Raw genomic sequence first — 57671 nt, 5'->3', positions numbered from 1 at the left:
TTTCAAAATCCCCCCTCCAGGGGGTTAGGGGGCTCACCGCTATGCTATAGCAAGTAGATCTTAAAAAACTTCTTGCCGTATTCGCCCCAGTCCTTCATTACGGTGGTAAGGGTGTTGAACAGGCTTTTATAGTTTACCTGCTTGCCTTTTACGGGCACTTTTAAAGATGTTTCGGCTATTGGCATATCAGTTACTTTGGTAGCAAACCACGTAACATTCTCGTGTGGTAACGCTACGCCCAGTATCATACCAGGCAAACCTGTGAATGATTCGGGGCCGCCGGAAACAGGGATCTCATCAGAATAAAAAGCAACTACGTAGATAGAATCCATTACAATGGCGTTGGCACGGCGGCAGGTGTAGCCTGCTATCTCTCGGGTTTCATCGGTAATTTTCCAGTTGATCTTACGGGCGGTATCCTTCACCAAAAAATGCTCATCAAAAACTGTTTTGTCGGTGGTAGCAAAGCTGGTGTTCAGGTCGGTATATACCGTGTTTATTTGCTGCGCGAGGGGCATGTTGTCAAACCAGCTATTAGTTGGCGGGTCGTCTGATGCTATGGGCGAGTAATATGTTTTGTTGCCCCCAAAGGTCATTTTGCTTTTTAGCGTTTTAAACTGCGGGTTTAGCTTCTTGTACGATTCGAAGGCCGGGGTGTACCAGCTTTCGTTATCCTTATCTATCGATTTTTTTATGGTAGCGTACATATTTACCTTCTTCTCGTACTCAATGGTGCCCGAGGTGGTAAAATGCGCGTTCTGTGCCGATAAAATGCCGCTGCTCAGCAGGCAGGCAAACAATATAAACAGGTGCTTTTTCATGTGTGTATTATCTTTAATGTTTTAAATATCGCCTTATTTTTTTGCTGATGCACCACCGCCCATTCCGCTAAAATCCCACACTACCGAAAGCATAAAGTACCTGCGGATGGTGGTGTATTTGGTTTGTGTAATGAGGTTGCTTGATGCGCTGCGGCTAAAGCCGGAATTTTGGTTAAGCAAATCGTTACCTCGCAAAATCAGCTTCAAGGTTTCGGCCTTAAGGAATGATTTGGTGATGCTTGCATTGATAATGGTTTGTTTAAAATCATTATCGAAAGATTGTGTAGCTGCCTTGTACTGGTATTGCCCATCGGTGGTGATCTGGAATTTAAACGGCAGGTAAACGCTGATGTAATAATCGGCATTAAAACCACGGCCGTTGTTATTAATATCGGGCTGTAGCGATGACTGGCCGATAGTGTAATCAGGCCCGGCGTTAATATACACCTGGTATTTTTTCTCCTTGTATTTTGATAAGGATAACTGCGCGGAATAATTGTAGGACTTAGTACGGTTAAGCGCTGTTGGCAAAGGTGGCCTGGTAACAAAGCTGTAGTAAATATTGCCGGTGGTGCTTAATCTTGCACCCAGGTTAATGCCTCCTAAACCCGTTAATTTGCGGCCCATATCTATATTCAAATTATAGTTTGATGGCTTTTTGTTGGTTAAATTAACAGCTTGTATAACGCTTTTGCCCAATGTATCAGTCACCACATTATTTATGATAGGGTTTGTGGTGAAGCCATAATTACCGTTCAGCCAGATAGATTGCTCGCTAAGTACCTTGTACATGTTGTACCATAAGCCAAAGCGGTGGGTGAACGATGGGTTGAGTAGCGGGTTACCAATAACCACGTTAAGCGGATCAGTGTTTACACGGATGGGCTGTAACTGATCAATTGTCGGCTGGGTTTGGTTACCATAGTAGTTTACATTTAACGAGCCGTAAGTAGATATTTTATACTGGTAGTTGGCGCTGGGGTTCCAATTAATGAAACTGCGTTTTGCCGAATTCCCACTTAGGGCATCTTCCTGTTTAAACGTTACATCGGCTATCCTGGTGCCAAAGCGCAGGGTGCTTTTACCCCGTTTGTAGTTAAAGTTAAGCCCGCCTTGGTTAGATACCTGGTTAAAAATGTAGTGGTTACTTAACGAAGTGTTCAGCAGATTATATTCGTTAGGTGCAGATTGATCGAAGGATTTTCTGTCGGAATTACTGTTATTAAAGCTTAGCCCGTAGCTTAAAATGGCCGAAAGGTATTTAGATAACGGCTCGGTGTAAGTAACGTTGGTATTTACTTTGGATGTTTTGGTGTTATCTGTCTTCAGCTGGTCTATCACCTGGCTGCTGTCTAACAGGCCCTGCTTGTTGTAAAAACCCAGGTTCGATTTTAAAAAGCCGTTAGATTTGTTGTCGTTAAAACCGGTAGTAAAATTAACCGACAAGGTGCGGCCCTTTTTCTTTAATTTTTTGGTGTAGAATGTAGAGAAGTTAAACAATTGCTGGTCTACTTCATTATCAACATCGCGCTCATTTTTGTTAAGCAAGCTGGCATCGCCTCTACGGCTGGTGCTTTTGTTTGTGGTACGGGTAGTACTGTTTTTAAGGGTACCGTCTACCGTGAATTTTATGGTAGATGTAGTGTCCAGTTTTATAGAGAAAGCCGCATCCAGCTTCTGGCGGAACATGTAGTTATCAAAAGTTTGGTCGGTAACGCTGTTGATGGTACCTACTTTACCGTTGGCATCTTCAGGCAAGTTTTGCTGCGTTATGGTATTGCGCGTACCATCTACAGATAGCGAGCCTATCTTATAGTTGGTGTTTATAGTGTACTTGTCGTTCTTCCATTTATCGTCGTAATGCAAACCGCCGGTACGTGCCACGGGTTTCCCATCGCCATCATACCTGCCGCTGAACGAATCGAGCCCGTTATCGCCACTGCTGCCATCGAAAAAAGCGCCGCCATCATCGCCGAATTGTATGCCACCACTCGAACCTAATTTGTTATTGTCTTCCCAGCCCAACCCGGTTTTACCCGTATTGCCTATGGTGCCATAAGCCGACATCTTCTTCTTGCCTTTAAATTTATTATAAAGCCCCAGGCCCTCATAATAGCCATCGGTACCAACGCCGGCATCTATTTTACCAAAGTAACCGTTCTTTTTATCTTCTTTTAGCTTAATGTTGATGGTTTTTGTTTTCTCGCCATCATCAATACCGGTGAAGGTAGCCTGGTCGCTTTTTTTATCGTAAAGCTGCACCTTATCCACCATATCGCCACGGATGTTTTTGGTTACGAGGGTAGGGTCATCACCAAAAAACTCTTCGCCATCTACCAGTACTTTAGTTACCGTTTGGCCCTGGGCCGTTATCTTGCCGTCTTTATCCACCTGTATACCGGGGAGTTGTTTCAGCAGGTCTTCTACCTTAGAGTTTGGCTGAATTACAAATGCCCTGGCATTGTATTCCGTAGTATCGCCCTTGATTTTAATTGCAGCAACGGTTCCCTTGATCAGTACTTCTTTTAACAACCTCGATTTTAGCGACATATTGATGTTGCCGAATGCATGGTCGGCATGTACCGAATCTAAAGTGAATTTTTCTACATAGTCGGCATAATCGGGGTAGGTAACCAGCAGGATAAAATTGCCCTTGCCCAGGTTAGCTATATTGAAAGCACCGCCCGTGGTAGCGCGCATAAATTTGCGCAGGGTTGAATCTTTTGCATTTAAAACACTTATCGAACTGTTTAATAGCCCAACGTTGGCAACAGAATCGCGAATGGTGCCTTTAACAGAATAAGTTTTTTGTGCGAGTGCTGAAAAGGAGCAAAGTATTAGTAATAAAAACGCGGTAAATGTTAATTTCATCGGTGATGGTTTAGAGGCAGCAATGTATAACTAAATTCTTAGTAGAAGAAATTAAACTTGTTAAATATTGTTAAAAACAGCCCTTAGAGTGTTAAAATCACAATATTGTTACTAAAGCTTAATGATCTTGGTTTTGTAGAGGATGGCGCCCTTAAGGCCTATGGTACAAATATATATGCCCGGGATTACACTCACGGGAATATTGTTTTGCAGCCCGTTAAAGGTTTTGCTAAAGCGTAAGATACCCATGGCATCGTATAATTTTAGCTCGTATTCTTTCAACTCCCCGCTGAGGATGTTAAGCTGTGTGGTAACCGGGTTTGGATATATAGTGAATTGATCGGTTTGTAATAATATGGCGCTTGCCTTATCCGAGTATATGATTTTGCCATCGGTGGTGACGAGTTTCGCCCGATAGTAGTTAATCCCTTTTTTTGGCGCGGGGTCGGTAAATTGATAGGGGAAACCGTTCGCGGCGATGGGGGTGCTGCCAATAACTGTGTATTTATCGGGACCGGTAAGTTTTTCCCAGGTAATATCTTTCAGGTTTACTACGCTCCCCACGGATAGGCTCAACACTATTTTTTTATCGGCGGTTACGTCTGCCAAAAGCGTTTTTATATAGCAGCCCACGCCTTGTGTGGTAGCATCAATGGTATAGCTTTTTATACCGTTAAACCCGTTGCCCTGCGCGCTTACTGCAAAATATTTGGAGGTTTGCATTGTAGCCGGGATGATGACGGTAGTATCAGGAGTGGTGGTTAGCGACTGTAAAATATTATCCTTAATACTGTAGATGGTATAACCGGTTGTGCCCGGTTGCGGGTTCCAGTGGAGCAGGGTGCCATCCGTACAGTTAAAGCCTACATTTAAGGTTAATGGTTTGGAAATACTAAATTCCTTGCCGACGTACTCCTGCCCGTTAATGGCTATTTTAAATATGGCTTGTGTAAATACATCGGGGCTTGGCCATTTATAAAATCCATCAGCCAGATTTACATTGGCAAGGGGCTGCCAGCTAAGGCCGTGGTTATAGCTCACACTTAATTGCCCGGTTACGGTATTGTAGGAGCTTTGCCAGTGCAGGTAATTATCATCGCCGGCAAATAGCTGCCCGTTTGCGGATGGGAACGTCCATTCAAAAGTATTGGCAAGGCGGGCGGTGTAAGTGATATAAAAGGCTTGCGCGTTTGTGGTGACACGATTGCCGCTTACAGTGATGGTGTAAACGCCGGCCTCAGGGTTTTGCAAGGTCACTTGCTCGGTATTATTCAGGGTATCGCGCTGGCGGGTTGCCGGTTTTGTTAACGAATCTACGGCGGGGTAAATGCTAAGTACCCATGGCAGCAAAGTTTGGCCGGATGGTGTACTAACCCGTAGGTCGAGGTCGTTTACCAAAGCCGATGGGGCGTTAAGCGTGGCCGGTGCATCAATCCAGGTTAAAGATATTTTAAGGAGATCGCAGTTGGCGGGTACTGTAATTTGGTAACTGGTTTGCCCGTTGTTGCTTACACTGCCGCTTTTAAAGCGCCCATCTGTTAATATACGGAGAGCCTCCAGTGCGTTTAATTTGCCATAACCTGTTTTAAAATCTACCGCGGGGGTGCCTATATCGTCGGCAGCGTTGATGAGGGCGCTTTTTAGCAAAGCGCCGGAAGGCAGTTTGTGGTATTGTTTTTTATAGGCTTGCTGCAATAATGCTATTGCGCCGGAGGCAAGCGCCGCGGCACCTGAGGTGCCGTCTTCTCCTTCGGCAACAAATTCGGGTTTTACCCGGCCATCGTAGGCAGGGCCGGCTGAACTTAACGCTTCGGGGATGTTGGTGCGGCCGGTGCCGCCTACTACAATGATGTTTTTGGCCTGTTTAAACGTGCCCGAAAGGTTGGCCACGTTAGCTATCCCGTTGTACAGGCCCGTGTTAGATGTTGTGGTGCCGATATTGCCCGAAGAGAAAACATGTACCAGCGTATCTTGTGCATAGAGCTGCGCATCGTAAGCCGCCGCCTCGATGCCGTAAAAGTTTTCGATACCAACGCCGTAGGAGTGGTTTTGAACGCTGATGTTAAAGTTTTTAAAATAAGGGGTGCTATCGGGCGATAACCTGGCAAAATCTGAGGAAGTGTAGCGCACCGCAGGGGCGGCACCCAGCCCTTTTATATAGGAATTACCGTTGCCGCCTATGAGGGTTGCCATGATGTTGGCATGGCCGGATATATTTGGAGATGCCGGCACAGCGGTAAAAGAGCGGCCCATCAGGTCTATATCGGTTTCGTCGTAGTTATCTTCTTTAAGGCTTACATTAATGCCGCTGCCATTAATGCCCGGGTAATTGCCGGCAATGGCCGATATGCTATTCACGCCGAGGTCGATATTATCTATCGCCAGTTCGGTATGCGCTTTGCGTACCAGGCCGGCAAAAATAATGTTTGGGTTCTTTAGTATTGTTGCGAGCTGTTTAAGCGGCAGTTTTACAGTAAGCATATTGCCGGTCGCGCTAACAATTTCGGCTGTTTGTCTGATCGTGGCAACACTATTTTCGCCTGTGCGGTTAAGCACCAGCGTTATCAGTTTTGTACTGTTTGGGTGGTCTGTACTTAGTTTCGCCAGCCCGTCGTCGGCCTTCCAAAGCATATTTGCAGGGGCTATAGCGACCATGTTTTCACCGGCATTTATTTTTTGTGCCGAGGAGAGGATGTAGGAGTTATAAGAGACTCTTTTTAAGAGCCGAAATTTTTTTGATGCAATGCGCGAAGGGGCATTGAAATTTACGAGGTAATAATAAAGACTGTCGCTTTGCCTTTCTGCGATGAGCTTCCCGCCCGAATATATAGCGCTCACAGATCTGTCGGTACGGGTAGTTTGCGCCCGACAAAAAACAAAACATAGCATAAGAAACAACAGGCAGATACCTTTTTTCAGCATAGCGGGTATAACAACATAAAGGGGAGCGTACACTCCCCTTTATGTAAAACTAACACTTAATTTTTAATTAATTTGAACTTAGTATAAGTAGTTCAACGCAACTTTATCGTTTGCGTTAAAGGTACGGTCGCCGCCGTTAGAACAGGCAAGCATCCATGAGTTTGCATCCGCAGCGGATGGTGTGCCTGGTATCAGGATGGCTCCAATATTAGAAGCACCTTCGTTTGTTGGTGTACCACCGCAGCTATAAGCGCGGTTAAAGTAATCGGTGTGGCGGAAACCAATGCAATGGCCCATTTCATGCTGTAAAACTGAGGTGAGGTAATTTACGTCGGGGTTGGTGCCATATGCCTGGGCATTGGTATTCATTTGGATCTGGCTGTAAGGGTTGCCTTTTCTGGTGGGAAAACCAGATGAGCCTAAAGTGATATAACCGCCGCTTGGGCCCTGGTTGAAGCCAATTACCTGTATCTCGCCACCGCTGCTTACAAACTGAAACTTAAGGGTTAGGTTAAGCGCGTTGTAGCGTGCAATGGCGTTTTGAGTAGCTGTACTATACACGGTTGGCAGGTTTGAGATAGATACCGTAACAGTGCGCGGTAAGTTTTTTACCAGGTTTGTTGTTCGGTACTGTTCAGATTCGGCAATGCGTAAAACGGGGCCAGTGCTTCCTTCGGCAAAGTTTTCATCTGTAAGTAAAATGTCGCCTTCTACCAGGTAGCCACCTTCAACTTTATGTACCTGATCGGTACTGAAGCCCATGGCAGCGATGTTTTGCTTCACCTGAGCAGATACCCCTGTAGACGCTACTGGTGTTGTGTCGGTAGTTTTTGCGTTTTTTTGGCAAGCGAAAAGCACGGTAGATACCACCGCAGCCGCAAGGGCGGTTTTAAATAAAAAATTTGTTTTCATGTAAATGTAGTTAAGTAATGTTTTGGGTTAAGTGAGTTAAGTGTTAGTTATTTGTTTTGTTAAGTTTATCTATATACGGAGGGTGTAAATTTTTGGTTACACAATTATTAACAAATAATTAAAATGTTAATAATTAAAGAAACAATGTTGATAAGAATGGCTCGCGTAGTAACTCAGGGGAAATAGGAATAAAGTTACGGGTAAAAAAAATGCCCGCGACTTATTCAGCCTCGGGCATTTTTTATGGGGATTTGCGTTTAGTAGGTAAAAGGGCTTTTCCAATCTGCAAAACCGGGGAGCACCTGGTCTTTGGCAGATACAACCGCTTCAGTTTCGGTAACACCCCAGCCAATGGCCAGTTCAGGGTCGTTCCAAAGTACGCCGGTTTCTGATGCCTTATCGTAATAGTGGGTTACTTTGTAAGCAAAAATGGTGTTATCTTCCAAAGTTACAAAACCATGCAGGCAGCCTGGCGGTAGCCATAGCTGTAAGTTATTCACCGCATTTAGTTCAATAGCAACGTGCCTGCCATAAGTTGGCGAGCCTACGCGCCCGTCTACCGCAACATCCATTACGCTGCCCTGTAGTACGCGTACCAGCTTACCCTGCGCAAAGGGGTTTGCCTGAGCGTGCAGGCCCCTAACCGTACCTTTTTGCGACATGGATTGGTTGTCCTGCAAAAAATCTGCATCTATGCCAATTTCGGCAAGAGTGCGTTTGCTGTAGCTTTCGTAAAAATAGCCGCGGTCATCGGTAAACACGCGGGGTTCCAGTAGCAGTAAACCGGGTATAATGGTTTCGGTAACGGTCATATTTTTCTAATCTACAGTTTTCATTACGGTAGTAAATATTACAAACCTTTCGGCAAAGCGCACCTGGTGGATCTCCTGGAACTGGAAAAGGTGTTTACGGTAATATTCCTGGAATTGCTCCATCGTATCGGCCATGTATTGCACACAATAAGTGATGCCATCGTTAGGCGAATCGATAATGGTTAATACCTGGTGCGAGCTAAAATGGCCCGTTGCCATAATGGCGGGTACCTGCACCTCTTTTATCCAGGCAAGCCATTCCTGCTCAACTGTATCTTCCAGGATAAAGGTTTCGTTATAAATGATCATGGGGCAAAAGTACTAATTTTTTGATTTCACAGATTGAAGAATGATTTCACCGATTTTTTTTATTTAGTTAAACACAACCGCACGTTCGGAATTAATACTACTCAAACTCAAACTCACTAAGAAGCCTCATTCTTATCACCCCTCAGCAGCCGGAAGCGTTTGCGGGCATCGTTTAGCCAGAGGCTGCCGGGATAGTCGGTAATAATTTTTTGGTAAAAGGTTTGGGCGAGGGCCGGGTTGTTCAGCTTGGTTTCGTACAGATCGCCGAGCATAAATACGGCATCGTCTGCCCAAAGGTTATCGGGGTAGTTATCGGCAATTTGTTTCAGCAGCACCACCGCGTCGGTATATTGTTTTTGCTGGATAAGGATTTTGGTTTTGGCCATCAATACATCGGCAGCCAACGCGTTGCCCGGGTATTTTTTGCCAATGCTATCCAGCGTAAGTATAGCTTTGTCGGTTTGTTCGGCAAATATCAGCAGGTCGGCACGGGCGTACATTTTTAGGGCACTTCCGGCGCTGTCAATTGCCAGGTTATCAGATATCAATAGCGATAGATTCAGCGCATCGTTGGCTATCAGCTGCGTGGTGGCTGCTTTTAAAACATCCAGCTGGCGGCGGCTTAAGTTAAAATCGCCGGTGTAGTAAGCCAGTTTGGCATTGCGTAAAAACGCTTCCTGCCCAACAGTCGTGTTGGGGTTCCCAAGTTCCACCTGGCTATAAGTTAAGGTGGCATCCCATGGCTGGTTGTTTAGCAGGTATATATCGCCCAGGTCCATTTTGCAGGCGGCCAGCAGATTTGGCCGAACATCGGCAATGGCAACGGCACTTTCCAGCAGGGTTTGGGCGTCTTTTAGTTTGTGTAGTTTAAAGGCCTGCAAGTTGGCCAGTTTCTGCATGGCAAAAACGGTACTGCGGTTGCGGCCAAATTCATTCAGCAGGTTAAGGTAATCCTGCTCAAGGCCCAGCAGGTCGGCCTGTGTGTATTTACCCGAAGTAACTTTTAAGTTTTTGGTGTTGATGAGCTCTATTTTTGCCGATACATAGTTGGGATTATCTTTTCCCTTGGCAATAATATACTCATACCCGCGGATGGCCTCGTCATAAGCCTCGTTGGTGTTCAGCGTGGTACAAAGTTCATAAATATTGCTGCCGTCGTCGTTTTGGCGGCGACTCAGGGCAAGTGCCTGGTTAAGCGCCTGTGCAAAATCTTTTTGCTGCAGGTATTGCCAGGTAAGCAGGTTTACATATATAAGCTGCTGTGGATCTTTCTGGATACGTTTCAGCAGCGCGAATTTGAGGATATCATAATCCTGCGGCCCTTCGTAAACCGAAGCCAGCATGCTTTCGGCCTGGCCCAAAAAGGGTTGATTTGCGGGGAGGAAATTCAGGTATTCTTCGGTCAGCCCGTTTTTATCGCGCTTGTAACGGTACAGGTTTATCAGTTCGAAAGAAAATAGCGCGTCGTTATGCAAGATCTTCCGCCCTTGCTGAAAGATCTTCACCGCGTAATCCACATTGGCGTTCTGGTAAAACTGTGATGCTATGGACGCGATCTCGTTTTGCTCGGCCGGCAAATTTTTTATCAGGTCGGTATAAATGGCATCGGCTTTATCGGTATTGCCTTGTTGGGTATATATAGTACCAAGGGCGATGGTGTACTCGTAACTGGCCGGGTGCTTGCGCACCATTTTTTTTGTAATAGCCTCTGCATCGTCAAATTTTTTTGCGCTTAACAGGGCGTTAAGGTACTGCTGGTAAAAAGCGTCGTTATCTTGCTTGTACAGTTTAAGGTAAATATCCAGGGCCTTTTGGGTGTCACCGTTTTGCGCGTATTGCCGGGCCAGCAGCAAGTCGTTGTTTTGTGCAAAAAGTTTTGCGCTGCAAGTAAAAAAGAGTATAACTATGATGAAAAAACGCTTCATTCTTTTTCTATATTTATGCGCCCCCGTGAATTGTATATAACGTTGTTGCAGGGTAAAATTGTAGTGACATTTGCTTTTGCATGTTTTAAAATAAGTAATTTGACCCTTAATTATAAATTAAGCCTGTAATTCATGCCTGGCCGCCTTAGAATTTTATTCGTCGCTTTTTTTGCCTTATTGTGTGCCTGTAAGCATAACGAGGTGAGACAAATTCCTGTGAGCGACTTTTTTAGGACGCCTGAGAAAAGCTTTTTCAAAATATCTCCCGACGGTAAATTCGTATCGTACCTAAAGCCTTATAAAGATAAGCAAAATATCTACATCAAATCGTTGCAGACCGGTGCCGAACAGATGGCCACCGCGTATACCGATTATTCGGTAAAAGATTATTCGTGGACGTATAACAACCAGATAGTTTTTACACAAGATATTATCGCCAACGACGAATTTAGGGTATTTACGCTGGATGTTGCCAGCCTGAAGATCAAAAACCTGCTTAATTTGGATAAGGTGCGCATCCGTATTCTAAACCGAAACCGCCTGCAGCCTGATGTGATCACGGTAAGCATGAATAAGCGCGACGCCGCCAACTTTGATGTGTACCGCATGAATGTAAAAACCGGCGAATTGAAACTATACATCCAAAACCCCGGCAACGTTACCCGCTGGTATCCAGATCCTAACGGGGATATCCGGTTGGTGAAAGTGTCTGACGGGGTTGATGAGACCATCCTGTATCGCGCCAACGAAAAGGCGGCCTTTAAGCCCATCATCAAAAACAATTTTAACGATAAGGTGGAGCCCGTTGCTTTTACAGGTGAGAAGAATTATTTCTATGCTTTATCTAACGTTGATAGGGATAAAACTGCCGTGGTAGTAATAGATGCCGACCGTGGTAAAGAGGTAAAAGTAGTATACGCCAGTACCACTGCAGATATTATGGACCTGGCCTATTCTAAAAATAAGCGCCGTATTGAGTACGCTTATTGGGATGAGGCCAAGCCCCAAAAGCATTTTTTAAATAACGATGTTCAAAAGCTTTACAGCAATATTGCGGGTAAGCTGAAAGGCGATGAGATGAACATTGTTGACCGCGACAGCGCCGAGAATAAATTCATCATTAATACCTATACGGATAAGAACCCCGGTTCGTATTATTTATACGAGAAGAATGAAGATAAGCTAACCAAGCTGGCGGATATCTACAGCGGCATCCATCCCGAAGAATTTTGCGCTATGCGCCCCATTAGCTTTAAAGCATCAGACGGGCTGATACTTAACGGATACTTAACCGTGCCCAACGGAAAGGAAGCCAGGAACCTGCCTGTAGTTGTAATGCCGCATGATGGTATCTGGAGCCGCGACTCGTGGGGATACGATGCCGAGGTGCAGTTTTTGGCCAACCGCGGTTATGCGGTGTTCCAGGTGAATTACCGTGGCTCGGCGGGCTATGGTAAGGCTTTTCGGAAGGCGGGCTTTAAACAGGTGGGTAGCAAAATACAGGATGATATTACCGATGGCGTGCATTGGCTGATAGACCAAAAAATAGCCAACCCCAAAAAGATAGCCATTTTTGGTGGCGGGTTTGGCGGGTTCTCTGCACTGTATGGGGTATCTTTCCACCCGGATCTGTATAACTGTGCCGTGGTAAAATACGGGCTTATCAACTTTTTTACCTATCTAAAAGATGCGCCGGCCTTTTACAAGCCATTTTTAAAAATGACCTACGAAATGATTGGCGACCCCGAAAAAGATGCCGAGCAGCTAAGGGCCATATCGCCTGTTTTCCATACCGATAAAATAAAAAGCCCGCTATTAATATTCCAGGGCGCTAAAGATCCACGAGCCAACATCAGCGAGCTAAACCAATTTGTACGCGAGTTAATGAAACGTAACGTGCCGGTTATTTACCGGTTAAAAGAAAACGAGCGCGCATTTTTCCGCAGCGAGCATAATCGTATGGAAATGTACGCCGAAATAGAGAAGTTTTTGGATACCAACATGCAGGGTAAACAATAGCCGCTATGAAGGCGCAAAACAAAATCTACCGCACCAATTTTTCGTTGATAACCGCCTTTTTGGTCCTGATAACGGTAACGCTTATCATCGCCATCTTTATATCGTACAAGCTTACTTCCAAATATGTGGAAAATGAATTCGCCTCCAAAAAAATTGAGGTGCTGGAGCAAACCATTCGCCCTTATAACGATTTTTTCTTCACCAAAATTCCAGAAATAACCTCCTACCAGGGCTTCCTGGATTCGGCGTCGGCAGCCAATTATTCGGCAACGGTTTTTAGCGCGTACCCTTTTGTGCGCAAGGTGTTGTTTTACGATATACAAATAGGCAACCCAAAACCAGGTAACCCGGATGGGATATCTGTAAAAACCATTTACCGGTACAAACCCAAAAATGGCGGCATTGCCGGTGTAAAGGATATGAGCAGCGCCGCCGACGATGATTTTAAGCAGATGGCGCTTAAGCTGAATACTTTTATCAGTGTAGCCGATACCTCGCGACTGCCAACACAAGACGAGATATTTAAAACATTTTACAACGTTAACCCCGATAAGATAAGTTACGTTAACATCCCCCGCCGGGAAGATATCCGTATATACCGGGCTTTGCTGCGCAATAAACGAAACGATGGCTTTGGCAAGCAAAATATGATGACTTTCTCGCTCGACCCCCATTTTTTAAAGGTAGATAATACGCACAGAGAGTTGTACCAGGAGGTAACCATACAGCCCGTGGTTTACGACCCGCTGGACGTGGCGAAGGAAAAAGTGATCACCGAAGCGGCACTGCCGGGGGCGTTCTCTAACTTTAAGCTGTACTTTAGTTCGGAGCGATCACATTTAGATAAGGAGATAGATAGACGATACCTGCCCATCGGCGCCATATTGCTGCTGATCTATTTTTTTCTGGTACTCATCAGCTACCTTATTTACCGTAATTTAAATGTGAATTTAAAGGTGTTTAAGCTGCAGTATGATTTTATCAACAACTTTACCCATGAGTTTAAAACCCCGGTAAGTGTTATAAAAATTGCAGGATCAAACTTAAGGAGCGATGCCGAACTAAGCGAACGCCAGCGCAAGCACTATGGCAAGATACTGGATGAAGAGGCAGATAAGCTAAACGAACTGATGAATAAGCTGCTATCCTTTACACAGCTGGAGAACCGCTCTATCCATGTAAAGCGCGAGGAAATAAACCTGCGGGAATTTGTAAAAAGTTACATTGATACCTTTAAAATTAAATACCCGGATTTTAAGCTGGAGCAACAGGTGGAAGTTACCAAATTCAACAGCGACCCGGTGCTGCTTGGCAGCGTTTTTCAGAATTTGATGGAGAATGCCTATAAGTACTCGCATCCCGGAAAAAAGGAATTATTCATCACGATAAAACAGGAGAAGCGTAATATTGTATTCTCTTTTGCAGATAAGGGCATAGGGATGGAAAAGAACGAGCAGGGCGACGTGTTTAAAAAGTTTTACCGCATAGAGAACCAGTACAACCAAAACGGCAGCGTTGGCTTAGGTTTGGCTTTTTGCAAAGAACTGGTGAACTTTATGGGCGGTACTATAGCACTGAACAGCAAAATAAATGAAGGTTCGACGTTTATTGTTACATTGCCGATGGAAAATTAACCAAGCGCAGGCGGTGGGGCAATAAAGAAACGTCATGCCGAATTTATTTCGGCACCCCACATGCAAAGTAAGCAATATGCTAACGCTTAGCATGTCGGCGACGTGTCCTGTGGGGTGCTGAAACAAGTTCAGGATGACGAGTTTTTCAATCTGGGTTTTTAGAAGATATTTTTACGATAAAACATGAACAAAGAAATTAAAATAGCGCTGGTAGAAGACGACGAAAACCTAAGGTTTTTAGTGGCCGAGCGCCTGCAAAGCGAAGGGTATAAAGTTTTAGAATCGGCCAATGGTATAGAGGCTGAAAGCATGATACTGGCCGAGCAACCCGATATTGTACTGCTGGATTGGATGCTACCCGGCAAGCAAGGCTCTGAAGTGTGCGCTACACTGCGCGAAAAGGGTTTTGATAAACTGGTAATTATGATGACTGCCAAGGCGCAGGATATTGATAAAATAGGGGCATATAATTTCGGTGTGTCTGACTATATCACCAAGCCTTTTAATATGGATGTGCTGGTGGCGATGATAGACAGTAAGATAAAATTCTCGCTGAACAATGAGAAAACCGAATCGCATAAATTCGGCAATATGGAGCACCTGCCCAATACCCACCTGTTGATTCGCGATGGCCGCAAAACCGAACTGACTATTTTAGAGAATCGCATTTTGCTTTACTTCCTCAAAAATAAAAACAAGGTGATTAACCGCGAAGAACTGATGATGGAAGTTTGGGGCTACAACGCCGATGTGAACACCCGTACGCTGGATATGCATATTGTGCGCCTCCGCAAAAAGATAGAGAACAATCCCGATTCGCCAACCTATTTGCAAACGGTTAGAGGGATAGGGTATAAGTTTGTGTATTAGAGAGAAGTCGTTTTCGTCACCATGTCATTACGAGGATCCGCGCAGGGTGGTGAAAAGGGGCGACGTGGCAATCTCATAGGACGGACCGTATGCTGAGGTTGCCGCGCTTCGCTCGCAATGACATGAATTGTAGTTTAGCCGCGAGTGTTATTTTCTATACATTCTCGTCACTACAAAATCCTTAAAAAATAATTTCGTCTCTTTAACTGAATAGCCCAGCCTTTCAAATTCCTTACCCACGTGGGGCAACCGCCACGATTCTACCCCGCAAAGCACTTTAAAAAATAACAGCATACTTTTCAGCATTACAAACTGCCACCATTTGCCCGTCAGCTGAAAATCCGTATTCAGCCAGATGCCTCCGGGCTGTAGCATTTGATGGATGTGATCGAACGTTAAAGGCAGCGTCGTTTCTTTATAATTATCGAACAAAAAGGGCGTGATGATCACATCAAAATACTCAAGGTAATTAACATTCTCTATCGCTTGGTTAATAAACTCGACTTCGTTGGCGGCTGCATTTCGCTTGCGGGACAGGGCCATCATTTTGGCAGAGATCTCCACGTAAACCAGGTGCAAACCAGCGGGATGTACCTTTGCTATTTCTTCCAATATCCAGCCCGTGCCGCCGCCAATAATTAAAACTTTAGCGCCCGCCGGTATCCGCGGTAAAAAGTACGCTTGTGCATCAACCAGCGCGGTACCAAACACGGCGCGCGACAAACCATCGTAAAAAGAAGCGGAGTTATCGTAATTGCTTGCCATTTATTTGCTTATGCTTTTTTGGTATATTTAGCTAAATCTTAATTTGTAATGCGAATAAGGGTATCTACAGCGTATACTTTTATAAGGATTATTTTCTACAAAGCGGTAGCGCGGATGGCGCAAAGGCAGCTTGTTTGGCTGTTAGCTCGGTATTACCCAATTAAACACCACCAGCACAACATACTGTAGCACCAGCACACCATCCAGGTAAAAGAAATAATAATACTCATTCCTTTCCCATTTAGAGCGGAAGATAAGCCAGCCCATCAATATGGCTGTAGTTGTCAACGCGAAAAAATCTACACTAAAGCCGTTGTTGCGGAACAGGAAAAGCAACACCACGTAACCCGCAAGTAACACCTGGCAAAACAGGTAGGCGTTTTTTTCGCCCCAGGCAACGGGAATGGTTTTTAAGCCCGATTGACGGTCCTGAAACAGGTCGCGGATATCAAAGGGCACGGTTAATGCGCCAATCAGTAAAAAGCGCTTGGCTATTAATATCATCGTATCGCGCATAGATACATCTGCGAGGTGCAGGTTTTCTGCCTCTAAAATTGGCAGCAAAACGCTGCTCAGCGTCCACACCAACGTAATGAGGATAGGCTTTAACCCCGGGATGTTGCGCAGGCCAAATTTATGCTCACCAATGGTAAAAAGCGGAAGGCTGTAACAGAAGGAGAGTATGGAGAGGAACACCAGCAGGATCCTTGATTCCATTGATAATAAAAAGAACAAGGGTATGAGCGATAGTAACGACACAATAGTAAACGTTACCATCAGCCGGTAGTGCGAAAAAAACCACCGTACGCGTCTATAAGGCGAAGCCTCAGGCTTATTTGGTTTGGAGAGCAGGATACAGAAGTTGTAGATGCCTAATGTGGAAGTGAACAATAACCCCGTAACCGTAGTTACCGGTTTAGAACCGATGAGGTGAAAAGTTACCAATGCCTGCGCAACCGCGCAAAGCGACATGAACAGGTTACTGAACAGGAAAAAATCAAATGCAGAGCGGGCTAATTTTTTCATTGGCACCGGTATGGTTTGGCTCGCGGATTTTAGGCTTTTAAAGATGGGTCGGCCGCGGCTTTCAGTGTAAAAATAGTGATCTCCGGCAATATTCCAATTCTGCCGGGGTAAGCTAAGAAGCCGTAGCCTACATTAACATAAATTTGCTGCTGTGCTTCGCGGTAAAGGCCGGCCCATTCGGTATATACATACTCTATCGGGCTCCATTGAAACTCCGGTGTACGAACGCCAAATTGCATGCCGTGGGTGTGGCCCGAGAACATTACATCTATCTGTGGATACTCTTTCACCACTTGTGCGCGCCAATGCGAAGGATCGTGCGAGAGCAATAATTTTACAGGCAGGTCATCCGTGTTTTGGATGGCTTTATCCATGCGGCCATATTTTGGGAAACGGCTCATTTCGCCCCAGTTGCCAATACCCAATACGCCAATTTCGTCGTTACCCACTTTTAGTCGACGGTTTTCATCTATCAACAGATCCCAACCTAATTCTTTGTGGGCAATTACCATATCGGCCAGGTTTTTTGCCTTATCGGCAGGGCTTGGCCAGTGGCCGTAATCGCCATAATCATGGTTACCCAATATGGAGTAAACGCCCAGCGGCGCGCGTACTTTGTCAAAAACATCCATATAATGCTTTACTTCCCCGGTTTGGCCGTTTACCAGGTCGCCGGTAAAAAATATTACATCGGCTTTTTGTTTCATCAGCATTTCTATACCGGCTTTCATTTGCCATTTGCTGTGAAAACTACCCGAGTGGATGTCTGAGATCTGCGCTATGCGCATACCATCAAATACCTTTGGCAGGTTGGGGAGGTAAAGGGTTACAGGTTCTAGCTGGTAATCGTACAGCCCTTTGCTCATGTTGTGTTTGATGGCATAAAGCGGGATGGCGCCAGCCAGCAGGCCGGCCTTCATCAAAAACTCCGACCGCGGGATAGAGCCAAACAGCGCTGTTTCTGCCTTAACAGTTGTTGGTTCGGCAGCAGGTTCGGGCTTTTTATTTTTGCGGATGAGGTAGATGACAAACCGGCGGGCATCATCCACCAAAATAAACAGTACGTAAAATATTTTGAAGATAAACACGATAAAGAACAGGAACAGCAGAGCACCACGGAGCCCTACGCCGCCAAGCTTTACATAAATGCTGATGAACAGCGCCGCTATTAAAAACAACGACGATCCCCAGTAGAAAAGTTTAAACCATTTTTTATGGATGAACTTTGTTTTTTTAAAAGCAGTTTGCAGCCCCCGCAAAATATAATAGTCGATGGCTAACAGAACGATGATGATCAGAAGAGTAATTAGCGGGCCCTGCATTCAAATAAAGCTGGTGAATAAATTGCGTTAGTAACGGTCGTCGTCAACATCCAGGTCGTCGTCGGGCTGCAAGTTAAACAAGCTATTGAACATATCCGAAAAAGCGAACCCATTATCTAAAAATCCTTTATTCAGCTGCGAGAACTCTGCCAGGCCGTGCAAGATAAATTCCTGTAGTAATAAGGACTGATTCTCGCTTAAACGCGGGTGGAATTTCTTTACGATATCTTTCAAGCCCGGTACCGCGTTCAGTAGTTTTTTGTACTCCTGCGCAGGCAGGCCATCTACCAAAGCAATACTGTTGCCATCGCCAAACCAGTTGATGATCTCGGCATAAGGGTTTACACCTTTTGCTTTTTTTGCTTTCTCCGGATCGGGGAAGAACTGCAGCAATAATGTTTTAATGGCTTTGCCGATGAGGATATTGGCCACCTTGCCGGGTCCTTCCAGCTCACCTTCGTAAACCAGTTCTATTTTACCGGTAATGGCCGGGATAACCCCAAGGAAATCGGAGATGCGCACAAATGTTGAGCTTTCGCCGTTGATGATCATCCTGCGCTCAGCATTACTGATCAGGTTCTCGTAGGCCGATATGGTTAAACGTGCCGAAACCCCCGATTTTTTATCGATGTATTCTGATGCGCGCGCTTCGAAAGCGATTTGTTCTACCAGGTCCTTCACCAAACCGTCAGCCTCCACGTTGCTGCGTTGCTCGGCGGTAAGCATGGCTTCCTGCTGGGTTATCTTGCGCGATATTTCTACCGTGCGCGGGTAGTGGGTTAATATCTGGCTTTCTATACGGTCCTTCAAAGGCGTAACGATGGAGCCACGATTGGTATAATCCTCGGGGTTGGCGGTGAACACAAACTGCAGATCTAAAGGCAAACGCAGTTTAAAACCACGGATCTGGATATCCCTTTCCTGTAGGATGTTGAAAAGTGATACCTGGATGCGAGCCTGCAGATCGGGCAATTCGTTGATCACGAAAATGCCCCTGTGTGCACGCGGTATCAAGCCGAAGTGGATCACGCGCTCATCCGAGTATGTCAGTTTCATGGTAGCCGCTTTTATCGGGTCAACATCGCCTATTAAGTCGGCAACGGTAACATCCGGCGTAGCCAGCTTTTCGGTATAGCGTTCGCTGCGGTGTACCCAGGCAATAGGGGTATCGTCGCCTTTGCTTTCGATCACATTATGCCCATACCAGCTGATAGGCGCCAACGGATCATCAAATAATTCCGAACCCTCGATGTAGGGCACATACTCATCAAGCAAATTCACCAACAAGCGCGCAATACGGGTTTTTGCCTGTCCGCGTAAGCCTAACAGCAATATGTTATGGCGCGAAAGGATGGCCGTTTGCAGATCAGGGATAACGGTATCCTCAAAACCTACTATGCCTTCAAAACCGCCTTCTTTATTTTGTAACTGGGTGATCAGGTTAGCCCGCAACTCATCCTTAACAGACCGGCTTACATAGCCCGTTTGCTTTAGCTGACCAAGTGTTGTTATATTTTGTTTGTTCATGTTTTAATTTGAAAATTTGATGATTTGAGAATTTGAAAATGATATTTGAAACGAAGAGCGCATCTTCAAATTTTCAAATTAACACTCTTCAAATCATCTCACATTCTTCCTTCTGTTCTTTGCGTAATCCTCAAAAATGTATTCGCCTAAATTGTTCAGCGAGCTATAAAAGGCTTTGCCGCCGTTGGTTTCCGTGAATTTACGCACAAATTGCTGCAGGTAGGGGTCCTTAGCAATCATAAACGTAGTGATAGGGATCTTTAGCCTTTTGCATTGTGCCGCCATGTTAAGCGTTTTATTTACCACTTTCCTATCCAGCCCGATGCTGTTCTTATAATACTTGGTGCCTTCCTTTAAGCAGGTTGGCTTACCATCGGTTATCATAAAAATTTGCTTGTTGTGCGTTTTACGGCGGCGAAGCATATCGGTAGCCAGTTCGAGCCCGGCGTAAGTATTGGTATGATAAGGGCCTACCTGTAAGTAAGGTAGGTCCTGTAGGGTTATCGGCCAGGCATCGTTGCCAAACACCACAATATCCAAAGTATCCTTAGGGTACTTGGTGCGGATAAGCTCGGCCAGCGCCATCGCTACCTTTTTGGCAGGTGTGATGCGGTCCTCGCCGTAGAGGATCATGGAGTGCGATATATCGATCATCAGCACGGTAGAGGTGAGGGTTTTGTAATCCATTTCCTCCACTTCCAGGTCGCGCTCGGTCATCATAAAATCGCCGCCTATGCCGTGATTTACTTGTGCGTTCTGAATGGATTGCGTCATGTCTATCTGGTCCAGCGCGTCGCCAAATTCAAACTCGCGGCGTTCGGCGTTCTTTTCATCGCCCTGCCCGCTTTGCGGTGAACGGTGATTGCCCTTGCCCGATTTTTTTAGCTTGCCGAAGATCTCTTCCAATGCCGACTGCCTAATGCTCTGCTCCGTTTTAGCCGTTATCTTTATTTCTCCGCTTTGGTTGTCTTCATTAAGATAACCTTTTTGTTTCAGCTCGTCGATGAAATCGCCCATACCATACTCATCGTTGGTAAGGTTATATTGCTTATCCAACTCGTTTAGCCAGGCCAAGGCTTCGCCGGCATCACCGGCGGTGTAGTTAAGCAGTTCCAGAAATAACTTAAGTAATTCTTCAAATCCACCTTTGGGGATCTGGTTGGGTGTGAATTTTGAAAATCCGTAACCGCGCATATTGTGCCCTTTCTTAGTATAAAGTAACGGATAATTTTAGTCAAAAGTTTGATGCGCCGCGCAATATAACCGAATTGTTAGGCTGATATGACAAAGAACCGGAATTTGGGAAACTGATGTGAATCGGAAATTTTATTTTTTTATTTTTAATTGCACAATTAGTTAATAGTTTTCGTAATTGAAGTATAATTAGCTACCAGCCTATGAAAAAGCTTACCGTCACTTTATTTGCTGCGTGCAGCTTGATCTTCTTCTCATGCAGAAAAGATGCAAAGCTTGTGCAGCCAAATATTGAAACCACAATTTCAGGCAGATTTTATGATGACATAAATAAAGAGCCTTACCAATATGTTAAGCTAAAAATTGCCGAATACAAGAGGCACACCGGCTTTTACGGTGGTTATGATTATCAACTCATTTCTTACCGTGATTCGACCATTACGGGCATCGACGGCACTTATAAAATACATTTTACAACATCCGGCAATGGGAGCAATTACTTTTTAGAGTTTAATGAGATACCTGAAACGGTTAATGTTAGCGAAAAGGGGAATCAACCAGGTGCGCAAAATTTAAGGTCGAAGTTGATAGAAAACCTTGGTACTGTGCTTACTTATGATTTTGACTTTGCCAAACGCTACTTTATGAAAACAAGGGTGATTGTGCACGATAATCCTTACCCGGTTTTAAGTATTACTGCTTTCGGGCAGGTACAGGTTTACGGAAAAAACAAGGATACCCTTATCAATATTCCTTTCTTCAAATATCCAGGCGGCTTTCATTTAAACTTTTCGGTAACCGATCCTGTTACGCATGTTACTTACAAAGCGCCTAACGTGCCTTTAAACCCGGTGGTTGATAAAGATACTATAGAGGGTGGCACCTATGAGCTTTACCCGGCTAAATTTCAATAAATAAAAGGCTACCCTCACGAAAACTGGGCCAATACTTCATCCACCTTATAAACCGGGTTGGCCCCGCGCTGGCTGGCCACGTAGGCACCAACTGCACAAGCTTTTTGTAATATCTGATCCATTGGGGTATCGTTCAGCAAACCGGTAATGAATGTAGCCAGGAACGAGTCGCCTGCGCCAACGGTATCGGCAACTTCTACCTTAAAGCCCGGGTGCTCGTAAAACTCGTAGTCGTTCCAAATTATCGCACCCTTATCGCCACGGGTTACGCAGATAATGCGGGTGTGGAATTTCTTTTGAAACTCGGTTATCATCTCCCTAAGGTCGCCGCTGCCGCCGTGAATGAGCAGTTCGGCTTCTTCTTCGTTCATTTTTATCACATTGGCACGGGCTGCCAGCGTTTCTATGGTGCTCATGGTAAAGTGCGGCGGGCGCAGGTTTACATCAAATATTTTAAGGGCATCGCCCTCATCCAATATCGTTAAAAGGGTATTCAGCGTAGCCTCGTCGCGGCATGCCAAGCTGCCAAACACAACCGCGCCTACGGTTTTTGAGGCGGCATCCAGCTCATCGGTAAATTTAATATCGTCCCACGAAACGGGTTTGGGGATGATGTAAGTTGCCGTATTAGCTTCATCCAACTGAACGGTAACTTCGCAGGTGGGCAGGTTTTCATCGCGTTGCAGCAGGGCACTATACAACCCATTCTCTTTCAGGAAAACCGTAAGCTCCACGCCCGATGGGTCGATGCCTACGCTGCTGGCAAATAGTACATCATTGCCCTGCTGCACCATGTGGCGCGCGACGTTCATAGGCGCTCCGCCCGCTTTTTTTACCTCGCCAAAGGCATCCCATAAAACTTCGCCGAAACACAAGATCTGTTTATTCATAAAATTGATTGAGCTGAAAGATGAAAGTATAAAGCTAAACATTTTTGACACGATTTTTAACTGGTTAATTGATGTTTGGTGTTAAAGAGGGCTTTGCCGTTTAGCTATTTATGGATAAACACGCTTATTTAACGGGGCGAGACGATTTAATGATTGATAGCGTGTTGGTCCGGATGCTCGGGATTTTCATCGTGTTGATCTCAAAATCCATAAATCCTGTTTATCTTAGTCACTATGAAAAAGCAAATCCTCCTTTCTTGCCTCCTCCTGCTGTTTGTCGCTTACGCGGGCTTCGGTCAAACTAAAGACAAACAAGCCATTGCCAACCTGATGCACGATCAGCAAATTGCCTGGAGCAAGGGCGACATAGAGGGGTTTATGCAAGGCTACTGGAAATCAGATTCGCTGATGTTTATTGGCAAGCGCGGGCCCGCTTACGGCTGGCAAACCACGCTGGATAATTACAAAAAAGGCTACCCCGATAAGGCCGCCATGGGCGAGCTTACTTTTCGGCTGGATAAAATTGAACTGCTGGGCAGCAAGGATGCCTTTGTAATGGGTGCCTGGAGCCTCAAGCGCGAAAAGGATGCGCCGGGCGGCTATTTTACGCTATGGTTTAGAAAGATAGAAGGGGTGTGGAAGATTGTTTGCGACCATACTTCTTAATTCACAAGGAATCAAGAGACAAGAATCAAGAGATAAGACTATACAGATGCTGCACCTTATTTTCGAGGGGTGGATAGGGAGCCTGTTTAGGCTAACAAGGGTGTGCGTGCTTTTTCTTGGTCGAAGGGTTATCTATAGATTTGACAATTTTTAAAAAGTTGTCAAATCTAATTTTATTCAAAGCCTAAAAAGGCTTCCCCTCCGCCAGTTCCTTCTCCGCCCATTTAATAGCGAGGGCTTCGCGGTAGTGGGCGTATTTTTCTTTGAAGGCCATTTTTAGCAGGCTATCTACACCGCCTTTTATGGCCAGGTTGTACAGGCTGGCTGCCTTGCGGCTGATAGATGCATCCCATGCACGCAAGCTAAGCGAATAGGAACCATCGATGTATTTCATCCAGTGCCAGTAGCCGGTTGGCATAAACAGGGTGTCGCCGTGTTCCAGGAAAACTTCGGTGCCTTCTACGCCATCTAAAGCCGGGAATTTTTTAGTGTCGGGGTTTAGTACATCATAATCCTCCAGCGCGTAAGTTGCGTTGGGGATACAATACAGGCGTTTCTTCCATTTATTTTCGAACAATATCACGTGCTTGCGCCCGCCAAAATGGGTATGGAAGATGTGCGGAAGATCGATATCGTAATGTAAAAACGTAACCGAATTACTGCCGCCGAAGAACATGGCAGGCATACTTTCCAGGAAGCCACCCATCAGGTCCTTCGGTAAAATAACATCATCCAGCAGTTGCGGCGCTTGTTTAAATATGTTAAAAAAGAAGATGCGCAGTTCGGTAGGGGTGCTGCGGATCAGGTCGATATACTCATCAAAGGGCATTTCCTTTGCCGATGAGTTGATGGGTTTGGATGGATCGGCTTTGGAGTTATCATACAATGGCACAACCTTTTTACCTACAACCTCTTTCAGGTATTCGGGCGTCCATTTTTCGCGGGCAGGCCAGCTTTTAGTAAGGCCTTTGATCACCAGCGGGCGGCGCGGCTTCAGGTAGTTCTCGCGAAAATCTTCAGGAGAAATGGTATCAACCGTATCTATGGGGGAAAGGATAAAACTCATATCGTAACGTGTCGGGTTAATTAACTATTAAGCTATAACGCAATAGTTCACCCGAATTTAGCAAAATAACAAAATAAAAATCCGTGCCCGGTTAAAAACGCGTTAAAATTATGTAAAGTTATTACGGCTTGCGGCAGGTAAAGGCGTAGACTGGTTGGACAGTATACAAATAAAAAAGTGGTGAGCAGTTTAAAACCACTCACCACTCTCTATTCTCCAATTAATTCGGCATCAACACGGTATTCACCACGTGGATTACCCCGTTGCTTTGGTTCACATCGGCAATGGTTACCCACGATTTTCCGCCTTTTTCGTCAACCAGGTAAATCTTTTTACCATCGGCCATCGCGGTTAAAATGCCACCGCTAACGGTGTTCAGTTCGGCTTTGCCGCCTCCGGCTTTAATTTTAGCCATTAATTCGGCAGAGCTTACTTTGCCTGCTACTACGTGGTAGGTTAAAATTTTGGTCAGCGCCGCTTTGTTCTCTGGTTTAACCAGCAGATCAACCGTGCCTGCAGGCAGTTTATCGAAAGCCTCATTTGTTGGCGCGAATACCGTAAATGGCCCGGCAGATTGTAAGGTTGGCACTAAACCGGCAGCTTTAACAGCAGCCACCAATGTAGTATGGTCCTTTGAATTTACGGCGTTAGCCACGATGTTTTTGGTTGGATACATAGCCGCGCCGCCCACCATTTTGGTTTGCGCGTAAGCGTTAGGGGTAATTGCGAGAGCGGCTAATGCAATTGCCGCGATGATTAATTTTTTCATAGGTAGATGTTATATTTTTAAGTAGATGTATGAGGAGATACGCCTTAACGCTACCGGTGGTTTTATTAACCGCCCATATTGTTACAACAAAAAAGGATAACAAAGTTTGATACGCTACGAGCTAAAATTACGTACGCTCGTCGAAAAATAATGCCGCGGCTATATTATCGGCATAAAGCTTGCCTTGAGGGGTAAGGATGAGCGTGTTATTGTTTTGAACGATGCTGCCCTCGTCGATATAATTGCGGGCTATTTTCAGTAATTCCGTTGCGGCTCCATTGGCAATATGGTTCAGTTTATCCAGATCAAGGCCCCAGGCAGTGCGGAGGGAGGTCATAATGTACTCGTTCAGCCGGTTGGTTTCGCTGAGTATTTCTACTTCGGCGGGCACCATGTTCTCCCCCAAAACCGAAGCCATATATTTGGCATTATTGGCAACGTTCCACTGCCGGGTATCGCCGTTAAAAGAATGCGCTGATGGGCCCAGCCCGATGTATTTTACCCCTTTCCAGTAATTAGAATTGTGCCGCGAGTAATGCCCCGGTTTGCAAAAGTTAGAGATCTCGTACTGTTTAAAACCGTTGGCTTGCATGGCATCCGTCATTAGTATAAATTGTTCGGCGCTTTGCTGCTCGCTCATGGGGGGCTGCTTTTTTTTGCTGATAAAAGCGGCGAGGGCGGTTTGGGGCTCCACTGTCATACTGTAAGCAGAAATGTGCGGCACATCCAGTTCAAAAACCTTTTTTAGGTTATGCTTCCACTTGGTATCGCTTAGTAAAGGGTAGCCATAGATCAGGTCGACGGTGATGTTTTCAAACCCCGCGTCTTGCGCCCGCTTTACCGAAGCTTCTGCTTCGGCAGCACGGTGTACGCGGTTCATCCAAAGCAGGTCTTCATCAAAAAAAGACTGGATGCCTATGCTAAAACGGTTAACAGGCGTTGCCCTTAGGCCCGCCAGCTTTTGGCTGCCGAGGTCGTCCGGGTTGGCCTCCATGGTTATTTCGGCGCCGGTAGCCACGGTATGTTGTTGGGTTATGGCATCTATCAGCTGGTTGATCTCCTGCGGCTGTAAAACCGAAGGTGTGCCTCCTCCAAAGTAGATGGTTTCGATAGTTTCACCTAATAAGTAATGCTTTTGCAGGCTGATCTCGTTAAGCAATGCCTGCAGCATTTCCTCTTTATATTTCAGCGAAGTGCTGAAATGAAAATCGCAGTAATGGCAGGCTTGTTTACAGAAGGGGATGTGTAGGTAGATGCCGGCCATAACGTATTATTGAACTTAAAAGCTGCAAAGATACACCGAAAAATGAATTGAAAATTTCGCTATTTGGTGTATAAATAAAAGGCCTCTTACCACTTGTCGCATTTGGCCCCTTAAGTTGTCATAATAATACATGCAGCTTTCCATCCTAAAACATAAATTTGTTTCACTCAATTAAAACCATCCACATAGTGAAAACAACGTTTGATAAAGCAACAAGGGATGAACTGGTAAAACGGATCAACTCCATCCAGGAAAGCACGCCCGCGCAATGGGGTAAAATGAACGCTTACCAAATGGTTAAACATTGCAGGCAGTGGGAAGAACTGATAACCGGCGACCTGCCCAGTAAGCGGGCATTTCTCGGCCGCATATTTGGCAAAATGGTACTAAAGAGCTTTTTGAAAGATGATAGCCCTATGGGCCGTAACTCACCTACAGTACCGGAGGTTAAGGCGCGAGAGAGCACCGGCGATTTTGCCGCCGAAAAAGTAAAATGGGTAGCATTGATAGAGCAGAACGCAAACACCATAACGCAAAACTTTGTGCATCCATTTTTTGGAAAAATGACAAACGAACAAATTGGCTTGCTTGCCTATAAGCACATTGATCATCACCTGCGGCAGTTTGGCGTTTAGGCCCGTTACCGGCCAATGTCAAATTCATTTGTGTTTAAACATTTAACATATACTTTGCATAAGCCCCAATTATTAAGGTAAATTTGCAGCGCCTTAATTGAGGGAGATTTAATGCGCCGGTTTATCTGTTTACTTGTATTTTGTTTTGCCGGATGTTCTGCAGTTTTTGCACAGCAGGATAGTACCGCAAGCCGTGCCGATACCCCGAGGCGCTATGTAAGGGTGCCGCGCCCCATGACCGTGCTCGATTCTGTTGCCCATGCCTTAGCGCTGGAAGAAAAGTTCGTGTCCGATTCGTTATCGATGGTTTACATTTTAAAACCCGATAGCACACGTACCAGCCTGTTTGTAGATAGCATATTAAAAAGCAACGCCTACACCGGCAACCATTACCTGGATATAGCCGCGCATGCAAATACAAAACCCAGCATAAAGGGCTACGGCCACCTGCGCCCCTCGCGAGACCCATGGGTTATTGCCATTATTGTGGTATTGATATTATTTATCCCGGTGCTTAATATTTACTCCAGTAAGGATATGAATAACGTGTTCCTTTCGTTTTATAATAAGCGTTCAGTGGCACAGGCCGGTAAAGAGGACAGCCCCATAAACGCCTGGACATTCATCGGGCTCTTCCTTCTCTTCGGCTTTACTTTCGGTATATTTTTGTATTTGCTCACTACGGGTTATTACAAAGTTTACTACCCCATAAGCGGGTTCCAGTTGTTCGGCACCTTGTCGCTGGTTATCATCGGGCTGTTTGCCGTAAAATTCCTGATGTTGAAGTTTTTGGGCTTTGTATTCGACATTAATAAACTGGTTGGCGATTATATCAAGGCATTGTCGTTAACATATTTTAATATCACCTTTGTTTTTTTACCCGTAGCCTTATGTTTCAGCCTTATAGCCGATAAATTTTTTCCTTACCTGCTGGCCATTACGCTGTTACTTACCATAGTTATTTTTGTATGGCAGTACCTGCGTAGCAGCGTAAGTATTATTGCAAATTTTCAATTTCATAAATTTTATTTATTTACCTATCTTTGTGCCCTCGAAATTTGCCCCATATTGATATTGGTAAAGGCACTTAATATAGGTTTTAAGTAGTTAGTTTTATAACGTATAGCATTGGAAGACAGAAAGAAAAAGGTTAAGAGCATATTAGTTACACTGCCAAAACCTGAAAATGATAAAAATCCTTACGCTGAACTGGCTAAGAAGCTCAATTTGAAGATCGATTTCAGGTCGTTTATTCATGTTGAGGGGGTACCTGCAAAAGATTTTCGCAAGGAGAAGATAAACCTTGCCGATTTTACGGCAGTTATTTTCACCAGCCGTAATTCTGCTGATCATTTTTTTCGCATTTGCGAAGAGATGCGCTTTGATGTGCCGGTAGAAATGAAATATTTCTGCCTTTCAGAAACCATTGCCCTTTACCTGCAAAAATATATCCAATATCGTAAGCGTAAAATATTCTTCGGCAAGCAAACCGCTGCAGACCTGGCCGAAGTGTTGAAGAAACACTCTGGCGAAAAATTCCTGTACCCATGCTCGGATGTAGCTGCAGAAGAAACTCAAAAGTTTTTGCTGGATAACGGCTATAACTTTACTCCTGCGGTACTGTTCCGCACCGTATGCAGCGACCTGAGCGACCTGGCTGAAGTATTTTACGATGTTATCGCGTTCTTCAGTCCTTCAAGTATCCAGTCGCTATACCAAAACTTCCCCGATTTTAAACAAAACAACACCCGTATTGCAGCATTTGGGGCTACTACCCACAAAGCTGTATTGCAGGCTGGTTTAATATTGGATATCCCTGCGCCAACCCCGGCCGCCCCATCCATGACGATGGCTATAGACCAATATGTAAAGCAAGTGAACAAATAATTTGTAGTTACTACCGCCTTTTTGCAACATTTTTTTTTCAATAGCGTATAACGCTAAAGAAATCTAAATTAAATAGTCAAATTTAGCTGTTAGATAGTGTTCAATTAAACGCCAAATAATTGCCAATTTTTAACTAAAGCGGCCTGCAACTTGGTTTTTTAAAACATTTTTGCATTGGAATGAAGTATATTTAATATATTCGGGGGTGCGTTATGTTGCAAAGGATTGATAACGTGTTAATGTTTTTTAATACAAAAATGAAGCAAATATACTTTCTTATAGTAGTTTTAGCGAGTTCCGTTTTAGTAGGATGTAGTACCGGTGGCGCCGGAAATGGCGAAGTTGTTGGTGTGCGTCAGCGCGCTTTCAGAGCCACCGCTCCGTTAAACATGGTTTATATTAAAGGTGGTACTTTCCTGATGGGCCAAACCGACCAGGACGTAACTTTTGCACAAACCTCGCAAACCAAACAGGTAACCGTTGCTCCGTTTTTTATGGACGAAACCGAACTTTCGAACACTAAATACAAGCAATTTGTACTGTGGGTGCGCGATTCTATCGCCATCACCAACTACCTCAACGATCAAAAATATTACCTTCAGCCTAAAAAAGGAGCGCCTGCAAACCCTAACGGCAAAAAATACATTAACTGGACCTACGCCCGCAGCAACCCCATTTTTAGCACTAAGGGCAAAAATGCCGCTGCCAACGCACAAAAATTACAAGGCCTTTACTACCAGGGCGACGACCGCGTGTTCGACCGTAACGAGATCGACACCCGTTTGTTAAAATATAATTTTGCTATGGTCGTGCTGCGCGATGCTGCAAACTACAAGAATGACAAGACAAAAAAACGTTCGGACTTTATTTTGCGCGATACCGTAGCAATTTACCCCGACACTTTGGTTTGGCTGAGCGATTTTTCGTACGCAGCCAACGAGCCAATGGTTGAAGGTTACTTTTCGCACCCGGCATACCGTAACTACCCTGTTGTGGGTGTTACCTGGCGCCAGGCAAGGGCATTTACCGCATGGCGTACCCGCCTTAGCGAAGGTGCCAAACATGCCCGCGGCCTTGATGCTAATCTGCCGTTCGATTTGCCGAACGACGCTGAATTTGAATACGCTGCGCGCGGTGGCCGGATAGGTACCGATTACCCATGGGGTGGTCCTTATATTAAAAATGCAAAAGGTTGCCTCATGGCCAACTTTAAACCGGGCCGGGGTAACTATACTGATGACGGCGGTGCATACACTGTAAACGTACGCTCATATTTTCCAAATGATTTTGGCTTATATAACATGGCAGGCAACGTAGCCGAATGGACAATGTCTGCTTATGACGAATCTGCTACGACTTTTGTACATGACCTTTCCCCCACATTTAATTACGAAGCCAAACCAAATGACCCTGAAGTACTGAAAAGAAAAGTAGTACGCGGCGGTTCATGGAAAGATATTGGCTATTATCTGCAGAATTCTACACGTACTTATGAGTACCAGGATACTGCAAAATCGTATATCGGTTTCCGTTGCGTAACCCATTATTTGGGCCGCGATATACGGGACAAACGTTAATCAAACAAATCAATTATAAAATCATTATTATTTACTAAAACGTATGGCTGGTAAGAAAAAACCTTTCGGAATAAGTAATATTATATCAATTGGCGCTACAGTTGTTATTATAGGTCTGCTATTTAAAATTCAGCACTGGAAATTTGCATCTGAATTTATAACAGTTGGGCTGGGTACCGAAGCAGTACTATTCCTGATATTAGGTTTGCAGAGGGATGACAAAGAAGTGGACTGGGTAAGAGTGTATCCTGAGCTAAATGAAGACTTCGCGGGAGAGTTGCCAAAATCGTCTGTAAAACCTGTTGCAATAGGCGGTGGTTTTTCTAACACCGCAGCTTTGGACAAAATGTTGGAGGATGCCAAGATTGGCCCCGAACTTATCGGCAGCCTGGGCGAGGGCTTACGTAGCTTTGGCGATAAGGTGAGCGCGATCTCGAGAGTTACAGATGCAGGTGATGCTACTATCGCCTTTACCAACAAAGTAAAAGCAGCAACAGCAAGCTACGATACTTTAAGCACCGCATTTGATAAAGCATCAGCTAATTTGGCAGAGATGGCTTCATCTAATACAGATTCTAAAGCATACCACGATCAGGTGAACAAACTGGCCAAAAACCTGTCGGAACTGAATGGCGTATACGAATTGGAACTGCAAGACTCGAGCGCACATTTAAAAGCGATGAACAGTTTCTACAAAAACCTGTCTTCAACCATGAATAACTTTAACGAATCGTTAGATGATTCGCGCCTGTTTAAGGATGAGGTTGGCCGTTTAGCTAAAAATCTTGCTTCGCTTAACTCGGTTTATGGTAATATGCTTAGTGCAATGAACCAGCCGCGCGGTTAATAAACAATATTTAATCAAACGAAATTAGAATAAATATAGATGGCCGGAGGTAAAGAAACCCCAAGACAGCGAATGATAGGTATCCTATACCTGGTTCTTTTAGGGCTTATTGCCTTAAACGTACCGGAGGGTTTGCTGGACGCGTTTAAAAATATTAAAATCAGTTTAAATACCTCAAGCGATAACGTAACCACCGGGATAGATAATACTTACAGTGCTTTCGAAAAAACAAAACTTAAGGATCAGCCCGAAAGAGCAAAAGAGCCTTACAGAAAAGCGAAGGAAGCAAGTAAGGCTGCCGGTGAATTAACCGCTTATATCGACGCGTTAAGTGTGCAACTGGCAACAGAAGGCGGCGGCATTAACCCGGAGATTGGCGATGTGGATGGCCGGGATAACCTGGATATTTCACCACGTATAATGATCGCGAATAAAAATGCTGACAAACTACGCCAGAAGATAGACGAAACCCGCAATAAGCTACTTGGTTTACTTAACGATAAAGAAAAAACGGGTATCAACCTTTCGCTTGTAGCAGAGGATCCTCCGAAAGGAAGAGACGGCCAAAAAACATGGCAAGACGCCTATTTTGGCGAAGGTATCCCTTTGGGAGCTACCTTAACCACTCTTGCAAAAATTAAGGCGGATACCAAAAATGCCGAGAATGAAATTGTTAAGAAACTATTAGGAGAAGTTGACCAGGCAGTTGTGAACCTCGACAAATTCAGCGCGGTAGCTGTTGCACCTTCGAGTTATGTTATAGCAGGGCAACCTTACACGGCTGAGGTTTTCCTTACAGCTTCAGATTCAAAATCAAACCCCATTATATCTGCTAACGGCTCAAATTTAGCAGTTACTGACGGTAAAGGAAAATATTCGGTAGGTACAGGTAGTGAAGGCGTATTTACATGGGTAGGGCACGTAACGGTTAAGCAAGCGGATGGAACGTCCAAAACATACGACACTGCACCTCAAACTTACCAGGTTGCACGCCCATCGGCTGTGGTATCGCCCGATAAGATGAACGTATTGTACATTGGTGTACCAAACCCAATATCGATTTCGGCACCGGGTATAGCAAAAGAAAAATTACGTGTAAGCATTTCAAACGGTAAGGTTAGCGGCTCGGGTGGTCATTATACGGCTACGGTGAGTAGCGCAGGCCAGGCTACGGTATCGGTATCTGGTGAAACCGCCCCGGGTAAAACACAGGTTTTAGGCTCAACTTTATTTCGCGTAAAACGTATACCAGATCCAAAGCCGCAGTTTGCGGGTAAAAGCGGTGGTAGCACCAACGCGGCAAACTTAAGGGCACAAGACAGGGTGTTTGCCAAACTGGAGAATTTTGAATTTGATGCGACTTTCGCCGTGACCAGGTTTACACTGATCATATTAAAGCCACGCCAGGACGTAGTTAGGTATTCAACAACCGGTTCTGAGTTAAGCGCTCAAATGCGTACCGCTATGGCCGGCGTAACACCGGGTACCACCGTAGTAATACAAGACCTTATAGCTGTTGGCCCGGACGGCACACAACGTGGCCTTGACGCGATAGTATTAACAGCTAATTAAAAATTAGATAATGAAAACAAGATTTTTAGTTATAGCGCTTTGCCTGCTTTGCAGTGCATCGTTTGCACAAAAGAGGCCTAAGGCCCAAAAAAGGGCTTCCGCAACGCAGGCAAGGAAACTCAGACCTGTTAATCAAAGGGCCGGTGCTAATAGCGGCGCAAATCTGCAGCCATCGGTATTAGATACTACCAAAAAGGTTGCTGCCGTACCTTTAAAACCTTTTGACCGCCCGTTGGATGGGTATTACAAAAAAACCAATATCTTAAGCGCTAAGGTTACTCCTTACGCTAATCTGCGCGAATCTGACGTGGCCTTTGCTAAACGTGTATGGCGCGAAATTGACCTGCGCGAGAAAATGAATCAGTACCTCGCGTCACCTAAACAAAGGCTGATAGATGTTTTAATGACCGCTATTGATAACGGCGAATTAACTGCATACGACCCAACATCTACTAAGGACGACCCAAATGGTGATAGTTTTTCTAAACCACTTACTGGCCCCCAGGCGCATTCTAAATTATCAGATAGCAGCGTAGTAGATACCTTCGACCCCAAAACTGGCGATAAAACAGGTTCTAAAGTTGTTGCTGGAGAGTTTTTGGCCGACAGCCTTATCAAGTTCCGTATCAAGGAAGACTGGGTTTTCGACAGACAGCGTTCTATTTTTGAGCCGCGTATTGTAGGTATTGCGCCAATGGTTAAAATAAAAACATCGGGTGATGTTGTTAACAACGAATACCAGCCGGCATTTTGGATCTACTTCCCTGAAGCAAGACCTGTATTGGCCGTTAAAGAAGCGGTAAGCCGTAGCAACGATGCAACAGGTTTAAGTTTCGACGACGTATTTATGAAGCGCCTTTTCAGCAGTTACATTGTCAAACAATCTAATGATAAGGACGAACGCATCCGTGATTACGCCCAGGGTATTGATAAGCTTTACGAAGCCGAAAGGATCAAAAAGAACCTGATGGATTGGGAGCTTAACCTTTGGAGCTATTAAGGTTAATGCATAAACTAACGGTTGCTGATGGAAAGCCTGAGAAACTTTTTTCAATCACTGTCACCAATAACAAATGAGGCTTGGGAAGATGCTCAAAAGCTATTTAAGCCAGCCACATTAAAAAAAGAAGAATATTTTTGTACAGAAGGCAAAGTCTCCAAAGACTTTGCCTTTTTAGTTTCTGGGATAGTAAGGGGTTTTTACCGAACCCAAAAAGGTACGGAGTACAATAAACACTTTTTCACGCCGTCCTCTATCATCGGCGGATACACTTCCTTAATAACCGGGAGCCCAAACCAGGTAATTCAACAGGCACTTACCGATTGTGAGATACTCACCGCCAATTATTCAGCCTTTGTGAATTTGTATAACGCCCACCCCAGTCTTGAAAGAGCCGGTCGGTTATTCGCAGAGCGTTATTTTGTACAAAAGGAACAAAAGGAATTGGAGATAATAATGCTTGATGCGGGGCAACGTTATAAGCTTTTTAAAACAACTTATCCGGGCTTGGAACAACTTATCCCGCAATACCATATTGCTTCCTATTTGGGGATAAGCGCCACCCAACTGAGCCGCATCCGCGCTAAATTGGTTAAGCAATAATTTCTTTACATAGGTAAATTAATTTCAGGTAGCATAACGGTATTTTTACAGCGTGTTCACCACCAAATTGATATACACGCAGTTGGCATCTATCGTTTGCATAGTACTTATAAATTGCGTTGCTCCTGAGGCTTTTGCTCAACAAACTACTGCCCAGAAAATTGATAAGTACATTCGGCAGAAATTAGCTGCCAGCAAAATACCTGGCCTGGCTGTAGCGGTGGTGCATTACGATAGCTTAATTATTGCCAAAGGATATGGTGCCACGCCAACAGGGGCACTGATAGACGCGAATACAACCTTCGCGCTGGCGTCGTTAAGTAAGGGGTTTACCGCGACAGCGGTTCTTCAATTGGCGGAGGAAGGAAAGATAAGGTTAGACAGCCCTGTAATTAAGTATATCCCCGGTTGGTTGCCAAATGTGCCGCAACGGCGAAACATTACCGTTAGGCATCTATTAAACCAGGTAAGCGGCCTGGGCGATACCGGCTACGCTGAATTTACACTGGACAAGCAACCAACTACCCTGGATGCCGCTATAACGAATATGGACCGGGCGAACCTGATATCCGCGCCGGGGAAACAGTTTCATTACCACAACCCAAACTACCAGGTGCTTGCCAAAATAGTTGAGGCTGTAAGCCATGAGGGGTTTGCGAAGTATTTACAGGAACACATCTTTAACCCACTGCATATGGCAAACACGTATGATGTTGCCAACGTTGATGACTTTTTCCGTGCGCCGCACAATTTACCTAAGGGGAATACATATTTTTTGGGCAGGCCCCTTGCCTATACAGAACCGGAGTGGTTTATAGATGGGGATGCCGGCATTGCATCAACGGCCAGCGATATGGCCAGGTGGTTATCGTTTCAGCTTAAGGCAAACGGTCCGGATACCGGGCAAGTGCTTAAGGCCGGTTCGCTAAAGGTAATGCAAACCCCGCCGCGAGGAGGGACATCTACCTACGCGATGGGCTGGCATGCAAACACCGATGCCCACCTATTATACCACAGCGGAATTATGTGGACGTACAGTTCGCAGGAAATATTGCTTACCGATAAAGGGTATGGAATAGTGGTGCTCATTAACGGCGGGCTTAATAACCTCACAGATTACTATTCGTTTTTGCAGGGGATACAGGATATTTTAAACAATAAGGAACCGGAAACGAGATCGTTCCCGCGCTGGCTTTACACAGTGCTTATGATAATGACGCTATGCATTATCCTTTTCCTTGGTATAAGGAGGTTGCGGCGAGTGAGGCAATGGTATCAAAATTACAAAAGCCGCGCCCCCTGGAAAACCTGGCTTTACACAGCGCTGCGACTTGGGCCTTTTGCCCTGCTGTTGCTGGTGCCATATCTGTTAACGCTGATAAGCGGACGCGTACTTAACTGGCCACGGATTATGTTAATGTTCCCGGATGTTATATTGGTTTTGGGACTATTGGGGATACTGAACCTTTTGATAATAGCAGTTAGACTTTTGTATCTATATCGGCATAAGAATAGAAGCATCAGCAGGTAAATACTACTGCAATCCTGTTATGTCGCTTACGGCCGGGTTAAAATACTGGGTAATAGCTTTAGCCTGTTTAAGGTTTACCACTTCCTGTAAAACTGTTTCGCTGGCCTCGCGGATCTTCTTTACCGATTTAAAGTATTTAAGCAATTTTTCGGCAGTGGTTTTGCCGATGCCTTCTATCAATTCCAGTTCGGTGGCAAGGGTTCCTTTATCGCGTTTTTTACGGTGGAAAGTGATGCCGAAACGGTGAGCCTCATCACGCAACTGCTGGATGATCTTCAGGGTTTCAGAGCGCTTATCCAGATACATGGGGTATTGATCGCCGGGATAATAAAGCTCTTCCAACCGTTTAGCAATACCGATAACGGTAACCTGCTTCTCTATACCCAGGAGTTTTAAGCTTTTCATGGCCGATGATAGCTGCCCTTTACCGCCATCAATGATGATGAGTTGAGGTAGTTCGGTGCCCTCATCCAAAAGCCGGCGGTAACGCCTGTGTACAGCCTCCTCCATCGTAGCGAAATCATCGGGCCCAACTACCGTTTTTACGTTAAAGTGGCGGTAATCCTTCTTAAATGGCTTCCCATCCCTAAACACCACAATGGCCGATACCGGGTACTTTCCCTGGAAATTGGAGTTATCAAAACATTCGATGTGGCGCGGCTGCTGATTCATGCGCAGCTCTTTCATCATCAGTTCCATTAACCTATCGGTGCGTACATCGGGGTTCAGTTTCTCGTACTGATCTATCTTTTCCTTTTTAAAGAACATCACATTCTTTTGGGAGAGATCCAGCAGCTTCCGCTTTTCGCCCAGCTTAGGTACTGTGAATTTAATTTTAGAATCCTCTACATCAATATCAAACGGAACGATAATTTCTTTGGAATCGCTTTCGTACCGCGTTCTAAACTCGGTGATGGCAATGGTGAGCAACTCCTCATCCGTTTCATCTAACCGCTTTTTCAGCTCGATGGTTTGGGTTTGCGTGATGGTGCCGTTCATTACCTTGAGGTAGTTTACAAAGGCATATTTCTCTTCGGACGCGATGCTGAACACATCCACATCGGTAATGGATGAATTTACAACGGTAGATTTGCTCTGGTAGTTCTCCAGCAGTTCCGATTTCCGTTTCAGGCGGTGGGCCTGTTCAAAGTTCAATTCGCTAACCGCCCTCTCCAAATCCGTTTTTAAGTTGCGGACAACCGCACCTATCTTGCCACTCAGGATATCCTTGATCTCGTTGATACTGTTATCGTAATCCGTTTCCGACTGGTAATCCTGGCAAGGGCCTTTACAGTTGCCCAGCTGGTATTCCAGGCAAACCTTAAACTTCCCCTTCTCAATATTTTCGCGGGTGAGGTTAAGGCTGCAGGTACGCAGAGGGTAAGTTTCTTTTATCAGCCCCAGGATAGTGTGCATCATGCTAACCGAAGCGTAAGGGCCAAGGTATTTGGAGCCATCGCGGATGATGCGGCGTGTCCAGTAAATACGGGGATAGTTTTCGTTTTTGATGATGATCCAGGGGTAGGTTTTATCATCTTTCAACATCACGTTATAGCGGGGCTGATGCTTTTTGATCATGCTATTCTCCAGCAGCCAGGCATCCACCTCGGTATCAACAATGGTAAAAGTTATCTTGCGTATTTTGGATACCAATACCCGTGTTTTGGCATTTATCTGCGTATCCTTATTAAAGTACGAGCCTACCCGGTTACGCAGATCCTTAGCTTTACCAATATATATCAGTTCGTCTGTTACGTCCCAATATTGATAAACACCCGGTTTGTGCGGTATGTTTTTTAAAGCTTCGCGGTGATCAAATTTGTCCATTAGCCCCCTAACTCCCTAAAGGGGGAATTCTTTTCTTTTTGTCCATTAGCCTTCCCTTTAATTTCCCCCTTCAGGGGGCGGAGGGGGCTAAAAATCTAATTTCTTCTCCACCTCGTTGGTTCCTTTTTGTTGCTGGCTGTAGGCACCGCAATCGAGGGTGATGGTTACACCACTTTTTGGCGGCACAAAGTCTACATTTGTTTTAATGCCGAGCTTACTATTGGCGTAAACCCTTTTCATATAGCCCGCAAAAATGGGAAGTGCTGTGTTAGCTCCCTCGCCAAGGCGGGTACTACGGAAATGGATATCGCGGTCTTCGCAGCCCGTCCATATACCGGTAACCAGCTGTGGGGTTATGCCTATAAACCAGCCATCAGAGTTGTCTTGTGTGGTACCTGTTTTGCCACCTATAGGGTTCATTACGTGATAATCCCTTCTTAAGCGGTAACCGGTCCCTTCGTCTATAACACCTTTAAGCATATAGGTCATTACATACGCGGTTTGCGGATTAAGGGCCTGTACTACCTTTGGCGTGTTGTTATATAATACGTTCCCGTTTTTGTCCTCTATACGTAGCAGAAAGGTAGGTTCGGTCCAAACACCCTCGTTGGCGAAGGCCGAGTAAGCGCCCGTCATATCAAAAACAGATGCATCGAATGTGCCAAGGCAAATAGAAGGATACGGAGGAACGTTGCTGGTGATGCCCATTTTCTTGATCAGTTCTGCTACCGGGATTGGTTTTACCTCGTTCATTACATAAGCCGTAACCCAGTTTTGGGATCGCGCTAAAGCGGTACGCAGTGTTATAACACCCGGAACGGTTTCGGAAGGAGAAGAACGCGGCGACCAATCAGCACCGTAACCGGTAATGGTGATGGGCTCGTTAGCTACCTGCATACAAGGCGAAAAACCATCTTCAATGGCAACGGCATAGGTAAAGGGCTTAGCCGTTGAACCCACCTGGCGCGTGCCGGTTTTCACCTGGTCGTATTTAAAATGTTCGAAGTTGGTGCCACCAACCCATGCTTTAATGTAACCTGTGGTAGGGTCCATACTCATTAAAGCGTTGCGCAGCATCATTTTGCAATACACAATGCTATCGATAGGTTTCATCACAGTATCAATATCGCCATGCCAGGTAAAAATGTTCATTTTAGCGGGCGTGGCAAAATCAGTTTTTATCTCTTCGTCAGTTTTATTCTGCAGTTTCAGGCTAGCGTACCTGTCTGACCGGCGCATCCCTTTATCCAGCAGGCTTTTAAAGGTTGGAATAGCTTTATAGAGGCTCAACCCTTTCCAGTGCGAATTGAACTGTGCCTGTAGCTTGCGCATATATTCCTTTTGGGCATCTTCCGCATACTGCTGCATAGTAGCATCAATAGTGGTATAAATTTTTAGCCCGTCGCGGTCGAGGTCGTAGGTAGTAATGCCATCGGGTTTAAAGATAGCTTTATCCACCAGGATTTTTTGGATCTCTTTTTTCAACACCGCCCTAAAGTAGGTGGCCATACCCTCGTTGTGGTCGGTAACTTTAAATATCAGTCCAAGCGGTTTTTGTTTAAACTCCTCGGTTTGGCCCTCGCTGAGGTAGCCTTCTTCGCCCATGCGGCGCAGCACAAAGTTGCGGCGGTTTAAGGCGTTATCGGGGTGGTTAATGGGGCTGTAAATGCCGGGGCCGTTTATCATCCCCATTAAAAGCGCGGCCTGGTCTGGCGTAAGCTTATCTGGTGTGGTATTAAAATAGGTGCGCGATGCCGAACTGATACCGTAGGTGTTATAAGCACCAAAATCTACCGTGTTGAGATAAAGTGTTAAGATCTCTTCTTTTGTGTAGTTGCGTTCCAACTTTACGGCGGTAATCCATTCCTTTAATTTTTGAATAATACGAACGAATGGGTTATGCGTTTTTTCGGTAAATAAGTTTTTGGCCAGTTGCTGCGTAATAGTACTGCCGCCCTGTTTTTTGCCGATTAGGTTGTACAATACGATTGTAAAAGAGCGCTGAAAATCGATGCCCGAATGTTCGTAAAAGCGGGCGTCTTCGGTGGCAACCAATGCATTAATTACATTGGGCGATAATTGCCTGTAGGTAACGCTGGTGCGGTTTTTTACATAATAGTTGCCAAGAACCTGGTTATCTGACGAAATCACCTGCGACGCCTGGTCGCTTTTTGGGTTTTCCAACTCGCGGAAAGATGGCAGCGTGCCGAACACCTGGAAAGCGATCAGCAAGATCATGATCACAAAAAAGGAAAAGCCAGCAATTATAAAACGCCATATATACCAATTGTAACGCCTGATATCCTGTGTGGTGAGCTTGTTTTTATTATTGCGGTTATTGTTGTTGACGATCATGACTGGCCTAATAGTTTTGCTGATAGTACTCGATATAGCTATCTAATGTTTTTCCGTCGGCTAATTTATCCAGATTTTCCTTCGTAATGATAAAAAAGCTGTATTTATCCTTGGGTGCCTTTATAATATCGGGTAGTAAAGGCACTATGCGGCGGGCGTAATCCTTTACATTTTCGAGGTTAAGAAAGCGCCCAACATATATCAATTGGTTATCTGCACCGGCATTTTTTAAGTTGTGATTAATGGGGCTGCCCTGGTATTGCACGCGGTTAAACTGCCCTATACCAAAACGTGAAGAGGCCAAATTAGTTGTACCCGAATTTACCGCTACTACAAAATAATAGTTGCTGCTATCGCGAAGGTTAAATATGGATGGCTTTTTAACCATCGGCGGCGTAACCACGGCTACGGGTGCCTGCACGGGAGGTGCGGCCTGTGTAACTTCGGGCTGTGTTTGCGTTACCGGCTCAGGTTTAGTTTGCACCACTTCCGGCTCTTTTACGGGTTGCTGCGCAACCACCGGCGGTGTTGTCTCCTGCTGTTTAGCGAGTGCTGGTAATGGTTGCTTAGTTACTGCGGGTACAGGCTTTTTCTCAGGTTTGCGTACATCCGGCACAATAACAATAGGGCCGCCGGTGTAAGGCACACGGTATTCGGTTTGTTGCTGGTATACTATAGGTATGCTGAACGTACCATCGGCTATATCCCTGTCGGTTATTACAATGCTGCGTGCTGCCAAGTCGGTTTGGTTCACATCAATATAAGTGAGGTGCTGTTTTACCAGTGGAGTGATCAACTGGTCATCGGGATATTTGGCAATTATTTGTTGCAGGTCTGCTTTAAACGGATCAAGTTTTTCCTGGTGCCCCCCGGCAAATGCTTTCAGATATTCCAATTGCGACGCGTACTTATTATTTGGATAGGTTTTTAGCAAGCCATCAGCAGAGGAGATCACCGGCGGATATTTTTTAGCTGCATACAGGTCATACACCTGATTGTACAAGGCGCTGAAACCAGTGTCCTCGTCATTCAAGCGTTTACCATAGTCGGGGTCGAGGATGGTTTTGGCGAAAGCCGTTTCAGGATACTCTTTCAGTACCAGGGCTTTATATTTTTCAGATAAGGCAACATTACTTTCGCTATACAATCGGTACAGGTTATAATAAATAGCGGCCTTATTATCGTTGTTAGGGAAGAGCGACAATACCGTTTCGTAAGCGGCTGCGGCTTCCTTTTTATCGTCCAGCACATCCCGGTAAAAATTGGCGATAGCCAGGTAGGCATCGTACCGGCGCGCGTTTGATTGCAACATCAGCGGTGCAGTGAGCGGGAGGTTTTGGATCAGGTCCTGCTTAAAGCTATTGGCATCTACTTTGCTGGGGTTGCGGTGCAGCGAATCTGGCAGCGCGTTATCATCTACGTTTTTCGCTGTGTTTAAGGTATTGGTGGTTAGGTCGGAACCAGAGCGGTTGCTTCGGCGCCAGTTATCCTCCAGTTTGCGGTTACCCCAAACACGCTTAAAGTCGCTAAAGCCCTGGCTTACCGCGTTGGTATTATAAAAATAAAAGTTACCGCCATTCGGTACACTTGCAACCGGTGACGGCGTATCGCCAAAAGGATCGTCAATTGCATCCGGCGAGCCGATATTAACGGCGGCGGCAGCCTGCTTTTTTATTTCCTGGCGTTTGGCCATTATGTCAAGGCGCTTTGCGCGACTCGGCTCATCCAGGGCGGCCAGCATTTGCAGCGTATCTTCGCGGGCTATTACTTTCAAATTATCTGTTAGTAACTGCAGGTTCTCCGCTTTCTTTTGTATGGTAATGTACCCCGGGTAATTTCGGGACAGCGCGGTAAGTGTACTATCGTAATAGGTTTTAGCGAGTGTGTAGTCTGCCTTGTTTTTAAAGTAGATATCCGCCAGGCGCAGGTAGGAAAGCCCCTTTTGGTTTTGGTTCACCGTGCTGTAATTGGCAGAGCGTTTATAGCTTTTAATAGCATCATCGATATTATTATCGGCATATTGCAACTGGGCTATCTGGTAGTAAACCTGGTCGGTAAATTCTGCGTTGTTTTGGTTTTTTAATAAAGCGCGTAACCGCGCGAGGCGGCTTATATTCACACCATTCTGAGTGTCTTCAATGCGGATGCGGTTCAGGTCGGCGTTAAAGGCCATATCAAAAGTTACGTTGCTTTTTGCAACGCGGGCGTAGCTTATCACGGCATCAGTGGGTTTGCCGTTAAGTTCCTGCAACTGGCCCAGTATAAAGGTCCAGCGCATCCGCTGCAGGTTGCTGCCGCCGTATTTTATAGCCTCTTTAGCCATCGCTTCCGCATCCGTATATTCACCAGTATTAATGTCGTACTGCAATTTGGCAGCGTAAACATCGGCTGTGATGCTTTTTTTAGGGTTGATGTTTTGTATGGCGCTATCTATGATCTGCTTTGCTTCAGCATCTTTATGCAAGAACAGCAAGGCGCGGCCCTTCCAAACCAGGGCTTCCTGTTTTATTTCGGTTTGCTTGGGCAGGCCGGTAAGCACTACGTAGTTAAAGTACTCTACCGCGTCGAAATAATTTGCGGCCAAATAATTGGCTTTTCCCAGTACCAGGTAGGCATCGGGGATATAATGGCTTTGTTCTTTTACGGCTATGATGGTATTAGCCTTTGCTTTGGCAGCTTCCAGGTCCTTATCCGGCGCGGCACCGGCGGCAGCGGTATCCTGGTAAACCGAAAGCAGTTCGCTGTAATTATCTACAAATCCGGCAGCGTAACCTTCTTCTTTCTCCTTCAGGATCTCTTTCGCGTTGAACAGGATGTTATAGTGTGCAGTTAAGTTTTGCAGCCCGCGGTTTAGCGCGCTCTTTTTTTCGAGCGAGCAGCCAGCTATAAGGAGTACAAGTACAAACAGGGCGGGTTTGAATTGCTTTTGCAGGAATAGGTTAGAATTGCGCCTCAAAATGGTATAATTATAGGTAGATTTTATAATAGTTGTATCAAATGGCCTTTAGCAGCACCGGTTTAAATAGCTACGCGCTGTTCATAATTACAAATAATGCAACAACATATATTTTATATACAAAGCAGGTATTATAAAAAGCATCGCTAATTTACTAAATAGTATGCAATAGGATTAATAAATTTGCGCCATGGCCGAAAATGAACCAAACGACATAAAGGAAGGCGCTAAGGAAGCAAGTTCTTATGTTAAATACACTGGGCTGGCGTTCCAGATGATCGTTATAATTGGCGTGTTTACCTTTGCTGGTTATAAAATAGACGAAAGCACCGGCCACCCAACCAAATGGGTAACCGCTGTACTATCGCTTGCCGGGGTATTTATTGCATTATTCTTAGTTATCAGATCCGTAAAAAAATGAAGACAAAAACCGCGATCATCGCATTTTTAATATTTGCAATATTGTTGGCTGCGCCACCCGTAGCCTTAATATTCTCCGGCCATTCCAATTTATTGGTGCCACATTTTTGGCTAATGTTTGCTTTTATAACCGGCCTTACTTTTTTAGTAATGGTGGCCATAATTATCACCAAACAAGTGAACCCCGAAAACTACGCCCAGACTTTTTTGGCCACTACCGTTTTTAAATTGCTGGCCTGCCTGGCATTTTTAGTGGTTTTTATCATGAAAATTAAGGTAGATAAGCCAGTTTTTGTGGGCAATTTCTTTTACCTATATTTCTTAAATACTGCCTTTGAAGTTTACGTGTTATTGCGTAACTTGCGCAACCAAAATTTGAAGTAGAAAAGTTTATTTTGATGTATAATAGCTCGATTTTGAAAATAAAAATATTTACACTTTTACGAATTTGTGCCGTTTTTTTAACGCTAACCACATTTTCAATACCGGCTTTTTCCCAGGAAGAGCATGCTGAAGGCACTGAAAAGCCATTTGAACCGAGCGAAGTTATTTTAGAGCACATTGCCGACTCTCACTCGCTGCATGTTTGGGACGCGATCTCTATTCCGCTTCCGGTTATACTGTATACTGATAAGGGCCTTGAGGTTTTTTCATCATCGCACTTTGAACACGGCCATGCAGACTATACCGGTAAATATTATACCTATAGGCTGGTAAGCGATAAGGTAAATATTGTTGGCGAAAATAATACACTGGCAGAAAGCGCTACTGTAGCAAAATGGAATAGCAGCCTGATAGATCTGTCCATCACCCGCAACGTAGTTAGTATGTGGATGGGGATACTTTTCCTGCTCGTTATATTTTTTAGCGTTGCATCCGCGTATAAAAAACGTGCAGGCAAGGCCCCTAAGGGTTTGCAATCTGTTATGGAGCCGTTAATCCTGTTTGTACGTGATGATATTGCCCGCCCGAACATCGGCTATAAATATCAGCGTTACATGCCATTGTTGTTAACCGTGTTCTTTTTCATTTGGGTAAACAACCTGATAGGTTTAATTCCTTTCTTCCCGTTTGGTGCAAACCTTACCGGTAATATCGCGGTAACACTGGTGCTTTCGGTTATCACTTTAATAATAGTTAACGTAAAGGGTAACAAACATTACTGGGCACACATTTTCATCCCGGCCGATGTGCCTGTTTGGATCTGGCCATTATGGTGGGTTATCGAACTTGTTGGTATCATATCAAAGCCTTTCGCGTTGATGATACGTTTGTTTGCCAACATTACCGCAGGGCACATTATTGTGCTGAGTTTAATATCGCTGATATTTGTGTTCAAGTCGCTTTATATAGCGCCTGTTTCTGTTGCTTTCGTGATTTTTATGGATGTATTGGAATTGCTGGTAGCAGCATTACAAGCGTTCATCTTCACACTGCTTACTGCCCTGTTTATCGGCAGTGCAATTGAAGAGCATCACCACTAATTTTGTAAATAATTAATACTATATATTCACTTTAAATTTAAAACAATGTTTGGAAGTATCGCTGCACTTGGTGCAGGTTTATCAGTAATCGGAGCAGGTATCGGTATCGGACAGATCGGTGGTAAAGCCGTAGAAGGTATCGCTCGCCAGCCGGAAGCTGCTTCAAAGATCCAAACTGCCATGATCATCGCTGCTGCCCTTGTAGAGGGTGCTGCTTTGTTCGGTGTGGTTGTATCTTTCCTGGGCTTGAGATAATCAACCCCCGCAAGGAAAATCTTTAACCGTAGCCTGTTGCGATTGGCCGCAGCTACGGTTATTTAAAATTGAAATTTTAACATTTTATATATAAAAATGAATCCATTAGTAACCCCGGAAATTGGCCTTATAGTTTGGACCACAGTATCCTTAGCTATACTGTTTATCTTACTTGGTAAATTTGCATGGAAGCCTATTATGGGCGCTCTTGACGAACGCGAACGCTTTATTGAGGATTCGCTTTCTAAAGCCGAAGCCGCTAAAGACGAAATGGCCCGTTTAACAAACGAGAATGATGTCCTTTTGAAACAAGCGCGTATAGAGCGTGATGCTATCCTGTCTGAAGCTAAAAAAGTAAAAGACCAGATCATCAGCGAAGCTAAAGATGCTGCACACAAAGAAGGCGCGCGCCAGATTGAGCTTGCCCGTATAGAAATTAACAACCAAAAAGCTATTGCAATGGCCGACGTTAAAAACCAGGTTGCAACTTTATCGTTGGAGATTGCCGAGAAGGTATTGCGCAAGCAATTTGAAGACAGCAGCAAACAGGATGCATTGGTTGCAGAACTGTTAAAAGAAGTGAAATTATAGTAGTAATAAGTTTTGAGTTACGGGTACTGAGTTCAACTCATTACTTACCACTCAACACTCACAACTAAAAGATATGTCAGAAGTAACAGTAGCATTAAGGTACGCAAAAGCATTGATCGACTTAGCCGCAGAGCAGAAAGCTGTTGAAGCGGTTAAAGACGATATGGAGCTGTTCCTGAAAACCGTAAAGGCAAACCCGGAGTTGGGCGCTGTTTTAGCTAATCCTATCATCTCGCACAGCAAAAAGGTTAATATATTGGCCGATGTGTTTGGTACTAAGGTAGGCAAGGTAACTATCGCGTTTTTAAACATTATGGTAAATAAAGGCCGTGGCGAAGTGTTATACACTACCGCTAATGAATTTATTGGCTTATACGATGTGAAGCACCATATTACCAATGCCAGGGTAACAACTGCAGCTCCACTATCCGCAGCTAACAAGCAAAAGATGCTTGCCGATGTACAGGCGGCAATTGGCGGTACTGTTAAGTTAACCGATAAGGTTGACCCAAAACTAATTGGCGGCTTTGTGCTTACAGTTGGCGACAGGCAGGTAGATACCAGCATAGCCACAAGCTTAAAGAAATTGAAAAAGGATTTTGCACAAGCTGCAACTAAATAATATTAAATTAAAACTCTAAAATAAATTCGAAAAATGGTAGAGGTAAGACCAGACGAAGTATCAGCAATTTTGCGTCAGCAATTAGCGGGCTTCAAGTCAGAATCTGAATTAGAAGAAGTGGGTACCGTACTCCAGGTGGGTGATGGTATTGCACGTGTTTACGGACTAACTAAAGTACAATCAGGTGAGCTGGTTGAATTTGATAATGGTTTACAAGGTATCGTTTTGAACCTTGAAGAAGATAACGTGGGTGTGGTATTGTTGGGCCGTTCTGACGATATCAAAGAAGGCGACAACGTAAAACGTACCAATCGTATTGCATCTATCAACGTAGGTGAAGGTATGCTTGGCCGTGTGGTTGATACTTTAGGTACCCCAATTGATGGTAAAGGACCAATACTTGGCCAAACGTATGAAATGCCTTTGGAGCGTAAAGCGCCGGGTGTTATTTATCGCCAGCCGGTAACCGAGCCTTTGCAAACAGGTATCAAAGCTATCGACGCGATGATCCCTATCGGCCGTGGCCAGCGTGAGTTGGTTATTGGTGACCGCCAAACAGGTAAAACTGCGGTTTGTATCGATACCATCATCAACCAAAAAGAGTTTTATGATGCCGGCCAGCCGGTAACTTGTATATATGTAGCTTGTGGCCAAAAAGCCTCTACCGTTGCAAACATTGTACGCACATTGGAAGAGAACGGCGCTATGCCATACTCTATCATCGTTGCCGCAAACGCTTCGGATTCTGCTACCATGCAGTTCTTTGCTCCATTTGCGGGTGCTGCAATTGGCGAGTACTTCCGCGATACTGGTCGCCCTGCGTTGATCATCTATGATGACCTTTCTAAGCAAGCAGTAGCTTACCGCGAAGTATCATTATTACTACGTCGCCCACCGGGCCGTGAGGCTTACCCTGGTGACGTATTTTATCTGCACAGCCGTTTATTAGAGCGTGCTGCAAAGGTGAACAGCAATGATAACATCGCACAGCAAATGAACGATCTGCCAGAGTCTATCAGGCACATTGTAAAAGGCGGCGGTTCGTTAACAGCATTACCAATTATCGAAACACAGGCAGGTGACGTATCAGCATACATCCCAACCAACGTAATCTCGATTACCGATGGTCAGATCTTTTTGGAGTCGAACTTGTTCTTAGCTGGTATCCGTCCCGCAATTAACGTAGGTATCTCGGTATCTCGTGTGGGTGGTAACGCGCAGATCAAATCCATGAAGAAAGTAGCTGGTACTTTGAAACTCGACCAGGCTCAATACCGCGAGTTGGAAGCTTTCTCTAAATTCGGTTCGGACTTAGATGCTTCTACCAAAAACGTAATTGACAAAGGTGCACGTAACGTGGAGATATTAAAGCAAGGCCAGTACTCACCGGTAACGGTTGAAAAACAGGTTGCTATTATCTACCTGGGCACTAAAAACCTGATGCGTAACGTACCGGTTAACAAGATCCGTGAGTTTGAAGCAGAATACACCAGCCAGTTAGAGCAACGCCACCCTGAAGTGTTGGCCGCCCTTAAAGCAGGTAAATTCGATGACCAACTAACCGGCGTACTGGAAACAGTTGCTAAAGAGCTGGCAGGTAAATATTAATTTAGTTTTGAGTAAGGGGTTTTAAGTTTTGAGTTCAAAACTCAGTACTTATAACTCATAACTCACCACTCAAAAAAAGAATGGCTAATTTAAAAGAAGTAAGAAACAGGATATCGTCGGTAAGCTCTACGCAGCAGATCACCAAGGCCATGAAAATGGTTTCGGCGGCCAAGCTGAAAAGAGCGACCAATGCTATTGTACAATTACGCCCGTACGCTAATAAGTTGAAAGACCTGTTGGCAAACCTATCGGCAAGTTTGGAGGATGGCGCGTCGCCATACCTGCAGGAGCGCGAGCCGGTACGTGTATTGGTTGTAGTTGTATCATCAAACCGTGGTTTAGCGGGCGCGTTCAACGCCAACGTTATTAAAACGGCCAATAACCTGATAGCAGAAAAATACAGCGAGCAGCTTAGGGCGGGCAATGTGTCTATCGTATCTATCGGTAAAAAAAGCCAGGAATATTATCAGCGCCGTAAGTACAATGTTATTGGCAACAATAACGACTTGTACCTGGATCTGAACTTCATCAATGCTTCAAAAATTACCGAAGCGATGATGCAAGGCTTTATCAATGGCGATTACGACCGTGTAGAACTGGTGTACAACCATTTCCGTAACGCGGCTATCCAGTTCCAGGTAGCGGAGCAGTTATTGCCGGTACCGAAACCAGAAGCTAAGCCAAAGGAAGAAAAACTAAAAACTAAGGATGGTGCAATTGAAGCACAGGTTGATTACATATTGGAGCCTTCGCAGGAAGAAATTGTAGAGCAGCTGATCCCTAAGAACATTAAGATCCAGTTATACCGCGCGGTATTAGATTCAAACGCATCTGAGCACGGTGCACGTATGACAGCGATGGACAAAGCAACCGAAAACGCCGGTGACCTGTTGAAAGCTCTTAAACTTTCATACAATCAGGCCCGCCAGGCAGCCATCACTACCGAGCTTACCGAGATCGTGAGCGGTGCAGCAGCACTGGGCGGTTGATAACAAAATTGTCAGTCTGAGCTTGTCGAAGACATAAACAGAAAAGGCTTTCCATTTGGAAAGCCTTTTCTGTTATATACACAACTCCCTCCCAAGGGGAGGGGTGCAGTGGTAATGAGCGCAAAGGCGGGGAGGGGTTAGCAAACATGCAATATTCGCAACGCAATTCAAAAGCTCCCCCTTCAGGGGGTTGGGGGGCTCGCCTATGTGTTTGGATTTTCCGAATATTCCTTCCACAACTCATCCACCGATTTCCCGGTAACATCTTTCCAGGTGTTATCGTTGTAGGTATGCTTGCGCATAATGCCATCCAGTTTTTTTACGCTGCCTTTGTTAACCTTAGTTTCTACCCACACCAAAAAGCGGGCGGTTACACGGTAGGCGTTGTCATAGTTTTGGGTTGATTTGTAGGCCGGAAGCTTCCAGTTGGCAGCCTCGTTGGCAACACCGTGTTCGTTGCGAACGTAATCGGCAATGCCTTCGGTCAGCCAGCCGGGGCCGCTGCTGTCGCCATAATCCTGAACAATGTGCATTACCTCATGAGTAACCACATCGATATCGTTCGGGTGCTTAGTCATGTAAGCAGGGCTGAACACCACGCGGCCATTACCTGTAGCGGCAACGCCGTGGTAGGCGGTATCAATGAAAAAGTTCACCGTTTTCAGGCTCTTTTTGTTGTATTCTTTTACAATTTTAGGGTACACGGTAAAAAAGGTGCTGATGAGCTTTTCTTTGATGGCATTATCAAAATGCTCGTCGTTACCGGATATGATGAGGGTGTAGCCATTCTTTTTTATGGTGTCGATAGCGCCGGCATGAGCAACACGGCAAAACAAGCCGAGGAATAGTATAGATAGTAATGTTAGTTTTTTCATGGGCCTAAAATACTTATTTGTGTATCATCTGTTAATAAAAACACGAATGTTACAGCCCCAATGTTTCTGCTTTGCAAATCAAAAAGCTCCCCCTTCAGGGGGCTGGGGGCTCGCCTATTTAAAATAACATTTGCATTTATATAAGTACTTATATAAATTGCATCATGAATTTGTACCAAAGCTTAGGTTACCTTGTTTTAGGCAGTCGCCTCCGGCGGATGAGCGAGACTTTCTTAGCCGAAATAAACCGTATTTACCAAAACGAAGGCATCGAGTTTGAAGCAAGTTGGTTCCCGGTGTTTTATTTATTGTCGAAGAACGAGTCGCTTTCCATCAAAGAACTCAGCGAGCAAACCGAGGTGTCGCACCCGGCGGCAAGCCAGCTGATCACTAATCTTAAGAATAAAAATATTGTGGAAACGTCGGTTTGTACCGATGACGGCCGGAGGCAGCTGGTACAATTCACCCAAAAAGGGAAAGCTATCCTTGATCAGATCTTGCCCATTTGGGAAGCTATTAACACCAGCATGATGGACCTTGCCGAAAGCGATGCCGCCGCCACGCAGCTGCTGCCCGCTATTGCTGCCATGGAGAACGTGTTTCGCTCGGCAAACCTGGCGGATACCATTAGTAAGAAGTTGAACCCAAAACCCGCTACCGATGAATAGTTTTAATTATGGAGTGGAGCACCTGTCCATAGGCAAGGTGATTGATATTGCTTCGGGCAAACTCAAAGGGACCATCAATAAGGAAGCGGCGGAAGGGATCCATAGATCATGGAGAGAAGTAGAGAAGATAGTTCATGCGCAAAAGCCGGTCTACGGAATTAATACCGGCTTTGGTCCGCTGTGCGATACCAGCATCTCCGAAAAAGATACCAGCCTGCTGCAAAGCAATATCCTCAAAAGCCATAGCGTTGGCGTGGGCAAACCCATTCCGCAGGAGACAGCCAAACTGATGCTCATCACCAAAGTACAAGCGCTGGCGCAGGGCTATTCGGGCATCTCCCCAAAAACTCTGGAGCGGGTGATCTGGCATATCGATAACGATGTAATACCCGTGGTGCCCGAAAAAGGTTCGGTAGGCGCATCCGGCGACCTCGCCCCGTTGGCGCATTTATTTTTGCCACTTATAGGTTTGGGCGAAGTTTTTGCTGGCAATGAAAAGCAGCCTGCCGGGCAAGTATTGAAAGAACATAATTTACAAGCGCTGATATTAGGCCCAAAGGAAGGCCTCGCGCTTATCAACGGCACGCAGTTTATACTGGCATTTGCCATAAAAGCGGTGGAGCGGTTAAACAACGCCCTAAATGTAGCCGATCTGATCGGTGCGATGTCCCTGGAAGGGTTGATGGGCTCCTCGCGCCCCTTTGATGCCCGGCTACATGCCATTCGCCCTTATAAGGGCACCAAATATGTCGCGCAACGCTTAGCGTCCCTGTTGAATGGCTCGGCTATCAACGGCGCCCATATCAATTGTAACCGCGTGCAGGATCCATATTCAATCCGCTGCATGCCGCAGGTGCATGGCGCATCGCGTAACGCCTGGCTGCATTTAAAGGAATTGACGGAGATAGAACTTAACTCAGTTACCGATAACCCGGTTGTTTTTAGTGCCGAAAATACCATCAGCGGCGGTAATTTCCACGGGCAACCGCTGGCCTTGCCGCTGGATTATGCTACCGTAGCCGCAGCTGAATTAGGCAATATTGCCGACCGCCGCTGCTACCTCATGAGCGAAGGCCGTTACGGCCTTCCAAAACTTTTAACCAACGGCGCGGGGCTAAACTCGGGCCTCATGATACCGCAATACACCACAGCGGCACTCGTTACCGAAAATAAGACATTTTGTTTCCCGGCCAGTGCCGATAGCGTACCTACATCGCTGGGGCAGGAAGACCATGTGTCCATGGGCTCCATCAGCGGGCGTAAGCTGCACATGGTATTGGATAATTTGGAGTACATTCAGGCGATCGAACTGCTTTATGCTTCGCAAGCCTTAGATTTTCGCAGGCCGCTTTTATCCACCCCGGTTATTGAGGCTTGCCATCAGTTGGTGCGTAAACAGGTACCTTTTATTGATGAAGATAGGATCTTCTCGGAAGACATTAACCAACTGCACCAATTAATTACAAGTGGCGAATTTGAGGCGATTGCCAAAGAAGCCGCCAAACAACATCACATCAATTTAAACAACGATGACGAGTTCGGAATTTATTAAAACCTACGCAAGCCACCCGGTTTACAAAGCGCCGGTTGGGAATACTTTGCACGCTAAAAGCTGGCAAACGGAAGCGCCCCTGCGCATGTTGCTCAATAACCTGGATGGGCAGGTCGCCGAAAACCCGGATGAACTGGTGGTTTACGGCGGAATTGGTCAGGCTGCCCGCAACCCCGAATCGTTACGAAAAATTATAGAATTGCTGCTTGAACTGGACGAGGAGCATTCCTTGCTGGTACAATCGGGCAAGCCGGTGGGCATTATCCGCAGTCACCCGCAGGCGCCGCGCGTATTGATAGCCAACAGCAATTTGGTGCCTGCCTGGGCAACCTGGGAACATTTTAATAAACTCCGAGCCGAGGGGCTGATGATGTACGGGCAAATGACCGCCGGCAGCTGGATCTACATTGGTACGCAGGGCATTTTGCAGGGCACTTACGAAACCTTTGTGGAAGCAGGCCGCCAGCATTTCGGTGGCAACCTGACAGGGAAACTCATTGTTAGCGCCGGCATCGGCGGCATGGGCGGTGCACAGCCACTGGCCGCAACCATGGCAGGCGCGGTATTTTTAGGTGCCGATGTAGATGCAACACGCATCCAAAAACGTATCGATAGCAAATACATCGATAGGTTAACACATTCTTACGAGGAGGCCATCGCTTGGGTAAAAGACGCCATGGCAAAAGGCGAAACACTTTCTGTTGGCCTGGTAAGCGATGCCGGCGATATGCTGCAACGCCTGATTGCCGACGGCATTGTGCCCGATATGCTTACCGATCAAACCTCGGCACACGATCCATTGAACGGCTATATCCCCAACGGCTTACGCCTGGATGAAGCGCTCGACCTGCGGAAAGCAGATGCGGAGCAATACAAACGACTCTCGCTAAAAAGTATGGCCCGCCACGTTGGTTTTATGCTGGAGCTGCAAAAACAAGGTGCCATCACCTTTGATTATGGCAACAATCTGCGCGAATTTGCCCGACAGGGTGGCGAGCCGGATGCCTTTAATTTCCCGGGATTCACGCCTGCCTTTATTCGCCCGCTGTTTTGCGAGGGAAAAGGACCGTTTAGGTGGGTGGCATTATCCGGCGACCCGGAAGATATTTATATAACCGACAGGGCGCTGATAGAGGCTTTTCCCGAAAATAAGCCGCTCATCAACTGGCTGGAGAAAGCGCAAAAGCAGATAGCTTTTCAAGGCCTGCCCGCCCGCATTTGCTGGCTGGGCATGGGCGAACGCGAAAAAGCCGGCTTGATATTGAACGAACTGGTAGCCAGCGGAAAAGTAAAAGCACCGATAGTGATCGGTCGTGACCATTTGGATTGCGGGTCGGTAGCATCGCCAAACCGCGAGACGGAATCGATGAAGGATGGCTCGGATGCGGTGTCCGATTGGCCGCTACTCAACCTGATGGCCAACACCTCGGGCGGGGCAACCTGGGTGTCGTTCCATCACGGTGGCGGCGTGGGTATGGGCTATTCGCAGCATGCCGGCATGGTAGTAGTGGCCGATGGCACCGAGTGTGCCGCCACCTGCCTCAAACGCGTATTGCATAACGACCCTGCGATGGGCATCTTCCGCCATACCGATGCCGGATATGATAAAGCCAGCGAGTGGGCGGACAGGTTTGGGTTGAAGGTGTGGTAGATTAGTTAAAAATAAGTCCGTCATGCCGAATTTATTTCGGCACCCCACGGGACAGGTAAGTGGCTTGCATGGTAGCGACTAAGCAGATGGGGCGCTGAAACAAGTTCAGCATGACGTGGTGGGAATGCTGAGCGGTAATTGCGTTAGGGATTGCAGCGGGTACCGGCCAAAAGCGTAAGGCCTGCAGGCGTATGAGCGGAAAGCCCGGGCCGCAGGCAACGTCCCAGAAATAATCCGTCATGCCGAATTTATTTCGGCACCCCACAGGACAGGTGGGCGGTTTGCATGGTAGCGACTAAGCAGATGGGGTGCTGAAACAAGTTCAGCATGACGGGGTGGTTATGTACCAACATAGCGATGGGTTTCAAACCCATCGCTATTGAACAATAAACAAAAATGAAAAAACTAATAGGCCCTTTTACGCAAATTCTTCCTTTACCAAGCCTCTCGCTAAAAGGAGTATTGAGGGATGAGCAATTGCACATCATTCCCAACGGTGGCGTACTGACAGAGAATGAACTGATATTGGCGGTTGGTGATTTTGAGGAATTAAGAAAGGCGAACCCAAAGGCCGAAATAGAAGAAATTACAGGCAGCCAAGTGTTAATGCCCGGCTTTATAGATTGCCATACGCATATCTGTTTCGGCGGGAAACGTGCGAAGGATTACGCTATGCGGATAGCCGGTAAAACCTATTTGGAAATTGCCCAAAGCGGCGGCGGCATTTGGGATACGGTTACGCAAACCCGGGCGGCTGATGAAGCGATGCTTACGGAGTTGCTTGTACAACGGGCAAACCGGCATTTGGCGGAAGGCGTTACCACCATAGAAGTAAAAAGCGGGTATGGATTGAGTTTGGCGGAAGAACTAAAACAACTGCGGGCGATTAAAGCGGCAGCTGCTAAAACTAAAGCTAAAATGGTATCCACCTGCCTGGCCGCGCACATGGTGCCAAAGGATTTTAATGGATCGCAACGCGAATATTTGGAATATGTGCTGCATGAATTGCTGCCGGTAGTAAGAGAGGAAAACCTTGCCGCAAGGGTGGATATATTTATTGAACAAAGTGCCTTTGACGCGGAGAACGCATTGTTTTACCTGGATAAAGCAAAGCAAATGGGTTTTGAGATTACGGTGCATGCAGATCAGTTCACGACGGGCGGAAGTAAGGTTGCTGTTGAAGTAGGGGCATTATCAGCAGATCATTTGGAAGCGAGTGGCGCGGCCGAAATAGAATTATTAGCGGAGTCAAATACGGTCGCGGTTACTTTGCCCGGCGCGTCGTTGGGGTTGGGAATGCCTTACGCGCCTGCCCGCAAATTGCTGGATGCCGGTGCTTGCCTCGCTATAGCCAGCGACTGGAACCCCGGCTCGGCACCTATGGGCGACCTGCTGATGCAGGCAGCAGTAATGAGCGCATCCGAAAAATTAACCACTGCGGAAGTATTTGCCGGGCTAACTTACCGTGCCGCCGCCGCACTAAAAATAACAAACCGTGGTATATTAGCACCGGGAATGCTTGCCGATATGCAGGCCTACCCATGTGCCGACTACCACGAAATACTATATTACCAGGGGAAAATGAAGCCGGGAAAAGTGTGGACCGCAGATTTTAATGATTTTGGGATTTCGCAGATTTAACTAACCACGCAAATACCAATGAACCAATGAACAACTGAACCAATGAACCAACTAATTGAATGCGTACCCAATTTTAGCCAGGGTGTAAACCTGGCTATCATCAAACAAATTACCGACGAGGTGGAAACGGTGGAAGGCGTACGCCTGCTGAACGTTGACCCGGGCAAGGCCACGAACCGTACGGTGGTGACTTTTGTGGGTGAACCATCTGCGGTGATAGAGGCTGCTTTTTTGGCGATAAAAAAGGCCGGGGAACTGATAGATATGAGCAAGCATAAGGGCGAACACCCCAGGATGGGCGCAACAGATGTTTGTCCGCTGATACCCATTGCTAATATTACGATGGAAGAGACGGCGGAGTACGCCCGGCAGCTGGCCAAAAGGGTGGGGGAAGAATTGCAGATCCCTGTTTATTTATATGAGTATGCGCAGCCGGATAAAAGCCGCAGCAACCTGTCTATCATTCGTGCGGGCGAGTACGAAGGATTTTTTAAGAAGATAAAAATACCGCAATGGAAGCCTGATTTTGGGCCCGCGGAAAATGACATGAAACGGGGTGCCACGGTGATAGGCGCGCGTGAGTTTTTGATAGCTTATAACGTGAACCTGAACACCACGAGCACCCGCAGGGCAAACGCTATTGCGTTTGATGTACGCGAGGCAGGCCGCGCGCTGCGTAATGGCGACCCGGTGACGGGTAAAGTTATTATGGATGAAAACGGCAAACCAAAGAGCATCCCGGGTTCGTTGAAAAGTGTAAAGGCAATAGGCTGGTACATTGAGGAGTACGGCGTGGCGCAGATCTCCATGAACCTTACCAATATTGAAGTTACGCCGATCCACATCGCTTTTGATGAGGTTTGTAAGAAAGCCGATGAGCGGGGTATCCGGGTAACAGGCAGTGAATTGGTGGGCTTGATGCCGCTGAAAGCGATGCTGGATGCGGGTAAATATTTTCTGCGGAAGCAACAGCGCTCGGTAGGGCTGAGCGAAGCGGAACTAATCAAGATCGCTATAAAATCGATGCGGCTGGATGAACTGGGGTCGTTTAACCCAAGGGAACGCATAATAGAATACCTGTTGCAGGATACTGCGGCGAGCAAATTAATAGGTAAGACTTTAACCGCCTTTGCCGACGAAACTGCGAGCGAGAGCCCCGCGCCGGGCGGTGGTTCTATTTCGGCTTATATGGGCGCTTTGGGTGCGTCGCTGGCTACTATGGTGGCTAACTTATCATCGCACAAAAAAGGTTGGGATAGCCGATGGGAAGAGTTTAGCAACTGGGCAGAAAAGGGCCAAGCCTATAAAGATGAACTACTAAGATTAGTAGACCTGGATACCGCAGCCTTCAATAAAATTATGGAGGCGTTTAGCTTGTCTAAAGCTACTGACGACGAAAAGGCGTCGCGCGATAAAGCGATACAGGATGCTACCAAATACGCAATTGAAGTGCCGTTTAAGGTGATGCAGATATCTTACGAGAGCCTGACGCTGATAAAAGCGATGGTAGAAGTTGGTAACCCCAATTCGGTTACCGATGGAGGGGTGGCGGCCTTGTGCGCACGCTCGGCAGTGATCGGGGCTTTCATGAATGTGAAAATAAATGCCACGGGGTATAAGGATAAGATTTTTGTGGATGATATTTTAAAGCAGGGCGAGAACTTGGAGCAACAAGCAATTGCTGCGGAAGCGGAGATAATTGGGTTGGTGAATGGGAAGATAGGGCTGTAGAGACGCGATACTTCGCGTCTGACACCATGCATAACTTCATGCAATGATAATCTACAGGGAGACGCAAAGCATTGCGTCTCTACAAGAAAAACGGTTAAACAAAAAAGAGGCGCAATTGCTCGCGCCTCTTCGGAGATATAGAGAGATTTAGTTGATTGTATTTTAGTAGTGGTATCTCACAAACGCCTCCATAGCCGCATACTCCGCCATACCCAGTTTATCGTAGCAAACGGCAGTTTCGCGGTTGCGGTCCTCGGCACGTACCCAAAACTCGCGGGCATCATCACCGGGGAATA

The 57671-nt window shown here is 45.8% G+C and carries 48 protein-coding genes and 1 pseudogene; 27 read left to right on the top strand and 22 right to left on the bottom strand.

The window, feature by feature from the left end:
- Window positions 1-44: 44 nt before the first annotated feature.
- From EPL05_RS22745 to EPL05_RS22715, 7 genes are all read right to left on the bottom strand, one after another.
- Window positions 45-821 (bottom strand): GLPGLI family protein, encoded by a 777-nt coding sequence (locus EPL05_RS22745; RefSeq protein ID WP_128536290.1) that lies wholly within the window; start codon window positions 819-821, stop codon window positions 45-47.
- Between the two features lie 33 nt (window positions 822-854).
- A complete protein-coding gene (locus tag EPL05_RS22740) occupies window positions 855-3692 on the bottom strand; it encodes an outer membrane beta-barrel family protein (RefSeq protein WP_128536289.1) in 2838 nt (945 codons plus the stop codon).
- 111 nt (window positions 3693-3803) lie between these two features.
- Window positions 3804-6530, bottom strand: a complete 2727-nt coding sequence (locus EPL05_RS22735; RefSeq protein WP_166727794.1) for a S8 family serine peptidase — start codon at window positions 6528-6530, stop codon at window positions 3804-3806.
- A gap of 162 nt (window positions 6531-6692) precedes the next feature.
- Complete coding sequence (locus EPL05_RS22730) at window positions 6693-7526, bottom strand: M57 family metalloprotease (protein WP_128536287.1); 834 nt, start codon at window positions 7524-7526, stop codon at window positions 6693-6695.
- Between the two features lie 257 nt (window positions 7527-7783).
- The gene (rfbC, locus tag EPL05_RS22725; protein WP_128536286.1) at window positions 7784-8338 is read right to left on the bottom strand and encodes a dTDP-4-dehydrorhamnose 3,5-epimerase; all 555 of its coding nucleotides are present in this window, start codon (window positions 8336-8338) and stop codon (window positions 7784-7786) included.
- A 6-nt stretch (window positions 8339-8344) separates the two neighbouring features.
- A complete protein-coding gene (locus EPL05_RS22720) occupies window positions 8345-8647 on the bottom strand; it encodes a DUF4286 family protein (protein ID WP_128536285.1) in 303 nt (100 codons plus the stop codon).
- A gap of 116 nt (window positions 8648-8763) precedes the next feature.
- On the bottom strand, window positions 8764-10572 hold the full coding sequence (locus EPL05_RS22715; protein ID WP_128536284.1) for a tetratricopeptide repeat protein: 1809 nt from the start codon (window positions 10570-10572) through the stop codon (window positions 8764-8766).
- Between the two features lie 201 nt (window positions 10573-10773).
- Here EPL05_RS22715 and EPL05_RS22710 point away from each other — a divergent pair, with 201 nt between their 5' ends.
- The 3 genes from EPL05_RS22710 to EPL05_RS22700 all read left to right on the top strand — a co-directional run bounded on the left by EPL05_RS22710 (window position 10774) and on the right by EPL05_RS22700 (window position 15095).
- Window positions 10774-12591 (top strand): alpha/beta hydrolase family protein, encoded by a 1818-nt coding sequence (locus tag EPL05_RS22710; RefSeq protein ID WP_166727793.1) that lies wholly within the window; start codon window positions 10774-10776, stop codon window positions 12589-12591.
- A 5-nt stretch (window positions 12592-12596) separates the two neighbouring features.
- On the top strand, window positions 12597-14225 hold the full coding sequence (locus EPL05_RS22705; RefSeq protein ID WP_128536282.1) for a sensor histidine kinase: 1629 nt from the start codon (window positions 12597-12599) through the stop codon (window positions 14223-14225).
- 183 nt (window positions 14226-14408) lie between these two features.
- Complete coding sequence (locus tag EPL05_RS22700) at window positions 14409-15095, top strand: response regulator transcription factor (RefSeq protein ID WP_128536281.1); 687 nt, start codon at window positions 14409-14411, stop codon at window positions 15093-15095.
- 147 nt (window positions 15096-15242) lie between these two features.
- Here the strand turns inward: EPL05_RS22700 and EPL05_RS22695 are convergent, their stop codons facing one another.
- From EPL05_RS22695 to EPL05_RS22675, 5 genes are all read right to left on the bottom strand, one after another.
- Complete coding sequence (locus tag EPL05_RS22695; RefSeq protein WP_128536280.1) at window positions 15243-15860, bottom strand: class I SAM-dependent methyltransferase; 618 nt, start codon at window positions 15858-15860, stop codon at window positions 15243-15245.
- A gap of 141 nt (window positions 15861-16001) precedes the next feature.
- Window positions 16002-16886 carry a UbiA prenyltransferase family protein gene (locus tag EPL05_RS22690; protein ID WP_243837361.1) on the bottom strand — a complete coding sequence of 295 codons (885 nt, stop codon included), beginning with the start codon at window positions 16884-16886 and terminating at the stop codon, window positions 16002-16004.
- Between the two features lie 29 nt (window positions 16887-16915).
- Entirely contained in the window at window positions 16916-18208 is a 1293-nt protein-coding gene (locus EPL05_RS22685; protein ID WP_128536279.1) for a metallophosphoesterase, read from the bottom strand.
- Window positions 18209-18235: 27 nt separating this feature from the next.
- Window positions 18236-19735: a sigma 54-interacting transcriptional regulator gene (locus EPL05_RS22680; protein WP_128536278.1), complete on the bottom strand. Its 1500-nt coding sequence runs from the start codon at window positions 19733-19735 to the stop codon at window positions 18236-18238.
- A gap of 93 nt (window positions 19736-19828) precedes the next feature.
- Complete coding sequence (locus EPL05_RS22675; RefSeq protein WP_128536277.1) at window positions 19829-20929, bottom strand: vWA domain-containing protein; 1101 nt, start codon at window positions 20927-20929, stop codon at window positions 19829-19831.
- A gap of 203 nt (window positions 20930-21132) precedes the next feature.
- On the opposite strand from EPL05_RS22675, the gene EPL05_RS22670 reads away from it, so the two are divergent.
- Window positions 21133-21843 (top strand): hypothetical protein, encoded by a 711-nt coding sequence (locus tag EPL05_RS22670; RefSeq protein ID WP_128536276.1) that lies wholly within the window; start codon window positions 21133-21135, stop codon window positions 21841-21843.
- Window positions 21844-21857: 14 nt separating this feature from the next.
- Here the strand turns inward: EPL05_RS22670 and EPL05_RS22665 are convergent, their stop codons facing one another.
- The gene (locus EPL05_RS22665) at window positions 21858-22733 is read right to left on the bottom strand and encodes a carbohydrate kinase family protein (RefSeq protein ID WP_166727792.1); all 876 of its coding nucleotides are present in this window, start codon (window positions 22731-22733) and stop codon (window positions 21858-21860) included.
- A gap of 234 nt (window positions 22734-22967) precedes the next feature.
- Between EPL05_RS22665 and EPL05_RS22660 the strand changes: the two genes are divergently transcribed.
- The gene (locus EPL05_RS22660; protein WP_128536274.1) at window positions 22968-23399 is read left to right on the top strand and encodes a YybH family protein; all 432 of its coding nucleotides are present in this window, start codon (window positions 22968-22970) and stop codon (window positions 23397-23399) included.
- Window positions 23400-23583: 184 nt separating this feature from the next.
- Here the strand turns inward: EPL05_RS22660 and EPL05_RS22655 are convergent, their stop codons facing one another.
- From EPL05_RS22655 to hemW, 3 genes are all read right to left on the bottom strand, one after another.
- Complete coding sequence (locus EPL05_RS22655; protein ID WP_128536273.1) at window positions 23584-24465, bottom strand: cupin-like domain-containing protein; 882 nt, start codon at window positions 24463-24465, stop codon at window positions 23584-23586.
- Window positions 24466-24685: 220 nt separating this feature from the next.
- Complete coding sequence (locus EPL05_RS22650; protein WP_128536272.1) at window positions 24686-25234, bottom strand: fasciclin domain-containing protein; 549 nt, start codon at window positions 25232-25234, stop codon at window positions 24686-24688.
- A 127-nt stretch (window positions 25235-25361) separates the two neighbouring features.
- Window positions 25362-26498 (bottom strand): radical SAM family heme chaperone HemW, encoded by a 1137-nt coding sequence (gene hemW, locus EPL05_RS22645; protein WP_128536271.1) that lies wholly within the window; start codon window positions 26496-26498, stop codon window positions 25362-25364.
- Between the two features lie 188 nt (window positions 26499-26686).
- On the opposite strand from hemW, the gene EPL05_RS22640 reads away from it, so the two are divergent.
- The 9 genes from EPL05_RS22640 to EPL05_RS22600 all read left to right on the top strand — a co-directional run bounded on the left by EPL05_RS22640 (window position 26687) and on the right by EPL05_RS22600 (window position 36150).
- Window positions 26687-27133 (top strand): DUF1569 domain-containing protein, encoded by a 447-nt coding sequence (locus tag EPL05_RS22640; RefSeq protein WP_128536270.1) that lies wholly within the window; start codon window positions 26687-26689, stop codon window positions 27131-27133.
- A gap of 111 nt (window positions 27134-27244) precedes the next feature.
- Entirely contained in the window at window positions 27245-28240 is a 996-nt protein-coding gene (locus EPL05_RS22635) for a DUF4271 domain-containing protein (protein WP_128536269.1), read from the top strand.
- A gap of 15 nt (window positions 28241-28255) precedes the next feature.
- Window positions 28256-29020 (top strand): uroporphyrinogen-III synthase, encoded by a 765-nt coding sequence (locus EPL05_RS22630; RefSeq protein WP_128536268.1) that lies wholly within the window; start codon window positions 28256-28258, stop codon window positions 29018-29020.
- A 257-nt stretch (window positions 29021-29277) separates the two neighbouring features.
- Window positions 29278-30597 carry a T9SS ring complex lipoprotein PorK/GldK gene (porK, locus tag EPL05_RS22625; protein WP_128536267.1) on the top strand — a complete coding sequence of 440 codons (1320 nt, stop codon included), beginning with the start codon at window positions 29278-29280 and terminating at the stop codon, window positions 30595-30597.
- A gap of 43 nt (window positions 30598-30640) precedes the next feature.
- The gene (gene porL, locus EPL05_RS22620) at window positions 30641-31444 is read left to right on the top strand and encodes a type IX secretion system motor protein PorL/GldL (protein ID WP_128536266.1); all 804 of its coding nucleotides are present in this window, start codon (window positions 30641-30643) and stop codon (window positions 31442-31444) included.
- A 39-nt stretch (window positions 31445-31483) separates the two neighbouring features.
- A complete protein-coding gene (porM, locus tag EPL05_RS22615; RefSeq protein ID WP_128536265.1) occupies window positions 31484-33016 on the top strand; it encodes a type IX secretion system motor protein PorM/GldM in 1533 nt (510 codons plus the stop codon).
- Window positions 33017-33026: 10 nt separating this feature from the next.
- A complete protein-coding gene (gene porN, locus EPL05_RS22610) occupies window positions 33027-34016 on the top strand; it encodes a type IX secretion system ring subunit PorN/GldN (protein ID WP_128536264.1) in 990 nt (329 codons plus the stop codon).
- A 27-nt stretch (window positions 34017-34043) separates the two neighbouring features.
- Window positions 34044-34619 carry a Crp/Fnr family transcriptional regulator gene (locus tag EPL05_RS22605; protein ID WP_128536263.1) on the top strand — a complete coding sequence of 192 codons (576 nt, stop codon included), beginning with the start codon at window positions 34044-34046 and terminating at the stop codon, window positions 34617-34619.
- 52 nt (window positions 34620-34671) lie between these two features.
- A complete protein-coding gene (locus EPL05_RS22600; RefSeq protein ID WP_128536262.1) occupies window positions 34672-36150 on the top strand; it encodes a serine hydrolase domain-containing protein in 1479 nt (492 codons plus the stop codon).
- 3 nt (window positions 36151-36153) lie between these two features.
- Here EPL05_RS22600 and uvrC read toward each other — a convergent pair whose 3' ends face one another.
- The 3 genes from uvrC to porW form a co-directional block, all read right to left on the bottom strand.
- Entirely contained in the window at window positions 36154-37977 is a 1824-nt protein-coding gene (uvrC, locus tag EPL05_RS22595) for an excinuclease ABC subunit UvrC (RefSeq protein WP_128536261.1), read from the bottom strand.
- Window positions 37978-38064: 87 nt separating this feature from the next.
- Window positions 38065-40332: a penicillin-binding protein 1A gene (locus EPL05_RS22590; RefSeq protein WP_128536260.1), complete on the bottom strand. Its 2268-nt coding sequence runs from the start codon at window positions 40330-40332 to the stop codon at window positions 38065-38067.
- A 7-nt stretch (window positions 40333-40339) separates the two neighbouring features.
- Window positions 40340-43288, bottom strand: a complete 2949-nt coding sequence (gene porW / locus EPL05_RS22585; protein WP_128536259.1) for a type IX secretion system periplasmic lipoprotein PorW/SprE — start codon at window positions 43286-43288, stop codon at window positions 40340-40342.
- A gap of 190 nt (window positions 43289-43478) precedes the next feature.
- On the opposite strand from porW, the gene EPL05_RS22580 reads away from it, so the two are divergent.
- From EPL05_RS22580 to atpG, 8 genes are all read left to right on the top strand, one after another.
- Window positions 43479-43709 carry an AtpZ/AtpI family protein gene (locus tag EPL05_RS22580; RefSeq protein ID WP_128536258.1) on the top strand — a complete coding sequence of 77 codons (231 nt, stop codon included), beginning with the start codon at window positions 43479-43481 and terminating at the stop codon, window positions 43707-43709.
- The gene (locus EPL05_RS22575; protein WP_128536257.1) at window positions 43706-44092 is read left to right on the top strand and encodes a hypothetical protein; all 387 of its coding nucleotides are present in this window, start codon (window positions 43706-43708) and stop codon (window positions 44090-44092) included. The genes EPL05_RS22580 and EPL05_RS22575 overlap by 4 nt, the downstream gene beginning before the upstream one ends.
- A 32-nt stretch (window positions 44093-44124) precedes the next feature.
- Window positions 44125-45192, top strand: coding sequence for a F0F1 ATP synthase subunit A (atpB, locus tag EPL05_RS22570; RefSeq protein WP_243837360.1), 1068 nt, complete (start codon window positions 44125-44127; stop codon window positions 45190-45192).
- Between the two features lie 45 nt (window positions 45193-45237).
- Window positions 45238-45447: an ATP synthase F0 subunit C gene (gene atpE, locus EPL05_RS22565; RefSeq protein WP_128536255.1), complete on the top strand. Its 210-nt coding sequence runs from the start codon at window positions 45238-45240 to the stop codon at window positions 45445-45447.
- 96 nt (window positions 45448-45543) lie between these two features.
- The gene (atpF, locus tag EPL05_RS22560; protein ID WP_128536254.1) at window positions 45544-46038 is read left to right on the top strand and encodes a F0F1 ATP synthase subunit B; all 495 of its coding nucleotides are present in this window, start codon (window positions 45544-45546) and stop codon (window positions 46036-46038) included.
- A 73-nt stretch (window positions 46039-46111) separates the two neighbouring features.
- Window positions 46112-46660 carry an ATP synthase F1 subunit delta gene (gene atpH / locus EPL05_RS22555; protein WP_128536253.1) on the top strand — a complete coding sequence of 183 codons (549 nt, stop codon included), beginning with the start codon at window positions 46112-46114 and terminating at the stop codon, window positions 46658-46660.
- Window positions 46661-46693: 33 nt separating this feature from the next.
- Window positions 46694-48268 (top strand): F0F1 ATP synthase subunit alpha, encoded by a 1575-nt coding sequence (atpA, locus tag EPL05_RS22550; RefSeq protein ID WP_128536252.1) that lies wholly within the window; start codon window positions 46694-46696, stop codon window positions 48266-48268.
- A gap of 80 nt (window positions 48269-48348) precedes the next feature.
- Window positions 48349-49257: an ATP synthase F1 subunit gamma gene (gene atpG, locus EPL05_RS22545; RefSeq protein ID WP_128536251.1), complete on the top strand. Its 909-nt coding sequence runs from the start codon at window positions 48349-48351 to the stop codon at window positions 49255-49257.
- A 203-nt stretch (window positions 49258-49460) separates the two neighbouring features.
- Here atpG and EPL05_RS22540 read toward each other — a convergent pair whose 3' ends face one another.
- Window positions 49461-50132: a basic secretory protein-like protein gene (locus EPL05_RS22540; RefSeq protein WP_128536250.1), complete on the bottom strand. Its 672-nt coding sequence runs from the start codon at window positions 50130-50132 to the stop codon at window positions 49461-49463.
- A 164-nt stretch (window positions 50133-50296) separates the two neighbouring features.
- On the opposite strand from EPL05_RS22540, the gene EPL05_RS22535 reads away from it, so the two are divergent.
- From EPL05_RS22535 to hutU, 3 genes are read left to right on the top strand one after another with little or no spacing between them, the layout of a single operon-like run.
- Window positions 50297-50800 (top strand): MarR family winged helix-turn-helix transcriptional regulator, encoded by a 504-nt coding sequence (locus EPL05_RS22535; protein ID WP_128536249.1) that lies wholly within the window; start codon window positions 50297-50299, stop codon window positions 50798-50800.
- Complete coding sequence (hutH, locus tag EPL05_RS22530; protein WP_128536248.1) at window positions 50793-52352, top strand: histidine ammonia-lyase; 1560 nt, start codon at window positions 50793-50795, stop codon at window positions 52350-52352. The genes EPL05_RS22535 and hutH overlap by 8 nt, the downstream gene beginning before the upstream one ends.
- Window positions 52330-54003, top strand: coding sequence for a urocanate hydratase (hutU, locus tag EPL05_RS22525; RefSeq protein WP_128536247.1), 1674 nt, complete (start codon window positions 52330-52332; stop codon window positions 54001-54003). Before hutH ends, hutU begins: the two co-directional genes overlap by 23 nt.
- 31 nt (window positions 54004-54034) lie before the next feature.
- Here the strand turns inward: hutU and EPL05_RS22520 are convergent, their stop codons facing one another.
- Window positions 54035-54244, bottom strand: a complete 210-nt coding sequence (locus EPL05_RS22520) for a hypothetical protein (protein WP_128536246.1) — start codon at window positions 54242-54244, stop codon at window positions 54035-54037.
- A 155-nt stretch (window positions 54245-54399) separates the two neighbouring features.
- Here EPL05_RS22520 and hutI point away from each other — a divergent pair, with 155 nt between their 5' ends.
- Window positions 54400-55644 (top strand): imidazolonepropionase, encoded by a 1245-nt coding sequence (gene hutI, locus EPL05_RS22515; protein WP_128536245.1) that lies wholly within the window; start codon window positions 54400-54402, stop codon window positions 55642-55644.
- A gap of 42 nt (window positions 55645-55686) precedes the next feature.
- The gene (gene ftcD / locus EPL05_RS22510) at window positions 55687-57375 is read left to right on the top strand and encodes a glutamate formimidoyltransferase (RefSeq protein ID WP_128536244.1); all 1689 of its coding nucleotides are present in this window, start codon (window positions 55687-55689) and stop codon (window positions 57373-57375) included.
- Window positions 57376-57537: 162 nt separating this feature from the next.
- On the opposite strand, the pseudogene EPL05_RS24425 reads toward ftcD, so the two are convergent.
- Window positions 57538-57671, bottom strand: a pseudogene (locus tag EPL05_RS24425) (PIG-L family deacetylase); the annotation flags it as partial.

Source organism: Mucilaginibacter gilvus (genome assembly GCF_004054195.1).
GTDB lineage: Bacteria > Bacteroidota > Bacteroidia > Sphingobacteriales > Sphingobacteriaceae > Mucilaginibacter > Mucilaginibacter gilvus.
Note: the sequence above shows the minus strand (reverse complement) of the source record. Positions and strands in the feature narration are given on the sequence as shown.

Coding starts and splice junctions, on each gene's coding strand:
- atpE (WP_128536255.1), top strand. CDS start 45,238: ATGTTTGGAAGTATCGCTGCACTTGGTGCAGGTTTATCAGTAATCGGA.
- EPL05_RS22660 (WP_128536274.1), top strand. CDS start 22,968: ATGAAAAAGCAAATCCTCCTTTCTTGCCTCCTCCTGCTGTTTGTCGCT.
- atpA (WP_128536252.1), top strand. CDS start 46,694: ATGGTAGAGGTAAGACCAGACGAAGTATCAGCAATTTTGCGTCAGCAA.
- EPL05_RS22730 (WP_128536287.1), bottom strand. CDS start 7,526: ATGAAAACAAATTTTTTATTTAAAACCGCCCTTGCGGCTGCGGTGGTA.
- porK (WP_128536267.1), top strand. CDS start 29,278: ATGAAGCAAATATACTTTCTTATAGTAGTTTTAGCGAGTTCCGTTTTA.
- atpH (WP_128536253.1), top strand. CDS start 46,112: ATGTCAGAAGTAACAGTAGCATTAAGGTACGCAAAAGCATTGATCGAC.
- EPL05_RS22695 (WP_128536280.1), bottom strand. CDS start 15,860: ATGGCAAGCAATTACGATAACTCCGCTTCTTTTTACGATGGTTTGTCG.
- uvrC (WP_128536261.1), bottom strand. CDS start 37,977: ATGGACAAATTTGATCACCGCGAAGCTTTAAAAAACATACCGCACAAA.
- EPL05_RS22720 (WP_128536285.1), bottom strand. CDS start 8,647: ATGATCATTTATAACGAAACCTTTATCCTGGAAGATACAGTTGAGCAG.
- hutU (WP_128536247.1), top strand. CDS start 52,330: ATGACGAGTTCGGAATTTATTAAAACCTACGCAAGCCACCCGGTTTAC.
- EPL05_RS22700 (WP_128536281.1), top strand. CDS start 14,409: ATGAACAAAGAAATTAAAATAGCGCTGGTAGAAGACGACGAAAACCTA.
- rfbC (WP_128536286.1), bottom strand. CDS start 8,338: ATGACCGTTACCGAAACCATTATACCCGGTTTACTGCTACTGGAACCC.
- EPL05_RS22705 (WP_128536282.1), top strand. CDS start 12,597: ATGAAGGCGCAAAACAAAATCTACCGCACCAATTTTTCGTTGATAACC.
- hutI (WP_128536245.1), top strand. CDS start 54,400: ATGAAAAAACTAATAGGCCCTTTTACGCAAATTCTTCCTTTACCAAGC.
- EPL05_RS22590 (WP_128536260.1), bottom strand. CDS start 40,332: ATGATCGTCAACAACAATAACCGCAATAATAAAAACAAGCTCACCACA.
- EPL05_RS22540 (WP_128536250.1), bottom strand. CDS start 50,132: ATGAAAAAACTAACATTACTATCTATACTATTCCTCGGCTTGTTTTGC.
- hemW (WP_128536271.1), bottom strand. CDS start 26,498: ATGGCCGGCATCTACCTACACATCCCCTTCTGTAAACAAGCCTGCCAT.
- porL (WP_128536266.1), top strand. CDS start 30,641: ATGGCTGGTAAGAAAAAACCTTTCGGAATAAGTAATATTATATCAATT.
- EPL05_RS22650 (WP_128536272.1), bottom strand. CDS start 25,234: ATGAAAAAATTAATCATCGCGGCAATTGCATTAGCCGCTCTCGCAATT.
- EPL05_RS22685 (WP_128536279.1), bottom strand. CDS start 18,208: ATGCAGGGCCCGCTAATTACTCTTCTGATCATCATCGTTCTGTTAGCC.
- EPL05_RS22655 (WP_128536273.1), bottom strand. CDS start 24,465: ATGAGTTTTATCCTTTCCCCCATAGATACGGTTGATACCATTTCTCCT.
- atpG (WP_128536251.1), top strand. CDS start 48,349: ATGGCTAATTTAAAAGAAGTAAGAAACAGGATATCGTCGGTAAGCTCT.
- porM (WP_128536265.1), top strand. CDS start 31,484: ATGGCCGGAGGTAAAGAAACCCCAAGACAGCGAATGATAGGTATCCTA.
- EPL05_RS22745 (WP_128536290.1), bottom strand. CDS start 821: ATGAAAAAGCACCTGTTTATATTGTTTGCCTGCCTGCTGAGCAGCGGC.
- EPL05_RS22575 (WP_128536257.1), top strand. CDS start 43,706: ATGAAGACAAAAACCGCGATCATCGCATTTTTAATATTTGCAATATTG.
- EPL05_RS22605 (WP_128536263.1), top strand. CDS start 34,044: ATGGAAAGCCTGAGAAACTTTTTTCAATCACTGTCACCAATAACAAAT.
- EPL05_RS22520 (WP_128536246.1), bottom strand. CDS start 54,244: ATGACGGATTATTTCTGGGACGTTGCCTGCGGCCCGGGCTTTCCGCTC.
- EPL05_RS22670 (WP_128536276.1), top strand. CDS start 21,133: ATGAAAAAGCTTACCGTCACTTTATTTGCTGCGTGCAGCTTGATCTTC.
- hutH (WP_128536248.1), top strand. CDS start 50,793: ATGAATAGTTTTAATTATGGAGTGGAGCACCTGTCCATAGGCAAGGTG.
- atpF (WP_128536254.1), top strand. CDS start 45,544: ATGAATCCATTAGTAACCCCGGAAATTGGCCTTATAGTTTGGACCACA.
- EPL05_RS22635 (WP_128536269.1), top strand. CDS start 27,245: ATGCGCCGGTTTATCTGTTTACTTGTATTTTGTTTTGCCGGATGTTCT.
- EPL05_RS22675 (WP_128536277.1), bottom strand. CDS start 20,929: ATGCGCGGTTACGGATTTTCAAAATTCACACCCAACCAGATCCCCAAA.
- EPL05_RS22740 (WP_128536289.1), bottom strand. CDS start 3,692: ATGAAATTAACATTTACCGCGTTTTTATTACTAATACTTTGCTCCTTT.
- EPL05_RS22690 (WP_243837361.1), bottom strand. CDS start 16,886: ATGAAAAAATTAGCCCGCTCTGCATTTGATTTTTTCCTGTTCAGTAAC.
- porN (WP_128536264.1), top strand. CDS start 33,027: ATGAAAACAAGATTTTTAGTTATAGCGCTTTGCCTGCTTTGCAGTGCA.
- ftcD (WP_128536244.1), top strand. CDS start 55,687: ATGAACCAACTAATTGAATGCGTACCCAATTTTAGCCAGGGTGTAAAC.
- EPL05_RS22535 (WP_128536249.1), top strand. CDS start 50,297: ATGAATTTGTACCAAAGCTTAGGTTACCTTGTTTTAGGCAGTCGCCTC.
- EPL05_RS22580 (WP_128536258.1), top strand. CDS start 43,479: ATGGCCGAAAATGAACCAAACGACATAAAGGAAGGCGCTAAGGAAGCA.
- EPL05_RS22680 (WP_128536278.1), bottom strand. CDS start 19,735: ATGAACAAACAAAATATAACAACACTTGGTCAGCTAAAGCAAACGGGC.
- EPL05_RS22665 (WP_166727792.1), bottom strand. CDS start 22,733: ATGAATAAACAGATCTTGTGTTTCGGCGAAGTTTTATGGGATGCCTTT.
- EPL05_RS22715 (WP_128536284.1), bottom strand. CDS start 10,572: ATGAAGCGTTTTTTCATCATAGTTATACTCTTTTTTACTTGCAGCGCA.